Annotated in this window: 48 protein-coding genes and 1 rRNA gene; 37 read left to right on the top strand and 12 right to left on the bottom strand. The window is 45.3% G+C overall.

What is annotated here, in order from left to right; all coding sequences use genetic code 11:
* The 4 genes from FKN16_RS22350 to FKN16_RS22335 all read left to right on the top strand — a co-directional run.
* Positions 1-623: EF-Tu/IF-2/RF-3 family GTPase (locus FKN16_RS22350; RefSeq protein WP_249370564.1), on the top strand; the 623-nt coding region annotated here is incomplete at its 5' end.
* A 331-nt stretch (positions 624-954) separates the two neighbouring features.
* Positions 955-1143 carry a bacterioferritin-associated ferredoxin gene (locus tag FKN16_RS22345; RefSeq protein ID WP_031780493.1) on the top strand — a complete coding sequence of 63 codons (189 nt, stop codon included), beginning with the start codon at positions 955-957 and terminating at the stop codon, positions 1141-1143.
* A 101-nt stretch (positions 1144-1244) separates the two neighbouring features.
* Positions 1245-1721, top strand: a complete 477-nt coding sequence (gene bfr, locus FKN16_RS22340; RefSeq protein WP_005395745.1) for a bacterioferritin — start codon at positions 1245-1247, stop codon at positions 1719-1721.
* A 203-nt stretch (positions 1722-1924) separates the two neighbouring features.
* Entirely contained in the window at positions 1925-3202 is a 1278-nt protein-coding gene (locus tag FKN16_RS22335; protein WP_006742766.1) for a malic enzyme-like NAD(P)-binding protein, read from the top strand.
* A 113-nt stretch (positions 3203-3315) separates the two neighbouring features.
* Here the strand turns inward: FKN16_RS22335 and metJ are convergent, their stop codons facing one another.
* The gene (metJ, locus tag FKN16_RS22330; protein ID WP_005381353.1) at positions 3316-3636 is read right to left on the bottom strand and encodes a met regulon transcriptional regulator MetJ; all 321 of its coding nucleotides are present in this window, start codon (positions 3634-3636) and stop codon (positions 3316-3318) included.
* Positions 3637-3861: 225 nt separating this feature from the next.
* On the opposite strand from metJ, the gene FKN16_RS22325 reads away from it, so the two are divergent.
* The 3 genes from FKN16_RS22325 (at position 3862) to metF (ending at position 8610) form a co-directional block, all read left to right on the top strand.
* Positions 3862-5025 (top strand): O-succinylhomoserine (thiol)-lyase, encoded by a 1164-nt coding sequence (locus FKN16_RS22325; RefSeq protein WP_170903557.1) that lies wholly within the window; start codon positions 3862-3864, stop codon positions 5023-5025.
* Between the two features lie 12 nt (positions 5026-5037).
* Entirely contained in the window at positions 5038-7446 is a 2409-nt protein-coding gene (locus tag FKN16_RS22320; RefSeq protein ID WP_104969869.1) for a bifunctional aspartate kinase/homoserine dehydrogenase II, read from the top strand.
* Positions 7447-7707: 261 nt separating this feature from the next.
* Positions 7708-8610, top strand: a complete 903-nt coding sequence (gene metF / locus FKN16_RS22315; protein ID WP_046874624.1) for a methylenetetrahydrofolate reductase — start codon at positions 7708-7710, stop codon at positions 8608-8610.
* 74 nt (positions 8611-8684) lie between these two features.
* On the opposite strand, the gene FKN16_RS22310 is transcribed toward metF, so the two are convergent.
* From FKN16_RS22310 to argE, 3 genes are all read right to left on the bottom strand, one after another.
* Positions 8685-9224 (bottom strand): PadR family transcriptional regulator, encoded by a 540-nt coding sequence (locus tag FKN16_RS22310; protein WP_005395734.1) that lies wholly within the window; start codon positions 9222-9224, stop codon positions 8685-8687.
* A gap of 425 nt (positions 9225-9649) precedes the next feature.
* Entirely contained in the window at positions 9650-12283 is a 2634-nt protein-coding gene (ppc, locus tag FKN16_RS22305; protein WP_170903556.1) for a phosphoenolpyruvate carboxylase, read from the bottom strand.
* A 272-nt stretch (positions 12284-12555) separates the two neighbouring features.
* Positions 12556-13692, bottom strand: a complete 1137-nt coding sequence (argE, locus tag FKN16_RS22300; protein ID WP_170903555.1) for an acetylornithine deacetylase — start codon at positions 13690-13692, stop codon at positions 12556-12558.
* Positions 13693-13836: 144 nt separating this feature from the next.
* Here argE and argC point away from each other — a divergent pair, with 144 nt between their 5' ends.
* The 4 genes from argC (at position 13837) to argH (ending at position 19081) form a co-directional block, all read left to right on the top strand.
* A complete protein-coding gene (gene argC / locus FKN16_RS22295; protein ID WP_170903554.1) occupies positions 13837-14841 on the top strand; it encodes an N-acetyl-gamma-glutamyl-phosphate reductase in 1005 nt (334 codons plus the stop codon).
* A 21-nt stretch (positions 14842-14862) separates the two neighbouring features.
* The gene (argB, locus tag FKN16_RS22290; RefSeq protein ID WP_170903553.1) at positions 14863-15654 is read left to right on the top strand and encodes an acetylglutamate kinase; all 792 of its coding nucleotides are present in this window, start codon (positions 14863-14865) and stop codon (positions 15652-15654) included.
* An 84-nt stretch (positions 15655-15738) separates the two neighbouring features.
* Positions 15739-16953: an argininosuccinate synthase gene (locus FKN16_RS22285; protein ID WP_005381332.1), complete on the top strand. Its 1215-nt coding sequence runs from the start codon at positions 15739-15741 to the stop codon at positions 16951-16953.
* 253 nt (positions 16954-17206) lie between these two features.
* A complete protein-coding gene (gene argH, locus FKN16_RS22280; protein WP_006742774.1) occupies positions 17207-19081 on the top strand; it encodes an argininosuccinate lyase in 1875 nt (624 codons plus the stop codon).
* A 206-nt stretch (positions 19082-19287) separates the two neighbouring features.
* Here the strand turns inward: argH and FKN16_RS22275 are convergent, their stop codons facing one another.
* The 3 genes from FKN16_RS22275 to FKN16_RS22265 all read right to left on the bottom strand — a co-directional run bounded on the left by FKN16_RS22275 (position 19288) and on the right by FKN16_RS22265 (position 22341).
* Positions 19288-19557 carry a DUF3624 domain-containing protein gene (locus FKN16_RS22275; protein WP_012841349.1) on the bottom strand — a complete coding sequence of 90 codons (270 nt, stop codon included), beginning with the start codon at positions 19555-19557 and terminating at the stop codon, positions 19288-19290.
* A 390-nt stretch (positions 19558-19947) separates the two neighbouring features.
* Positions 19948-21420, bottom strand: a complete 1473-nt coding sequence (locus FKN16_RS22270; RefSeq protein ID WP_170903552.1) for a dihydrolipoyl dehydrogenase — start codon at positions 21418-21420, stop codon at positions 19948-19950.
* A 192-nt stretch (positions 21421-21612) separates the two neighbouring features.
* Complete coding sequence (locus FKN16_RS22265) at positions 21613-22341, bottom strand: redoxin family protein (RefSeq protein ID WP_005395721.1); 729 nt, start codon at positions 22339-22341, stop codon at positions 21613-21615.
* 170 nt (positions 22342-22511) lie between these two features.
* Here FKN16_RS22265 and oxyR point away from each other — a divergent pair, with 170 nt between their 5' ends.
* The gene (gene oxyR, locus FKN16_RS22260) at positions 22512-23423 is read left to right on the top strand and encodes a DNA-binding transcriptional regulator OxyR (protein ID WP_005395720.1); all 912 of its coding nucleotides are present in this window, start codon (positions 22512-22514) and stop codon (positions 23421-23423) included.
* A 51-nt stretch (positions 23424-23474) separates the two neighbouring features.
* Here the strand turns inward: oxyR and FKN16_RS22255 are convergent, their stop codons facing one another.
* Positions 23475-26036: a PBP1A family penicillin-binding protein gene (locus FKN16_RS22255; RefSeq protein ID WP_161444903.1), complete on the bottom strand. Its 2562-nt coding sequence runs from the start codon at positions 26034-26036 to the stop codon at positions 23475-23477.
* Between the two features lie 143 nt (positions 26037-26179).
* On the opposite strand from FKN16_RS22255, the gene pilM reads away from it, so the two are divergent.
* From pilM to rplI, 14 genes are all read left to right on the top strand, one after another.
* A complete protein-coding gene (gene pilM, locus FKN16_RS22250) occupies positions 26180-27196 on the top strand; it encodes a type IV pilus assembly protein PilM (RefSeq protein ID WP_170903551.1) in 1017 nt (338 codons plus the stop codon).
* Positions 27180-27755, top strand: coding sequence for a PilN domain-containing protein (locus FKN16_RS22245; protein WP_005395717.1), 576 nt, complete (start codon positions 27180-27182; stop codon positions 27753-27755). The genes pilM and FKN16_RS22245 overlap by 17 nt, the downstream gene beginning before the upstream one ends.
* A complete protein-coding gene (gene pilO / locus FKN16_RS22240) occupies positions 27748-28341 on the top strand; it encodes a type 4a pilus biogenesis protein PilO (RefSeq protein ID WP_012841351.1) in 594 nt (197 codons plus the stop codon). Before FKN16_RS22245 ends, pilO begins: the two co-directional genes overlap by 8 nt.
* On the top strand, positions 28331-28846 hold the full coding sequence (locus FKN16_RS22235; RefSeq protein ID WP_170903550.1) for a pilus assembly protein PilP: 516 nt from the start codon (positions 28331-28333) through the stop codon (positions 28844-28846). Before pilO ends, FKN16_RS22235 begins: the two co-directional genes overlap by 11 nt.
* A 31-nt stretch (positions 28847-28877) precedes the next feature.
* A complete protein-coding gene (locus FKN16_RS22230; protein WP_170903549.1) occupies positions 28878-30620 on the top strand; it encodes a type IV pilus secretin PilQ family protein in 1743 nt (580 codons plus the stop codon).
* 187 nt (positions 30621-30807) lie between these two features.
* Entirely contained in the window at positions 30808-31326 is a 519-nt protein-coding gene (gene aroK / locus FKN16_RS22225; RefSeq protein WP_005381319.1) for a shikimate kinase AroK, read from the top strand.
* Positions 31327-31358: 32 nt separating this feature from the next.
* Positions 31359-32459, top strand: coding sequence for a 3-dehydroquinate synthase (gene aroB, locus FKN16_RS22220; protein ID WP_170903548.1), 1101 nt, complete (start codon positions 31359-31361; stop codon positions 32457-32459).
* A gap of 52 nt (positions 32460-32511) precedes the next feature.
* Positions 32512-34026 (top strand): AAA family ATPase, encoded by a 1515-nt coding sequence (locus FKN16_RS22215; RefSeq protein ID WP_170903547.1) that lies wholly within the window; start codon positions 32512-32514, stop codon positions 34024-34026.
* A 69-nt stretch (positions 34027-34095) separates the two neighbouring features.
* A complete protein-coding gene (locus tag FKN16_RS22210; protein WP_170903546.1) occupies positions 34096-34935 on the top strand; it encodes a Dam family site-specific DNA-(adenine-N6)-methyltransferase in 840 nt (279 codons plus the stop codon).
* Positions 34936-35027: 92 nt separating this feature from the next.
* On the top strand, positions 35028-35699 hold the full coding sequence (gene rpe / locus FKN16_RS22205; protein ID WP_005395709.1) for a ribulose-phosphate 3-epimerase: 672 nt from the start codon (positions 35028-35030) through the stop codon (positions 35697-35699).
* Positions 35700-35941: 242 nt separating this feature from the next.
* Entirely contained in the window at positions 35942-36331 is a 390-nt protein-coding gene (gene rpsF, locus FKN16_RS22200) for a 30S ribosomal protein S6 (RefSeq protein ID WP_005381299.1), read from the top strand.
* An 8-nt stretch (positions 36332-36339) separates the two neighbouring features.
* Positions 36340-36642, top strand: coding sequence for a primosomal replication protein N (gene priB, locus FKN16_RS22195; protein ID WP_005381298.1), 303 nt, complete (start codon positions 36340-36342; stop codon positions 36640-36642).
* Positions 36643-36658: 16 nt separating this feature from the next.
* Positions 36659-36886 (top strand): 30S ribosomal protein S18, encoded by a 228-nt coding sequence (gene rpsR / locus FKN16_RS22190; RefSeq protein ID WP_000090472.1) that lies wholly within the window; start codon positions 36659-36661, stop codon positions 36884-36886.
* A gap of 33 nt (positions 36887-36919) precedes the next feature.
* The gene (gene rplI / locus FKN16_RS22185; RefSeq protein ID WP_005381278.1) at positions 36920-37372 is read left to right on the top strand and encodes a 50S ribosomal protein L9; all 453 of its coding nucleotides are present in this window, start codon (positions 36920-36922) and stop codon (positions 37370-37372) included.
* Positions 37373-37450: 78 nt separating this feature from the next.
* Here the strand turns inward: rplI and FKN16_RS22180 are convergent, their stop codons facing one another.
* A complete protein-coding gene (locus FKN16_RS22180) occupies positions 37451-38215 on the bottom strand; it encodes a DUF481 domain-containing protein (protein ID WP_006743223.1) in 765 nt (254 codons plus the stop codon).
* Between the two features lie 221 nt (positions 38216-38436).
* Here FKN16_RS22180 and FKN16_RS22175 point away from each other — a divergent pair, with 221 nt between their 5' ends.
* Positions 38437-39837, top strand: coding sequence for a replicative DNA helicase (locus FKN16_RS22175; protein WP_005395704.1), 1401 nt, complete (start codon positions 38437-38439; stop codon positions 39835-39837).
* 13 nt (positions 39838-39850) lie between these two features.
* Positions 39851-40927 carry an alanine racemase gene (gene alr, locus FKN16_RS22170; protein WP_212756550.1) on the top strand — a complete coding sequence of 359 codons (1077 nt, stop codon included), beginning with the start codon at positions 39851-39853 and terminating at the stop codon, positions 40925-40927.
* Positions 40928-40965: 38 nt separating this feature from the next.
* Here alr and FKN16_RS22165 read toward each other — a convergent pair whose 3' ends face one another.
* Positions 40966-41385, bottom strand: a complete 420-nt coding sequence (locus FKN16_RS22165) for a secondary thiamine-phosphate synthase enzyme YjbQ (RefSeq protein WP_046874640.1) — start codon at positions 41383-41385, stop codon at positions 40966-40968.
* Between the two features lie 306 nt (positions 41386-41691).
* Here FKN16_RS22165 and pgi point away from each other — a divergent pair, with 306 nt between their 5' ends.
* Positions 41692-43344 carry a glucose-6-phosphate isomerase gene (gene pgi / locus FKN16_RS22160; protein WP_053807699.1) on the top strand — a complete coding sequence of 551 codons (1653 nt, stop codon included), beginning with the start codon at positions 41692-41694 and terminating at the stop codon, positions 43342-43344.
* A gap of 105 nt (positions 43345-43449) precedes the next feature.
* Here the strand turns inward: pgi and FKN16_RS22155 are convergent, their stop codons facing one another.
* Positions 43450-43911, bottom strand: coding sequence for a chemotaxis protein CheX (locus tag FKN16_RS22155; RefSeq protein WP_005381269.1), 462 nt, complete (start codon positions 43909-43911; stop codon positions 43450-43452).
* Positions 43912-43920: 9 nt separating this feature from the next.
* Positions 43921-44385: a zinc uptake transcriptional repressor Zur gene (gene zur, locus FKN16_RS22150; RefSeq protein WP_005381268.1), complete on the bottom strand. Its 465-nt coding sequence runs from the start codon at positions 44383-44385 to the stop codon at positions 43921-43923.
* Between the two features lie 321 nt (positions 44386-44706).
* Here zur and dusA point away from each other — a divergent pair, with 321 nt between their 5' ends.
* The 8 genes from dusA to FKN16_RS22110 form a co-directional block, all read left to right on the top strand.
* Positions 44707-45687, top strand: coding sequence for a tRNA dihydrouridine(20/20a) synthase DusA (gene dusA, locus FKN16_RS22145; protein ID WP_109170353.1), 981 nt, complete (start codon positions 44707-44709; stop codon positions 45685-45687).
* A 163-nt stretch (positions 45688-45850) separates the two neighbouring features.
* Entirely contained in the window at positions 45851-46066 is a 216-nt protein-coding gene (gene pspG / locus FKN16_RS22140; protein WP_005398086.1) for an envelope stress response protein PspG, read from the top strand.
* 98 nt (positions 46067-46164) lie between these two features.
* Positions 46165-46824, top strand: a complete 660-nt coding sequence (locus tag FKN16_RS22135) for a TIGR04219 family outer membrane beta-barrel protein (protein ID WP_170903544.1) — start codon at positions 46165-46167, stop codon at positions 46822-46824.
* A 156-nt stretch (positions 46825-46980) separates the two neighbouring features.
* Entirely contained in the window at positions 46981-47211 is a 231-nt protein-coding gene (locus FKN16_RS22130) for a hypothetical protein (protein ID WP_005455817.1), read from the top strand.
* Between the two features lie 117 nt (positions 47212-47328).
* Positions 47329-49200 carry an assimilatory sulfite reductase (NADPH) flavoprotein subunit gene (locus FKN16_RS22125; RefSeq protein ID WP_170903543.1) on the top strand — a complete coding sequence of 624 codons (1872 nt, stop codon included), beginning with the start codon at positions 47329-47331 and terminating at the stop codon, positions 49198-49200.
* Complete coding sequence (cysI, locus tag FKN16_RS22120; RefSeq protein WP_006743229.1) at positions 49200-50936, top strand: assimilatory sulfite reductase (NADPH) hemoprotein subunit; 1737 nt, start codon at positions 49200-49202, stop codon at positions 50934-50936. The genes FKN16_RS22125 and cysI overlap by 1 nt, the downstream gene beginning before the upstream one ends.
* On the top strand, positions 50929-51708 hold the full coding sequence (locus tag FKN16_RS22115; RefSeq protein WP_006743230.1) for a phosphoadenylyl-sulfate reductase: 780 nt from the start codon (positions 50929-50931) through the stop codon (positions 51706-51708). The genes cysI and FKN16_RS22115 overlap by 8 nt, the downstream gene beginning before the upstream one ends.
* A 590-nt stretch (positions 51709-52298) precedes the next feature.
* Positions 52299-52385, top strand: a 16S ribosomal RNA gene (locus FKN16_RS22110); the annotation flags it as partial.

Here is a 52385-nt window from a genome sequence, read left to right as displayed (position 1 = left end):
AAATCGTTGAACTAGCTGAAGCTCTAGATACTTACATCCCTGAGCCAGAGCGTGCGGTAGATCAGCCATTCCTAATGCCTATCGAAGACGTATTCTCAATCCAAGGTCGTGGTACAGTAGTAACTGGCCGTATCGAGCGTGGTATCCTAACTGTAGGTGACGAAGTTGCTATCGTAGGTATCAAAGACACTACTACTACTACATGTACTGGTGTTGAGATGTTCCGTAAGCTTCTAGACGAAGGCCGTGCAGGTGAGAACGTTGGTGCACTTCTACGTGGTACTAAGCGTGACGAAGTTGAACGTGGTCAAGTACTAGCGAAGCCTGGTTCAATCACTCCACACACTAAGTTCGAATCAGAAGTATACGTACTGTCTAAAGATGAAGGTGGTCGTCACACTCCATTCTTCAAAGGCTACCGTCCACAGTTCTACTTCCGTACAACTGACGTAACTGGTGACATCCAGCTACCAGAAGGCGTAGAAATGGTAATGCCAGGTGACAACGTACAGATGACTGTTGAGCTAATCGCACCAATCGCAATGGACGAAGGTCTACGTTTCGCGATCCGTGAAGGTGGCCGTACAGTAGGTGCTGGTGTTGTTGCTAAGATCTTCGACTAATTCATAACGAATTAAACGAAATCTTGCACTCTTCTTCTTTATGAAGAAAGCGCATCGAGAAAGGGAAGCTTAGGCTTCCCTTTTTTATATCTAAATTATATTTGGTTATAAGTGTTCGTAGGAAATTCGTTAATTTTTTAATTTAAAAACAGAATATTACCGGCTCTATTTTTCAACACCTTTAGTCGTAACACCTAACCCTCTGATCTTTGCCAACTGTCACCAAATCTATATAACAAAATATTCTGAACAGGCCTATCAATGCGACTGGTAACAAGAACTATTCTTGTTTATATTGGTTGCCGCAGGTTAATTTAATAGGTTTTTGAGTATGTACGTTTGTCTTTGCCATGGGGTCTCCGACAAGAAAATTAGGAAGTTGGCGATAGATGAAGGCGTAACGGATATTAAAGGAATCAAAAAATGCACAGCATTGGGTAGCCAATGTGGTAAGTGCATCAGACAGGCCAAGGATATTTTAGCGGAAACCAGTTACACGGTATTCAAACAAGCTAGCTAATTACGGTGAGCATGCGGTAATTAAGTAATTATTTGCCTAGCGTTTTGACACCTTCTCATTTGCTTCTACATTTAAATGAAGCTAAAGAGGAGGTTTTTGTCATGAAAGGCGATCCAATCATCATCCAACATCTCAATAAAGTGCTCGGAAATGAGCTCATCGCTATTAATCAGTATTTTCTTCATGCTCGAATGTATAAGGACTGGGGGTTAAAGCACCTAGCAGATAAGGAATATCACGAATCTATCGATGAGATGAAACATGCCGATCATCTGATTGAGCGTATTTTGTTTCTTGAGGGCTTACCGAATCTACAAGATTTAGGCAAGTTGATGATAGGTGAAGACACTAAAGAAATGCTCGAGTGTGACTTAAAGCTTGAAATGGCCGCCATTCCAGATTTAAAAGATGCGATTGCCTATGCTGAAGACATTAGAGACTATGTGTCTCGCGATCTGTTTCAAGATATTCTTGAAGATGAAGAAGAGCATGTTGACTGGCTAGAGACGCAACTTGGCTTGATTGAAATGTCTGGCATTGAGAACTACCTCCAAGCGCAATACGTAGACGAAGAGTAATAGCTTCCAGGATTTTGCGTACTTCAATTGTAAGAAGAAAAGAGCACCTGACTCGAAAATCAGGTGCTTATCCCCGCTATCTGGTCTAATCTCTTTTATTATCGGCTTTTTAAGGATATTGCTCGCAATCTTGCCTATGAAGTTTGATTTCTATCCGATAGAATTTATCCCCCCTTACCTAAAAATAAAAAAGAGAAACGTCCATGTCTGAAGACAATCGCCAAGCAGCCACTCCAGAAGAAGAACATCGCCAAAAAGCATTGGATTACCATGCTTATCCAACTCCAGGGAAGATTGCTGTCGAATTGACAAAACCTGCGGAAACGGCGGGTGATCTTGCCCTTGCTTACAGCCCAGGTGTTGCAGAACCAGTGCGTGAAATCGCACAAAACCCTGATAACGTGTACAAGTACACAGCGAAAGGCAACATGGTTGCTGTTATTTCTAACGGTACCGCTATCCTGGGTCTAGGTAACCTAGGTCCACTTGCATCTAAGCCAGTGATGGAAGGTAAAGCGTTACTGTTTAAACGTTTTGCTGGCCTTGACTCGATTGATATTGAAGTTAAGCACCGCACGATCGATGAATTTGTTGATACTGTTGCAAGCATTGCAGACACTTTTGGTGGTATCAACCTTGAAGATATTAAAGCACCAGATTGTTTTGAGATTGAAAAGCGTCTAATTGAGCGTTGTGATGTACCAGTATTCCACGATGATCAGCACGGTACTGCGATTGTAACAGCGGCAGGCATGCTGAACGCGATCGAACTTCAAGGTAAGAAGCTTGAAGACTCAACGATCGTTTGTCTTGGCGCTGGCGCTGCAGCCGTTGCGTGTATGGAGCTGCTGATTAAATGTGGTGCAATGCGCGAAAAAATTTACATGCTGGATCGTAAAGGTGTAATCCACACTCGTCGTGATGATCTTAATGAATACAAGCAGCTATTCGCAAACAACACGGACAAACGCACATTAGAAGACGTGATTGAAGGCGCGGATCTGTTCCTAGGTGTATCTGGTCCAAACCTATTGCCAGCGGAAGCGTTGAAGCTGATGGCAGATAAGCCAATCGTATTTGCATGTTCGAATCCAGATCCTGAAATTAAGCCTGAACTTGCCCACGCTGTTCGTGATGATTTGATCATGGGTACTGGCCGTAGTGATTACCCGAACCAAGTAAATAACGTATTGTGTTTCCCATTCATCTTCCGTGGTGCTCTTGATGTGCGCGCAAGTGAAATCAATGATGAAATGAAACTTGCAGCCGTTGAGGCGATTCGTGAGCTAGCAAAAGAGCCTGTACCTGAAACTGTATTGAAGGCCGCAGGCGTCGATAAGCTTGAGTTTGGTGCAGACTACATCATTCCAAAACCAATGGACTCACGTTTACTACCACGTGTTGCAAAAGCTGTGGCTCAGGCGGCAGTTGATTCAGGTGTTGCTCGTATCGAGATGCCTGAAAACTACATGGCAGAGTAATATATCTATTAGATGTGATGTACAAAAAATGGGACGCAATCGCGTCCCATTTTTTATATCATTCTTTTGGCTCGAGATAAGAATTGCTATCTGAAGCCTCCAGCCTCGCTTTTTTACTCTTCGTCAAACGACTCAAATTCGATGCCCATTTCCGTCATCAGTGCTTTTACTTCTGTTGGAATATCATCTGGACGGTCTTTACGAAGGTCTTCATCTGTTGGAAGTGGCTGACCTGTGTACGCGTGCAAAAATGCTTCGCATAGTAATTCACTATTGGTTGCATGGCGTAAGTTATTGATCTGACGGCGAGTACGCTCATCAGTTAGCACTTTTAAAACTTTTAGCGGGATAGAGACGGTAATTTTTTTTACTTGTTCGCTTTTTTTGCCGTGCTCTGCATATGGGCTAATGTATTCGCCATTCCAGTCAGCCATTGCACACCTTCATTTATGTAATCGGTTAAAAATAATTTAGGTGCTGATTTTAGCTGCATTTACCGCCATAAGCAAAGACATATAGACGTCTAGAAGTGTTGACGTCTCATTTTTTGACGAGTAAAGTGAACAGAACAGCAAAGGAAGCGTGTTGATCACTTTATTTTACTCATTAGATATAGCGCATTCCTATTTAGAAGTCATTACCCGTGAAAGGATACACCCATGAGCTCTCGCAAACCTGCGACCATTGCAGTACGCACTGGTATTGAATCAGACAGCCAATATCACGCTGTCGTTCCACCTATTTATCTTTCCACTAACTATGGTTTTCCTGCTTTTGGTGAAGTACCTAAGTATGATTACACGCGATCTGGAAATCCAAACCGCGGACTGTTGGAAAGTGCGTTATCTGAACTCGAGTCTGGAAAAGGAGCGGTTGTCACGAACTGCGGTACGTCGGCATTAAATTTATGGGTGTCCGCTTTTCTTGGCCCTGATGATCTCATTATTGCTCCTCACGATTGTTATGGCGGCACCTATCGTCTTTTTAATACCCGAGCCAACAAAGGCGATTTTAAGGTTCAGTTTGTCGATCAATCAGACGAGCAAGCTTTGGATGCAGCATTAGCACAAAAACCAAAACTCATTTTGCTAGAAACTCCGTCAAACCCTCTGGTTCGCGTAGTGGATATTGCAGCTACCTGTGAAAAAGCGAAACAAGTCGGCGCGTTAGTTGCGGTGGACAATACCTTTTTGACACCCGTGTACCAAAAACCTTTAGAGCTAGGTGCGGATTTTGTTATCCACTCCACAACGAAGTACATCAACGGTCATTCAGACGTGATTGGTGGCGTGATCATCACCAAAACAGAAGCGCATGCAGAAGAGCTTGCATGGTGGGGCAATTGTATTGGCGCAACGGGCACACCTTTCGATAGTTACATGACACTGCGAGGTATTCGTACGCTTGGTGCTCGTATGCGAGTGCATGAAGAGAGTTCACAGCAGGTACTGGCTTATCTCCAGAAGCAAGCGTTAGTTAAAACCATTTATCATCCAAGCCTGCCGGAGCACCCAGGTCATGACATCGCTAAAAAGCAGCAAACTGGTTTTGGCTCTATGCTGAGCTTTGAGTTTGCCGGTTCGTTTGAGCAGTTAAAAGTGTTCGTTAAAGAGCTCCAACTGTTTTCATTGGCTGAGTCATTAGGTGGAGTAGAAAGCTTGATTTGTCATCCGGCATCCATGACGCATCGCGCTATGGGAGAGGAAGCACTGGCAGAAGCGGGGATGTCACATCAACTATTGCGTTTGTCTGTCGGCTTGGAAGATGCACAAGATCTCATCACGGATTTAGAGCAAGCATTCGCTAAAGCTGCCCAACAATAGGAGACGAGAATAATGACTGTACAACGTCAGCTGCATAAGTTTGGTGGCAGTAGCTTAGCAAACCCAGAATGCTATTTACGCGTTGTGGATATTCTTAAGGAGTATTCGACGGAAAATGATCTCGTGGTCGTTTCGGCGGCAGGAAAAACTACTAACCGCTTGATTGAGTTCCTAGAAGGGCTAGACAAAGATGGCCGAATCGCGCATGAAGCACTTCAAAGCCTAAGGCAGTTCCAAACGGAGCTAATAGAAAACTTGTTGGAAAATGAAGTACAAGAAGAGCTATTAGCGTTACTGCATGATGAGTTCAGTACCTTATCTGAGCTGACAGCACCACTCACTGGCGCGCAAAAAGCCGCGGTACTAGGACACGGAGAAGTTTGGTCTGCTCGCCTATTGGCCGCGTTATTATCTCAACGTTCTATCCCCGCTGTCGCACAAGATGCACGAGCGTTTTTACGTGCGGAAGCCGGGACTCAACCTGAAGTTGATCGCGCTCGTTCATATCCTTTGATAAAAGAAGTTCTCGCGCAACACAATCATAAACGTGTGGTAATTACTGGCTTTATGGCTCAGAACGAGGCGGGCGAAACCATTTTACTTGGTCGTAATGGCTCTGACTATTCTGCAACTGTCATTGGTGCTTTGGCTGAAGTGAGCACGGTCACCATTTGGAGTGACGTTGCCGGTGTCTATAGTGCCGATCCGCGTTTGGTGGCAGACGCATGTCTGTTACCGTTACTTCGATTGGATGAAGCCAGCGAACTCGCCCGTTTAGCCGCCCCAGTCCTACACAGTCGTACACTTCAGCCTGTGGCGCAAAGTACTATGGATCTCAACCTCAAGTGTAGCTATCTGCCGGAATCGGGCTCCACTCGTATTGAGCGTGTCTTAGCGTCTGGCCGTGGCGCTAAAATTATTACCTCGCTGGATGATGTTTTATTGGTGCAGCTGTCTTTCATGCATGGGCACGACTTCGAAAAAACACAGAATGATGTATTACAAGCGTTGCAGCGAGCGCAATTGGAGCCATTGGCATTTGAGGCACAGCCCGATCAACACACGTTGCGCTTGGCGTATACCGCAGAAATTGCCGGTGGCGCACTGAAACACTTACAAGAGCTTGCGGTTGAAGCGGAGATTAAGCTCAAAGAAGGCTACTCTCTCTTGGCGGCGGTAGGCGCTGGCGTTACGAAAAACGCCAACCATTGTTTTGGTTTTTATCAGAAGTTAAAACACTCTCCGGTTGAATTTATTTCTGAAACTGAGTCGGGGCTGAGTTTAGTCGCCGTTTTGCGTCGTACTGATACCGAAGTGTTGGTTCAAACGATTCATAGCCAGTTGTTCCAAGCGCAAAAGCGCGTGGCGGTGGCTTTATGTGGCAAGGGCAACATTGGTTCTAGTTGGTTAAATTTATTTGCAACTCAAAAAGGTGAGCTCGAAAAACGTCATGGCATGAGCTTTGACCTTGTCGCGGTCGTGGATAGTCAAACCTACTGGTTCGATGAGCAAGGTATTGATGCAGCAAGTGTTGCTGAACGATTTGATGATGAAAGCCTAGCAAACGATGGATCTTGGTTGACTCACTTAGGAGCGCTAAAAAATTACGATGAAGCCGTAGTGCTTGATGTGACAGCGAGTAAAGACTTAGCTCAGCGCTATGTAGAAATTGCGCAGCAGGGCATTCATTTGATTTCCGCTAACAAAGTGGCGGGTTCGGCAGATAGCCAGTATTACCATCAGGTTCAAGATGCATTCGCTAAAATTGGTCGTTATTGGCTGTACAATGCGACGGTTGGTGCGGGGTTACCGATAAACCATACCGTGCGAGATCTACGTGAAAGTGGTGATGAGATCGTTGCTCTATCGGGTATTTTCTCAGGGACGTTATCATGGTTATTCCAACAATTTGACGGCTCAGTACCATTTAATGATTTAGTCGACCTCGCTTGGCAGCAAGGTTTAACAGAGCCTGATCCTCGTTCTGATTTAGATGGTTCAGATGTGATGCGTAAGCTGGTTATCTTAGCTCGAGAGTCTGGTCTCGATATTGAGCCGGGCAGCGTTAAGGTTGAATCTCTGGTACCAGAAGAATTAAGAGAACTTAGCATCGATGACTTCTTCGATAACGGAGGGCTGTTGAGTGAAATACTGCAAGAGCGCCTGACAAAAGCACAGAGAAACGACCAAGTGCTTCGCTACGTTGCTCGTTTAGAAAAAAATGGTAAAGCGACGGTGGGAGTAGAAGCGTTATCTCGTGAACATGCGCTCGCCAACCTACTGCCGTGCGACAACATTTTTGCCATTGAAAGTAAGTGGTACAAAGATAACCCACTCGTTATTCGAGGGCCTGGCGCAGGAAGAGAAGTGACAGCCGGCGCGATTCAATCCGACCTCAACCGATTAGCCGGTTTATTCTAAAGTTGCGAGATACCTAAAACCCTGGAACCCGACCAGGGTTTTTTATTTTGCCTTCAGTGCCATACTGAAGTATCGGCTTGTGATAAGTGGTGAAATAACGTTCAATTAATAACTTGAACTATCCTCATTATTAACTTGAGAAAAATTCATAATTACAAGGTTGACATTAAATCGTATTCAATACATTCTGTAGACATATAGACGTCTAAACGTCGATTTAAGGAATTTGTTTTCGTGGCGGAGTGCCACAGGGAGAGTAAGATGGGATACACGCACGCAGGCCATATTGACGCCTTGAACCAGAATATTGCTGAGTTGTCAGACAACATCAATGTATCATTTGAGTTTTTTCCACCAAGCAGCGCTAAGATGGAAGAGACACTCTGGAATTCAGTGCACCGTCTTAAAACGCTCCAACCTAAATTTGTTTCTGTGACTTACGGCGCTAACTCTGGCGAGCGTGACAGAACGCACTCCATCATTAAAGAAATCAAAGCAACAACCGGATTGGTTGCTGCTCCTCACCTCACTTGTATTGATGCGACTCGCGAAGAGTTGATTAATATTGCCGATGATTACTGGAATAATGGCATTGAAAATATCGTTGCTCTGCGTGGTGATATTCCTCCTGGTGGCGGTGCGCCTGACATGTATGCCTCGGATCTGGTTGAGTTGCTGAAATCACGTCACGATTTTGATATCTCAGTTGCCGCATTTCCTGAGGTTCACCCTGAAGCTAAAAGTGCGCAGTCTGACTTATTGAACCTAAAACGTAAGGTTGATGCAGGCGCAAACCGTGCAATTACTCAGTTCTTTTTTGATGTTGAGTCTTACCTCCGTTTCCGCGATCGCTGTGTGGCGGCAGGAATTGATGTGGAAATTGTTCCTGGTATTTTGCCAGTGTCGAATTTTAAGCAAGCCTCTCGCTTTGCTGCGCAGAACAATGTGAAAGTACCAGGCTGGATGAGTAAACAGTTCGAAGGCTTGGATGATGATCCGGTGACTCGTCAGCTTGTAGGAGCTAGCCAAGCTATTGATATGGTGCGCGTACTTAGTCGTGAAGGCGTTAAGGATTTCCACTTCTACACCCTAAACCGTGCAGAGATGACTTACGCTTTATGTCATACGCTAGGCGTTCGCCCTCGCGCTGCAGTAGGTGCATAAATCGACCGGGTTTCAAAAAGACAAAAGGCTTGCCGAGCGGCAAGCCTTTTTCGTTGTATCAAAGTAAAAGGAAATTAACCAATCACTTCAAGTTCTGTTAGGACTTCTTCAGCCCACGTGATCCACGTTTCACGTAACAGTAGGTTACGACGAAGCGTTAAACGCTCTAGGCGAGCTTGTTTGTCTAAAGTTGACGGCGTTGCGTAGTAAGCCGCTTCAATTTCTTTGTAGTGAGAAACCAGTTTGCGAGACTCTTCAACCAGTTCGGCGAGTTGATCACGGAAAGGTGTTGATGGTTGAACGGCACATGCCATCAATTTCGCTGAAAATTCATCACGAACAGTCGGGTGTGCAGTTGGTTGATCAAACCATTCTCCTAAAGCGCTGCGACCAGCATCTGTGATGGAGTAAACCTTACGGTCTGGTTTGCCTTCTTGGGGTTCTAATACGCAAGTAACCAGCTCTTTCTCGGCCATTTTATTGAGTTCACGGTACACTTGTTGGTGGCTTGCTTTCCAGAAGTAACCGATGCTAGCAGAGAATTCTTTAGTGATATCGTAACCGGTTGCGTCGCGAGTGCTAAGAACAGTTAAGATTACGTGTGGTAATGACATGTCTTCAATCCAAATGGTCAATAAACTTGTAAACAAGCTACTTATACTTTCAGCTGTGCTCTTTCTGGCACTTGAGTTTTTTAATGTATAAGTAGCACCAACAATGTTGGTCCTGTCACCTTAAAGCCGTTTATCACCTAGAGAGATGGGGAGTCCCATCATGGCTGGAGCAGGTATGATTGGATTTATGAGCTCTCAGCAGGCAAGTAGTATATAAATAATAAGCATGAAGTGGAATAGTAGGACAAAATTACCCTAAAAAACTAACATAATAATCAATAGTGTTAACTTGTGGTTTTTTATTCTTTTTGTGTGGTAATTTTTGGGTTTTTTATAGTTTATTAAACTGCCTTTTGGTTGCGCAATTATCCAGCGCCAAAAAAAAGCTGAGCACTTGCTCAGCTTTTTTATTACAAATGAAGCGATTAGCCTGTGTTGCGCATGCCAGCTGCAATACCAGCAATTGTCACCATTAGCGCTTCTTCTAGGTTTGCAGATGCTTCTTCGGTTTGGCGTGTACGGTATAGCAACTCGGCTTGTAGCATGTTCAATGGCTCAACGTAGATGTTGCGCAAGCGAATCGATTCGAGTCCCCAAGGGTCATGCTGCATCAAGTTTTCGTTGTTCTCTACATTCAGTACTGCTTTGATATCTTCTTGAAGCTGAGCGCGAAGCTTTTCACCGAGTGGACGGAGTGATTCATCCACCAATCGCTCATCGTAATAGCGAGAAATATCGATATTACACTTCGAGTACACCATTTCTAACATGCCAAGGCGAGTCGAGAAGAACGGCCATTCACGACACATCTCTTCGAGCAGCGCTTGGTGACCTTTATCGATAGAGTATTGAATCGCTTCACCCGCACCTAGCCATGCAGGAAGTACCAAACGGTTTTGGCTCCATGAGAAGATCCACGGGATTGCACGTAAGCTTTCTACTCCGCCCTTCGGATTACGTTTTGCAGGACGAGAGCCAAGTGGCAACTTACCGAGCTCGAGCTCTGGTGTCGCTTGACGGAAGTAAGGCACAAAGTCAGGCTCGCCGCGAACTACGTTGCGATAAGACTCGCAGCTAACTTCTGATAGCACTTCCATTAAGTCGCGCCATTCTTGTTTTGGCTCTGGTGGTGGCAATAGGTTGGCTTCTAGAATCGCGCTCGCGTAAAGGTTAAAACTGTTTACGGCGACATCTGGAAGGCCCAGTTTAAAGCGGATCATCTCGCCCTGTTCTGTTACGCGCAAACCACCTTTCAAGCTTTTTGGTGGTTGAGACAGAAGTGCAGCGTGTGCAGGTGCGCCGCCACGACCAACGGTGCCGCCACGACCGTGGAATAGAGTTAGTTCAACACCTTCTTCTTCCGCCACTTTTACTAACGATTCCATCGCATGGTACTGAGCCCAGCCTGCAGACATGACACCCGCATCTTTCGCTGAGTCAGAGTAACCAATCATGACCATTTGGTGGTTTTGGATAAAGCCACGGTATAGGTCGATACCCATCAGCTGTTTGATGACCGATTCTGCATTGTTCAAGTCGTCTAGCGTCTCGAATAACGGGCAAACATCCATACGATATGGGCAGCCTGCTTCTTGCAGAAGTAGGTGGACTGCTAACACATCTGATGCAGTGCGTGCCATAGAAATAACGTAGGCACCGAATGCTTCACGCGGTTGTGCTGCAATAATCTTACAGGTGTCCAAAACCTCTTTGACAGGTTCTGATGGTTCCCAATCACGAGGCAGAAGAGGACGTTTAGATGCGAGTTCGTTGGTTAGGAAAGCAATCTTATCTTGCTCGCTCCATTGTTCGTAATCACCAATGCCTAAGTAGCGGGTTAATTCAGACAATACGTCTGAATGACGAGTGCTCTCTTGGCGGATATCAAGGCGAACAAGATGAATACCAAATGCTTTTACGCGGCGCAATGTATCTAGTAGAGAGCCATTTGCGATCACACCCATGCCACATTCATTTAGCGACTGGTAACAGGCATACAGAGGTTCCCAAAGTTGCTCGACTTTTTGCAACGGAGCTTTAACGGCCAGTTTTTGACCATGGATTTTAGCATCGAGAATATCTTTGGTTTCGTTCAATAGGGTGCGAAGTTGTTTCAGGATCGCACGATATGGTTCGTGCTGATCTTCGCCAGCAAGCTCACGAACTTGGTCGTTTGAAACCGTCATAGACAGTTCACTGATCAACTCGTTGATGTCATTGAGATAAAGATCTGCGGCTTTCCAACGAGACAGAAGCAATACTTCACGTGTCACGCTATGAGTGACAAACGGGTTACCGTCGCGGTCGCCCCCCATCCAAGAAGAGAAGTGCACAGGGCGCGCATCAATTGGTAAACCTTCACCCAAGTAAGACTTCAGACGATCATTCATTTCACGTAAGAAGTCTGGCACCGCTTCCCATAGTGAGTTTTCAACGACTGCAAAACCCCATTTTGCTTCATCCAGCGGAGTAGGGCGCTGTTGTCGAATTACGTCTGAATGCCAGCTTTGCGCGATCAGTTGCTCTAAACGACGCTCGGTTTTCTTGCGCTCTTTAGAAGAAAGATCACTCAGTTCCAACTTTGATAAGCACTCGTTGATCTTGACCAACTTGTTGATCATCGTGCGACGCGTGATTTCCGTTGGGTGAGCCGTCAATACCAATTCAATATTCAGATCACGAACCGCTTGCGCAGTGTCCAGTTTGCTCACATCGTTTTGTACCAGTTTAGAAAACAGCGAGTTAATCGCGTCTGGTTCACAAATGTGCTCTTCACAATGGCGTGAAATCGTGTGGTATTGCTCAGCAATATTGGTGAGATTTAGAAATTGGTTAAACGCACGGGTAACGGGCGTTAGCTGCTCATCGGGTAGGTGTTTGATTTCTTCTATCAAGCTGTCCCTGTCTGCTTGATTACCTGCTTGAGCCGATTTGGATAATTTACGAATGGTTTCCACTTTCTCGAAGATTTCTTCGCCATGGGCATCGCGAATGGTGTTACCCAATAAGTGGCCTAACATGCGCACATTACTTTTGAGTGCGGCGTATTTCTCGTTCATTGTCGTCCTGCCTCGTAAAAAAACTACATCCATTGTCCTTGTTAAGACTCCAATCTAGCGAAAAGCACCAGTTATAGTCAAATAAAGCAGACTAAGTTTGCAATTATTCCGCTGTCTCCTGATTTAGAGCAAATTTACGGCAGCTGTAGAATAAGAAGTGAAAATTAATTACAAAATAACAAGTTAAAGAAGTGTTAAGGCTAGCGCTAAATTGTGAAGATAAAAAGATGCAGCTCAATCGAGCTGCACTGACTTTTGAGTTTATTCGCGTATTAACAGCAATACTTGACCATTGCCTTTGAAAGCACATCAATTGTGGGCTCGATAAAATCAAATGAGAGAAACTCATCCGGTTGGTGCGCTTGGTCAATTGAACCCGGGCCAAGAACTAAGGTTGGACAGAGCTGTTGTAAGAAGGGCGCCTCAGTACAGTAGTTCACGGTTTCTGAACTGGTTTGGCAGATCTCTTCAACACCACCGATAAATGGGTGGTCATGTTGGCATTCGTAACCCGGAATTGGTTCATGTAACGGAATTATCTCCAAGCGTCCAGGCCACTTTGCTTCGACTTCTTTTAATGCTCCGCGCAGCATATTTTCTAGGCCATCCAGGCTGATCCCTGGTAGTGGGCGAACATCATAGTGCAGCTCACAGCAACCACAAATACGGTTAGCGCTGTCACCGCCGTGAATGTGTCCAAGGTTTAGGGTAGGGCTTGGAATGGCAAAACCCGGATGGTGGTATTCTTTCACCAATTTATCGCGCAGTTGCATCATGGCAAACATCACTTCATGCATGATCTCAATCGCGTTAACGCCTAAGGCAGGATCGGATGAATGGCCTGACTTACCCGTGACCCGAATTGCATTCGCCACATGACCTTTGTGGCCGCGAATAGGAACGAGGCTGGTGGGCTCACCAATAATGCAGTAATCCGGCTTAAAAGGGGCGTTTACGGTGAAATGTCGTGCACCCAACATGGTGGTTTCTTCGTCACAAGTGGCTAATACGTATAGCGGCTTGGTCTGCTTACTCCAGTCGACTTTTTTGACGGCTTCGTAAATAAAGGCAAAAAAGCCTTTCATGTCTGCCGTGCCTAAACCGTAAAAGCGGTTGTCTTTTTCAGTCAGCTTATGTGGATCAAAGCTCCAGCGTCCTTCATCAAATGGCACGGTATCACTGTGGCCCGCAAGTAAAAGGCCGCCTTCACCCTCACCCATACGTGCGATCATATTGTGCTTGCCTGGCTCCACCTCGATCACTTCAACGTTGAAGCCCAGATCTTTAAACCAAGATGCGAGTTTTTCGATGACTTTTGCATTGCCCTGATCCCAGCTCGGATCCGTGGAGCTGATAGAAGAGGTGCTGATGAGTCCTTCATAGACCTCTAGAAAAGTTGGTAATTGCATGGATTCTTCAAATCTCCTGTTGACAGACAGACCACAAAAATGTAAAACACATATTAAATCATATTTAATGAATAAAAAATCAAAATAAAGCAAAAATTAAATATGAATAGTCATTTGAGCCTTTAAGTATATGGATGTCACACAATGCTAAAAACCACGATTATTGGAGCCAGCGGTTACACCGGCGCAGAGTTAGCGTTAATGGTTAATAAACACCCACAACTCACGCTATCAGGTTTATACGTTTCCGCCAACAGTGTTGATGCAGGAAAGAATATTGCGCAGCTGCACGGTAAGTTAGCAGGCATCATTGATATGCCGGTCTTGCCACTAACGGATCCACTGCAAATCGCTCAAGAATCGGATGTGGTGTTTTTAGCAACGGCTCATGAGGTGAGCCACGATCTAGCCCCAACTTTCTTGGAGGCAGGCTGTCAGGTATTCGATTTATCGGGGGCATTCCGCGTCCAAAGTGAAGGTTTTTACAACACCTTTTATGGCTTCGAGCATCAACATAATAACTGGCTAGATAAAGCTGCATACGGCTTAGCAGAGTGGAACCAGGAATCAATTAAAACTGCTCCCTTAGTTGCTGTAGCAGGTTGCTACCCGACTGCTTCGCAGTTAGCCATCAAGCCTCTACTCGAAAATGCATTAGTGGATACCAATCAATGGCCTGTCATTAACGCGACCAGCGGTGTGTCCGGAGCTGGGCGTAAAGCTTCTATGGTGAACAGTTTCTGTGAAGTGAGCTTGCAACCTTATGGTGTATTTACTCATCGTCACCAACCAGAAATTGCTCAGCACTTAGGTTGCGATGTGATTTTTACTCCGCACCTAGGCAACTTTAAACGCGGCATTCTTGCCACGATCACCATGAAGCTAGCATCAGGCGTTACAGAGCAACAAGTCGCTCAAGCATTTGAACAAGCTTATCTAGGAAAGCCTGCCGTGCGTTTAAAAGGCGATGGCATTCCACGTATTCAGGATGTCGAAAATACCCCTTTCTGCGATATCGGCTGGAAGGTACAAGGTGAACACATCATTGTGATTTCAGCCATCGACAACCTACTCAAAGGTGCATCAAGTCAAGCGATGCAATGTCTCAATATTCATTATGGTTACCCAGAACTGACAGCGTTGCTGTAGTCGTTGAAAGAGGGAAATGCGATGACGCAAACCAATCAAGCTCCTTTAGTCATTAAGCTAGGCGGTGCAGCTCTATCTTGCACTCAAACCTTAAGTCAACTGTTTGGTGCCATTGCGGCTTACCAAAAATCGGCACAGCGACAAATCGCCATCGTTCATGGCGGTGGCTACCTAGTTGATGAGTTGATGGCAAAGCTTCAGCTTGAAACCGTAAAGAAAAACGGTTTACGCGTAACGCCTTACGATCAAATTCCGTTGATTGCAGGCGCGCTTGCAGGTACCGCAAACAAGTTGCTTCAAGGTCAAGCGATTGCGGACGGTCTTAACGCTGTGGGTCTTAGCCTTGCGGATGGTGGTTTGTGTCTTGTTGAAGAACTTGACCCAGAACTCGGCGCGGTAGGTAAAGCATCACCGGGTGATTCAACGCTATTACAAGCGGTACTAAACACAGGCGCACTGCCGATCATCAGTTCAATTGGCTTAACCACAGATGGCCAGATGATGAATGTGAATGCTGACCAAGCCGCAGTCGCGGTGGCAGGTGCTCTCGATGCTGAATTAGTCCTGTTGTCAGATGTGAGTGGCGTACTCGATGGCAAAGGGCATTTGATCAAAACGCTATCTGAGCAAGAAGCCGATGCATTGATCAAAGGGCAGGTGATCACAGACGGCATGATCGTCAAAGTTAAAGCTGCTTTGGAGGCGGCCAATGATCTTGGTCGTCCTATCGAAGTCGCCACCTGGCGTTACCCAGAAAAATTAGTACAGCTATTCGCTGGTGAAAGTATTGGAACGCAATTTTTGCCTCAATAAGCATCAGCAAAAGAATTCAATATTAGGAAGTAGTAGTTGGCACTGACCGCCGAGCGCAGCGCCAGTTAAGTTTGGAGAAGAAAGATGAGCAAAGTGAACGTAAATAAAGTGGTAGTCGCATACTCAGGCGGTCTAGATACCTCAGTAATTATCCCGTGGCTAAAAGAGAACTACGATTGTGAAGTAGTGGCTTTCGTTGCCGATGTTGGTCAAGGCGCAGAAGAGCTAGAAGGTATTGAAGCGAAAGCAAAAGCTTCAGGTGCTTCTGAGTGTTACATCGCTGATCTGAAAGAAGAGATGGTGGCGGATTACATTTACCCAACGCTAAAAACCGGCGCGTACTACGAAGGTAAGTACCTGCTGGGTACATCAATGGCGCGTCCAATTATTGCTAAAGCACAGGTTGAAGTCGCACGTAAAGTGGGCGCGGACGCATTGTGTCATGGCTGTACAGGTAAAGGTAACGACCAAGTACGTTTCGAAGGTGCATTCGCAGCACTAGCACCAGATCTACAAGTGATTGCCCCTTGGCGTGAATGGGACCTAGTGAGCCGTGAAGAATGTTTAGATTACCTAGCTGAGCGTAACATTCCTTGTTCAGCGTCTCTTACTAAGATCTACTCACGTGATGCAAACGCATGGCACATTTCTACTGAAGGTGGCGTCCTAGAAGATACGTGGAACGCACCAAACGAAGATTGCTGGGTATGGACTGTAGACCCAGAGCAAGCACCAAACGAAGCGGAATACGTCACGCTGAAAGTAGAAAAAGGTGAGGTGGTCGAAGTTGATGGCGAAGTGATGACACCATACAACGCGTTGGTTTATCTAAACGAAAAAGGTGCGAAGCACGGTGTTGGTCGTATCGATATCGTTGAAAACCGTCTTGTTGGAATGAAGTCTCGTGGTTGTTATGAAACACCGGGAGGCACCATCATGATGGAAGCGCTGCGTGCCGTTGAACAGCTCGTGCTAGACAAATCATCATTCGAATTCCGTGAAGAGCTGGGGCTAAAAGCGTCTCACCTTGTGTACGATGGTCGTTGGTTTACGCCGCTATGTAAGTCGATCCTTGCCGCTTCAGAAGAGCTAGCGCAAGACGTGAATGGTGAAGTGGTTGTTAAGCTCTACAAAGGCCAAGCCACGGTAACGCAAAAACGTTCTGACAACAGCTTGTACTCAGAAGAGTTCGCGACTTTTGGTGAAGATGAGGTTTACGACCAAAGCCATGCGGGTGGTTTCATCCGTCTTTACTCGCTATCAAGCCGTATCCGTGCGTTGAACAGCCAGAAGAAATAATCTCTCCACATCTCGGATTGAGTAAAGACCTGCTATTGGATAGCAGGTCTTTTTTGTTGGCTTAAGTCTATGAGCACAAAGATGCAAATACATTCCTTTTGAATATATATGTAAAAATATTGAATTTATACTTTATTTTTTGTCGAAATTGCCGTAACGTTGACCCATAAGAAAAAGTGAGCAAATGACCATCAAATTGGTTACTACTCATTCGAGAACGTTAGAGTAAGCAATAGTCATCAGGAGAAACGCAATGGCATTATGGGGCGGAAGATTTACCCAAGCGGCAGACACTAGATTTAAAGAGTTTAACGATTCGTTGCGTTTTGACTACCGATTGGCTGAGCAAGACATCGTAGGTTCAATCGCATGGTCTAAAGCTCTGCTTTCTGTAGATGTTCTATCGGCAGAAGAACAGCAAAAGCTGGAACTTGCTTTAAACGAGCTGAAGTTAGAAGTGATGGAAGATCCTCATCAAATTCTTCGTTCAGATGCAGAAGATATCCACTCTTGGGTTGAACAGCAGCTGATTAGTAAAGTGGGAGATTTAGGTAAAAAGCTCCACACTGGGCGTTCTCGTAATGACCAAGTAGCGACAGACCTAAAACTTTGGTGTCGTCAGCAAGGCCAGCAACTGTTGATTGCTTTAGATCGTCTGCAAGCACAAATGGTTCATGTTGCTAAGCAGCACCAAGGCACTGTATTGCCTGGCTATACTCATCTTCAGCGCGCTCAACCTGTCACCTTTGCTCACTGGTGTTTGGCTTATGTTGAAATGTTCGAGCGTGACTACTCTCGTCTGAATGATGCCTTACAGCGTCTCGACACTTGTCCACTTGGCTCGGGTGCTTTAGCTGGCACGGCTTATCCGATTGATCGTGAACAATTAGCTCATAACCTTGGTTTCCACCGCGCTACGCGTAATTCACTCGATTCGGTTTCGGATCGTGATCATGTGATGGAACTGATGTCGGTGGCCTCGATTTCTATGTTGCACCTTTCTCGTCTTGCAGAAGATATGATCTTCTACAACTCAGGGGAGTCTAACTTTATTGAGTTAGCGGATACGGTGACGTCTGGTTCGTCATTGATGCCACAGAAGAAAAATCCGGATGCACTTGAGTTGATCCGTGGTAAGACAGGGCGTGTCTATGGCGCATTATCGAGCATGATGATGACAGTGAAAGCCCTACCATTGGCGTACAACAAAGACATGCAAGAAGATAAAGAAGGGTTGTTTGATGCGTTAGATACATGGAATGATTGCATGGAAATGGCAGCGCTGTGTTTTGATGGCATTAAAGTGAATGGTGAGCGTACGCTTGAAGCTGCGAAGCAAGGGTATGCGAACGCGACTGAGTTAGCTGATTACTTAGTGGCGAAAGGCATCCCATTCCGTGAGGCGCACCATATTGTGGGCGTAGCGGTGGTAGGGGCAATTGATAAAGGCTGTGCGCTGGAAGAATTGTCTCTGCAAGAGCTAAAAACCTTCTCTGAGGTGATTGAAGATGATGTGTATGACATTCTGACAATAGAGTCTTGTTTGGAAAAACGTTGTGCGCTGGGTGGCGTTTCGCCTCACCAAGTCGCTTATGCGGTAGAGCAAGCGGATAAACGTCTGAGCCAGCGTGACAGCTCGGCAGTGAAAGTGCGTCCTGCACGTTTGACGGACATTGAAACACTAGAGGGCATGGTGGCTTATTGGGCGAACCTCGGTGAGAATCTACCCCGCTCTCGTAATGAGCTCGTGAGAGATATTGGCTCCTTCGCGGTGGCAGAGCATCATGGTGAAGTGACAGGTTGCGCTTCTCTATATGTGTATGACTCAGGGTTGGCTGAAATACGCTCTCTTGGTATCGAAGCAGGCTGGCAAGGTCAAGGGCAGGGCAGTGCAATCGTAAATCACTTGGTTGAGAAAGCACGTCAAATGGCGATAAAGAAGGTCTTTGTCCTCACTCGAACGCCAGAGTTCTTTATGAAGCAGAGCTTCTTACCAACATCGAAGTCGCTGTTGCCAGAAAAAGTCTTGAAAGATTGCGATCAGTGTCCACGTCAGCACGCGTGTGATGAAGTGGCGCTAGAGATCAATTTAATGGAGCAAGTGATCCAAAAATCGCATGTGGCATGAGCTGAAATTTCGGAGTGATTTTATTAGCATTCAATGACATAGTTATTTTCTGATTCACTTACATCAGTATTTGCTAAAAAAATCGAAAAAATTTGGAACCTTTGAGAGGAAGCTCGGTCTATTAAAGTACCACTGCTTTTTCTTAGAAGAATCTAAGAGAGCCCCAGAACTGATATTGGTTTTGGGGCTTTTTTCTATCTGCCACTTTACTCTTTTTTATCCGTCTCTTTTCGTCCTCGCCGACGTTGCCACGGCAAGATGACAAAACGCATCCATAAGTGCAAAAACAATAAAATATTGAAAGCGAAACCAGCAAAGATCAAAGCGATCGACTCGATGCTTTGTGGATCATCTTTGAACGCAAACCACCACACAATCCAGCACAGTACCGAAAGCACCGTTAACTGATCCAAGCATCGTTGGCAACGCCCAAGCTTTTTCCAAAACCAATGTTCCTCGCAACGGCGACAAGTCATAGTGTTTTCCAAGGCATCAGTGTTGCTTCAGATTATATACCTAACACAAAGAGAGAAAGCGTTTTTTGTCGCAGCTTAGAGCGCAGGAACACCACCAAAAATGGAAAGTTAGCTTTGTAGATCTTATGTGGCACGTGATTGATGTATGGTGCGCTGTCAGTCTTTAATAGGAAAAATAATCATGTCGACAGAATTGAAATTTGCGCTGAGTATCGCTGGTGGCTTTTTTACGATCGGTGTAGTCGCGATCATCATGGTAAGTCGTTACGCAATGATGGCTGTGTAGTACTTATGTAATCGCCTCAAAGTAGTCAACAGAAAGCCTCGTTAATCACGAGGCTTTCTGTTTTGTTTGGTATGTAAAGACTGGCTCGATTGAGCATGAAAGCGTTAGCAACCAGGCCCACAGTCAAGGCAATGTTTCACCATTTCTGGCCCTAAGTGTAGTTTTGCATTCAAATCACGTAGAGCGGTGCGGACACCCTCTTCGATCACTGGATGATAGAAGGGCATATCTAGCATCTCAGAAACCGTCATTCTATTTTGGTGTGCCCAAGCCAAAAGATGCGCGAGGTGTTCTGCGTTAGGCCCCATCATCTCTGCACCTAAAAAGCGTCCAGTACCTTGCTCGCCATAGACATGTAACATCCCTTTGTTTCGTAGCATGACACGCGAACGTCCTTGATTCTCAAACGAGACTTCACCAGTAACAAAACAACCACAGCTTCCTAAGCGAGTTTCCAGTTGTTTGAAAGTTTCACCGACCATAGCTATTTGCGGATCGGAAAATACAGCTGAAATTGGCGAACGACGCAGACCTGCACGAATATCCGGGAAACGACCAGCATTGTCACCAGCAATGCGGCCTTGGTCAGCGGCTTCGTGCAGCAATGGAACTTGGTTACTTGCATCACCCGCAATAAAAATACTCTCTACGGAGGTTTGCAATGTGTAGTGATCTGCGGTTGGTACACCGCGTTCATCTAATGACACATTAGTGTTCTCGATCGCTAGCTTATCTACGTTAGGACGTCGTCCAGTGGCTGCTAAAACGTAATCAACAATAAAGGTTTCTAATTCACCGTCGTGGTTAATGAATTGGATCTCAACTTTGTCAGCGCCTGCTGCATTCGATGATGGTATGCGCTTCATGCTTTCTACTTTTACATCGGCATCAAGATAGAACTCTTCTTTAAAAGTTTTATCGGCATAAGCCATCACCTCTGGATCTGTCAGTGGACCAACTTGACCACCAAGACCAAAGAGCCTCACTTTCACCCCTAGGCGGTGCAATGCTTGACCGAGTTCAAGTCCGATCACTCCGGGGCCAAATACCGCAATGGACTCAGGCAAATCACCCCAATCAAAGACATCATCATTCATTACGAGACGGTCACCCAACTCATTCCAAGCTGCTGGATAGGCAGGACGAGAGCCCGTCGCGATCACAATCCGTTTTGCGGTGACCTGAGTATGGTCATCTATGATAAGTGTATGATTATCGGCAAACTTCGCGTAGCCCGAGAGTTTGTCTTCAGCGGGAATATCATCGACGCTTTCAAGCACAAAGCCAACAAAACGATCACGTTCGCGTTTTACACGATCCATGACTTCTTGTCCGTTAATGCGTATTTCACCTTGCGGATGGATCCCAAATCCAGGCGCTTTTTCGATTTGGTGGACACTTTCTGCGGCCGCAATCAACAGCTTAGAGGGCATGCAACCGACGCGAGCACAGGTTGTTCCGTAAGGGCCGCCTTCAATCATTACTACGCTATTAGTATGAGCTTTTGCTGCTCGATAAGCGCCAAGACCAGCAGTACCACCACCAATAATCGCTACGTCGACATTAACTTGTTTCATCGTGAACTCTCGCTGTTTGTTTTTAAGCCAAGCTAGCTACATTGAGCTTGGAGAGTGAATTGGGTCGTTGAATCTGTATAAGGAGTCACCTTATCGGTAGACGACTACTTATCTAGACTAGTAGAAGAAGTGAGTTAGGGTTGGCCTCCGAGCCAAAGGCACCGGAGACCGAGGGTGTAGGCTATGGACAGCTTAGCCTAGATACGCTTCTAGCTCTTCGCTACCGCCGATGTGTTTGCCACCGATAAAGACTTGTGGAACAGTCGTGCGACCAGATATAGCTCGTAGACTAACTGTCGTTGCGTCTTTACCCAGAATCACTTCTTCATATTGAAGACCGTGGTCAATCAGGTTTTGTTTCGCTTTCATACAGAAAGGGCAGCCTGGCTTAGTGAATACCGTGATGGACTCTTGCGTTTTGTAGTCTGGCGCAATGTAGTTCAGCATGGTGTCTGCGTCTGACACTTTGAATGGGTCGCCTGGTTCGTTTGGCTCAATGAACATTTTTTCCACTACGCCATCTTTTACTAGCATGCTGTAACGCCATGAACGTTTACCAAAGCCGATGTCGTTTTTATCCACTAACATACCCATGCCATCGGTGAATTCACCATTACCATCCGGGATGAAGGTAATGTTTTCTGCTTCTTGGTCTTGTTTCCATGCATTCATCACGAACGTATCATTGACCGAGACACAAATAATCTCATCCACTCCGTGCTCTTTAAATACAGGGAACAATTCGTTGTAACGAGGTAGATGGCTTGATGAACAGGTTGGAGTAAATGCACCCGGTAAGCTAAATACGATAACGGTCTTACCTTTAAATAGCTCATCAGTCGTTACATTCATCCAAGAGTCACCTTGACGAACTGGAAAAGTAACTTGAGGGACTTGTTGACCTTCTTTAGATACAAACATAATGATTTCCTTTAACTATTTTAAATTATGCGTATAGAGCTTAGCGTTTTTCTTTGCTCTGTTTCGTTCTGTTGAGCCCATTATTGTAAAAATCCTTTGATAGCTCTAATCGTTTGGTGTTATGGTTTTGATAGGTATTAGCTATTGTTAAAAGAAGCGAATTGTGAGTTATGAATATTCGAGATTTTGAGTACTTAGTTGCACTTGCGGAACATAAGCACTTTCGCAAAGCGGCAGAAGCATGTTTTGTTAGCCAGCCAACATTGAGTGGACAAATTCGTAAGCTAGAGGATGAACTCGGTACCACTCTCTTAGAGAGAAGCAGCCGTCGCGTTTTGTTTACCGATTCAGGGTTGCAGTTGGTGGAGCAAGCTAAGCGTATCTTAAGTGAAGTGAAAACTTTTAAAGATATGGCGAGTGGTCAGAGCGGAGCAATGACTGGGCCGATGCATATTGGTTTCATCCCGACGGTAGGTCCGTATCTACTACCCAAAATTCTGCCGCAGATAAAAGAAGCATTTCCTGAACTGGAGCTGTTCCTGCACGAAGCTCAAACACATCAGTTGGTGCGTCAATTAGAAGAAGGTAAATTGGACTGCTTAGTCTTGGCTTCGGTTGATGAAACGGCACCTTTTAAAGAAATCGAAGTGTATAACGAGCCGTTAAGTGTTGCGGTGCCATGTGATCATGAGTGGGCCTCTCTCGACCATGTTGATATGTTGGAGCTGAATGGTAAAACCGTTTTAGCGCTAGGAGACGGTCACTGTCTGCGTGATCAAGCGTTAGGTTTCTGTTTTGCTGCCGGAGCGAAAGACGATGAACGCTTTAAGGCAACCAGTTTGGAGACACTGCGCAATATGGTCGCTGCTGGTGCTGGGATTACGTTATTGCCTCAGCTTTCTATCCCCAATGAGAAGCAAAAAGATGGCGTGTGCTATGTACCAGCCGTTAACCCTACGCCTTCGCGCAATATAGTCCTTGTATATCGCCCGGGTTCACCACTGCGTGCAAGGTTTGAAGCTTTGGCGGCGAAGATTAAAGAAGTATTGGCTTCTTATCCTTCATTGAACGCCGCGGCGTAAAAGCCGATATAAAAAAGGGAGAGCGAATGCTCTCCCTTTTGCTTTAGTGATTTAGAACAGCTCTTCTGCGCCAGAGCCGGAAGAATAAATACTGTCTTCCAAACGGTCGCCAGCGTATTCGGTAGGCTCAGTGCCTTTTTCAAAGTATTCGAACATCGAAGTGCTGTCTACTTTGTGCGTTAGCATGCCAGTGTTGCGATCAATACGAACACGAATGATGTTATCTGGAATATTTTTACCTTGCTCAGGTGTTTCTTCTAGTGCAACGCGCATAAAGTCAATCCAAGCGGGTTCTGCGGTTTTCGCACCCGATTCAGCACCAGAAATTTGGCCTTTGCCTAGGTTGCTATTAACCGTTGTGCGACCAAGGGCGCGTGAGTGATCATCAAAACCAACCCAAGCAATGGCAACAACACCAGGACCATAGCCGTTGTACCAAGCATCTTTGGAGTCATTCGTTGTACCCGTTTTACCACCGATATCACGACGCCCCAGTTTTTGTGCACGCCAGCCAGTACCGTTCCACCCCGTACCTTCACGCCAGTTACCACCACCCCAAATGTTGCTGTACATCATCTCACGCATCAAGAATGCGTTTTGCTCAGAGATAACTTGTGGAGCATATTGAGGTTCATCATTTTCCAGTGCGTTGTCTGTTGCCAAACCATCAATCGCGACGTCTTGTTCGCCAAACTCATCGGCATAGCGATTGTCTGGCTGAGCGCTCATTTGTGGGCAATCCTTATGACAAACGCTCTTTGGATTCGCTTTAAACAGCACTTCACCGAATGCATCTTCCACGCGTTCTACGTAGAACGGTTCGACGTAATAACCTCCGTTCGCAAATACAGAGTAGCCTTGTGCTACTTTCATTGGTGTTAAGCTACCAGCACCGAGCGCGATGGTCTCTGAACGTGGTACTTGGTTAATATCAAAACCAAAACGAGTAAGGTACTGACGAGTTTCATCAAGGCCTACTTCACGCAGCGTACGCACTGCCATCACGTTCTTTGACTGAGCTAATCCGAGGCGAAGGCGAGTTGGACCGCCATAGGTTGGTGGTGAGTTTTTAGGTCGCCAAGCCGAACCAGAACCTGCGTCCCATTTGTTAATTGGCGCATCGTTGATCAGAGTGGCCAGGGTAAGTCCCTTGTCAATTGCGGCTGAGTAGATAAATGGTTTGATACTTGAGCCAACCTGACGCACTGACATAGTGGCACGGTTAAACTTACTATGAACAAAGTTAAAGCCACCCACTAACGACAATATCGCACCATTTTCCGGGTTCATCGCGACAAACGCGGTGTTCGCTGTTGGCACTTGGCTCAGTTTCCAGCTTTGTGTCGTGTTGTCATCTTCATTGGCTTCGCTCACTTCGCGAACCCAAACTTGTTGACCCGTCGCTAGCACATCATGCGCTGATTTTGGTGTTGAGCCTTGGCGGTTTTCGGTGATGTATTTACGTGCCCAATGCATTCCAGTCCAAGGAATGGTCTGCTCTTCATGGTTTTTAACCCAAACTTGTGCAGTCTTATCATCGACTTTTGTCACGACGGCAGGATAAAGGTCACCATAAGTTGGTTGCTTCTTAAGATGCTTTTCTATTTGCTCGCTGTTCCAAGCGGTTTCACCTTCTTTCCAAAGCACTTTTTCCGCACCGCGGTAGCCGTGACGTTCATCGTATGACAGCAGATTATTTACCACGGATGTATTCGCGGCATCTTGCAGTTTAGAGTCCACCGTCATGTAGATATTCAAGCCAGAGGTATAGGCTTCTTCTTCACCGTACTCTTTCACGGCCCATGCACGAGCTAGTTCCGCCACATAAGGAGCTGAAAGTTCAATTTCAGCACTGTGGTAACGTGCCACGATAGGTTCGTTGCGTGCTTCGTCATACTGTTCTTGCGTGATGTATTTTTCATCAAGCATTCGCATTAACACGACGTTACGGCGTTTTGTCGCACGCTCAAGAGAGTAAATTGGGTTCATCGTTGATGGCGCTTTTGGCATCCCTGCGAGTGTCGCAAGTTCGCTTAACGTCAATTCATCAAGGCTCTTACCAAAGTAAACTTGAGCGGCCGCACCAAAACCATATGAGCGGTAACCAAGGAAGATTTTATTGACATAAAGTTCCATGATTTCTTGCTTACTCAGAAGCTGCTCAATGTGGATAGCAATGAAAATTTCTTTAATCTTACGCATGATCTTCTTCTCATTAGATAAGAAGAAGTTACGCGCTAGCTGTTGCGTAATGGTACTTGCGCCCTGCTTAGCGGAACCTGAAATCGCAACTACAACGGCTGCACGAGTGATGCCGATAGGATCGATACCCGGGTGTTCGTAAAAACGGCTATCTTCGGTTGCGATTAGCGCATGAATTAAGTCTTGAGGAATTTCATCATAAGTAACAGGAATACGACGCTTTTCACCGAACTGTGCGATCAGCTTCCCGTCTTGACTAAACACCTGCATAGGTGTTTGTAATTCAACGTCTTTTAGAGTTGCAACATCTGGCAATTCAGGCTTCACGTACTGATAGAAGCCAAATATTGTGGTGACTCCAAGAATTATGCAAATCAATGTTAAAAATAATAAACGCTTTATGAACTTCACCGGAGAATCCCTGATTGGTTGAGGCTGTGTAACGGCAAACCCTTGTACTCTTAGGTCAAAAATTTAGCACATAGAGATATTAACTCTTATTTGGGTGCTAATAACAACCTTTGCACGAAGAAATTTCGGAGCGAGAGTAAGAGATGGATAAGCTAATCGTTACCGGCATCGATATAGGCCATAACAGCCTCAAAGCCGTAGTACTTAAACCCACAGGCAACAATTACGCTCTGTTGGGTTACAAAGAAATATTACTAAAGGAAGGTATTGTCGCTGAAAATAACACTATAAATCATCAAGAAATTGTAAAGACCCTAAAGCTGATTAAAAAAGAACTGCCTTTTGGTGCTAAAAAGGTCGCAATTTCAGTGCCTGATAATTCGGTGATCAGTAAAAAGCTGCAAATAGAACAAAACCTTGAAGATAGCGAAGTTGAGTTTGCTGTGATTCAGGCATTTTCTCATCAATCGCCATTCCCTGTCGAAGAGCTGAGTTTAGACTTCGTCTGTCTTCGTGCCGAAGATGGGTTGCGTGGGACTGATAACTATCAAGTGTTTGCGACAAGAAAAGATGTGGTCGATAGTCGCGTGGATGCATTACAAAAATCCGGACTAAAACCCGTTTTAGTGGACGTGCATTCACAAAGTCTTGGTCATATCTGGAAGCTCACCGCCGATCGCTTTCCTGACAAAAATAAGTACTGCTTACTCGATATTGGCACCTCATCGAGCTCCTTTACCATGTTTACCGAACAAGGTGAGCTGTTTCACAAAGAGTTTGCTTGCGGCACTCGAGGAGCAAACAGCCCTGTTCAAGATGATTTGATGTCCGATGATGCTCAGGAGAAAACAGAGCTGTTTAATCGCCAAATCGTGGAACGGGTGAAACGTCAGATGCAGCTCTACACCTCAATTAATGGCTCGCAAAATATCAAAGGTATCTGGTTATCAGGGGAAGGAGCTTCGACACCAATGCTTGCGGAAGAGCTATCTCAGCAACTGTCATTAGAGTGTGAATTGCTAAACCCGCTAGGGCTATTTGAAATGAAGGTGTCCAAACGTAAACGTCGTGCCGCGGATTGGCAGCATTTCTCTACAGCCGCAGGACTCGCGATTCGTGGCATTCATTGGCTAGGAGGTGCGCGTGCTTTATCGCATTAATTTACTTCCTTGGCGAGAGAACCAAAGAGAAGAGCACCGACGTCGTTTCATTAGCTTGGTCGCGTTAGGCATGTTGGTCGCCATTGGTATTCAATGGGGTATTGGAAAGTTTTTTGAGTACCAACAAGACCAGCAGCAGGAGCGGCTTGATTACCTCACTCACTACATTGCTGAGCTTGACCAGCGTATTGAAGCAATGAAAATCGCCGAGCAAGAGCACAGCAAAATCCTCGAACGTTTAAAAGTGGTTGAAGGGTTACAAAACGGTAGAAACAAAACGACCGAGTTTATGAACTTGATGCCAGCCGTCATTCCTGAAGGTGTATATGTCGACAAGATCAAAATGAATGATCTGGAAATTGAGATCTCAGGGATCTCTGATAGCACTCCAAAACTTGCCACGATGCTGGACAACATGGAGCGTTCGGCCAAGTTGAATGATGTAGAAATGCACTCCATCGTTCACGGAAAAGCGCGTTTTGGAAAAGAGTTCCAAACGTTCAAAGTGTCTTTCATGTTCAAAGTGCCGGAGAAAAAAGCGGAGGCCCAGCATGGTTGATTGGCAGGATCTCGAAATAGATGAAATGGCAGAGTGGCCATTGTTGCCTCAGCTTGTGGTTATCGCGCTGCTGATTTTCCTCATTCAAGGTTTTGGCTATTGGTTTTACCTTAAGCCAAAAGAAGAGCAATTGAATAACTTGGTCCAGCAGGAGCAGACGCTCAAGGTAGCACTGAAGATCAAAGCGAACAAAGTAGCTGCATTGCCTCAGCTTCAATCTCAATTGGATGAACTCACCACGCGTTACGAGTTATTGCTACAACAACTGCCCGCGCAAAAAGAGTTGGCTACGATGCTCGCTTCGGTGAATGAACTCGGTATCGACAATAAGTTGACCTTTACCCGTATCGACTGGGGTGAAAAGCAATCAGAGCATTTCCTCTATCGTCTTCCTTTAAACATTGAGTTAACGGGGGATTTTCATGACATTGGACATTTTTCTCAGGCGATAGCAACGCTACCTCGAATCATCACGTTTAAAGATGTGACTTGGCAGCGTGTCAGCCAAGAAAGTGAAACTCTGCACTTTAGGGTACGAGCCAATACCTATCAGTTTAAGCCAGAGGAGACGAACAATGACAAGTAAGCATTCGTTGTTGGTGCTGATGGGGTCTCTTCTACTTGGATGTCAGGCGAATGATGAGTCATTAACGGATTTTATTCGAGGGGTGGAGAGTCAGGCGCGTCGAGATGTCGAGAAACTTAAGCCTGCAGATAAGTATGTTGCCGTCACGTACGCACCTGAAGTACAGCGTGCGCCCTTTGAGTTACCAAAAGAAGCCACGATCGCCACTCAGCCCGTTGCAAGAAAAGATTGCTGGCAACCGCCTTCAAGAAGGCGCACTGGCAAATTAGAAAAATTCCCATTAAGCCAATTACGTTTGAAAGGAGTTATGGGCATGGGTAATACGGTTTCTGGTCTCGTTCAGGCACCCAATGGCACCGTTTATAAAGTGAAGCCGGGGCAATACCTCGGACGCAACAATGGCAAAGTGACCCAAGTCAGCCATTCCTATTTGTTAATTAATGAAACGTTGCCCGACGGCTTAGGGTGTTGGCAGAAGCGTAAAGTTAAGTTGGCTTTGAGATAGCCCCATTTATTTTTGATATTGAGTAATGAAAATGAGACAAGGATTAACACGTACAACAAGGATACTAACTGGGCTCTTCTCCTTATGGTTGTTTGTATTTTTAGCCCCTTTAGTGGCAGCAGGAGAAGTATCGTCTAATGCCTTAAAGAGTATCGACTTTCGCACTAATAAAGATAAAGACGCCGTTATAGTCGTTGAACTGGCGTCACCTGCCGCGATTGTTGATGTCAAACGCGTACAGGAAGGGTTAAGTATCGATTTGCTTAATACTTCGGTAAAAGACGAGCAACTGTATCTCCTAGACGTAAATGATTTCTCGACTGTGGTTGAAAGCGTAGAGGTGTTTCGCGATACCTCAACTACGCGCTTGGTTGCGCACATCAATGAAGAATATACGCATGATTACCGTTTAACGGGGCGATTCTTGGAAATCAAAGTGGCTAAGATCAAACCCAATGAGAAAGCTCCGGATAAAAGCATTCTAGAAAAAGAAGGCAAGCTCATTTCGATTAACTTCCAAGATATTCCTGTACGTAACGTGTTACAGCTAATTGCCGACTACAACCAGTTCAACTTGGTTGTTTCAGACTCCGTAGAAGGTAACCTCACACTTCGTCTTGATGGTGTTCCGTGGCAGCAAGTGCTGGATATTATTTTGCAAGTTAAGGGGTTAGATAAGCGTGTTGATGGCAACGTGATTCTGGTTGCTCCAACAGATGAGCTTGATCTGCGCGAAAAACAGCAACTCGAAAAGCAGCAGCTAGAACAAACGATGGGAGAGCTTTCGTCTGAAATCATCAAGGTAAACTTCGCTAAAGCATCAGATATTGCAGAAATGATCAACGGAGAAGGGAACATCAGTATGTTGTCTGAGCGAGGCAGTATGACCATTGATGAACGGACTAACTCGTTATTGATTCGTGAGCTACCTGAAAACATTGAAGTGATTCGAGAAATTATTGAATCTTTGGATATCCCGGTGAAGCAGGTTCAAATTGAAGCGCGTATTGTGACCATCAATGAAGGCAACATGGACGAGTTGGGAATTCGCTGGGGCTTTACCTCTATTAATGGCAATAACACGGTTGGTGGTTCTATCGAAAACAACCTTGCCACGATCGGTTTATATAACGGTGGTGGTGAAGGAGAAGACGGTGGTGACGGTGATGGAGTAGGTATCGATGACTTCCTAAACGTAAACTTAGCTGCAACCAGTCCAAACGCGACCAGCATTGCTTTTCAGGTTGCAAAATTAGGCTCAGACACCTTGTTAGACCTCGAGCTTTCTGCGCTGCAACAAGAGTCCAAAGCTGAGATTATCTCAAGCCCACGTTTGATCACTACCAATAAGAAGCCTGCCTATATCGAACAAGGTACCGAGATACCTTATCTAGAGTCCTCATCAAGTGGTGCCACGACGGTAACGTTCAAAAAAGCAGTATTGAGTTTGAAGGTGACGCCACAAATTACACCGGATAACCGCCTTGTGTTGGACTTAAGCGTTACGCAAGATAGACCTGGACAAGTCGTGAAAACAGGTACTGGTGAAGCCGTTGCGATTGATACTCAACGTATCGGGACGCAAGTGTTAGTAAATAACGGTGAAACCGTCGTTCTTGGTGGTATTTTCCAGCACAGCATTACTAACTCGGTGGACAAAGTGCCTTTGTTAGGCGATCTGCCGCTATTAGGTGCGCTTTTCCGTCGAAGTTATGAAAATGTTGGCAAAAGTGAGCTGTTAATTTTCGTCACCCCTAAGGTGGTGATTCAGTAGTTCTACCTCGTGAAAAACTGATTAAATCAAAAATAAAGTTGCAATAGTGGCACCATGCTTGGATAATTTCGGGTCTTATCACGAATTATCTGTGAGGAACTGGTGCCACAAGCCTTGTAGAACAGCGATTTAGCTGTGTTTTCTTGTGGCGATCTTATTGAATCAATGTTGTAAATTACTGCTAAACATGGCTGAGAAACGTAATATTTTCCTTGTTGGCCCAATGGGCGCCGGCAAAAGTACAATTGGTAGACATCTAGCACAGCAACTGCATATGGAGTTTGTTGACTCCGATACAGTGATCGAAGAACGCACTGGTGCAGACATCTCTTGGGTTTTTGATGTAGAAGGTGAAGAAGGCTTCCGCAAGCGTGAAGAAGCGGTACTTGAAGACCTAACACAAGAGCAAGGCATCGTGCTTGCGACTGGCGGTGGCTCTGTTAAGAGCAAAGAAAACCGTAATCGTCTTTCGGCACGTGGTGTTGTTGTTTACTTAGAAACGACGATTGAAAAGCAACTTGCGCGCACAAACCGTGACAAGAAGCGTCCTCTACTTCAAACGGACAACCCTCGCGAAGTATTGGAGCAATTAGCTGAAGAACGTAATCCTCTGTATGAAGAAGTAGCGGATTACACTGTTCGCACTGACGATCAGAGTGCAAAAGTGGTAGCCAACCAGATCGTAAAAATGCTAGAAGAGAGATAAGTTTTTATCTTTTTTTTAATTGGAGCAAACCGATGGAACGGATTACGGTCAACCTAGCTGAGCGTAGCTACCCAATCTCTATTGGCGCCGGGTTATTTGAGGACCCGGCGTACCTCTCTCAAGTTCTCTCAAACAAAAATGCAAAACAAAAAGTTGTTGTGATCAGTAATGTCACAGTGGCGCCTTTGTATGCTGACAAAATTTTAAAGCAACTCGAGCAGCTCGGTTGTAGTGCATCCTTGTTAGAATTGCCTGACGGCGAACAGTACAAAAACTTGGATGTGTTTAACCAAGTGATGAACTTCCTCCTCGAGGGGAATTACGCTCGTGATGTTGTGATCATCGCGTTAGGTGGTGGCGTTATTGGCGACCTTGTGGGTTTTGCTTCTGCCTGTTACCAGCGTGGGGTCGACTTTATTCAAATACCAACGACATTACTATCTCAAGTGGACTCTTCGGTGGGTGGAAAAACCGCGGTTAACCATCCGTTGGGTAAGAACATGATAGGTGCGTTTTACCAACCTAAAGCCGTGATCATCGATACCAACTGTTTATCGACGTTGCCTGAGCGTGAATTCGCAGCAGGTATCGCAGAAGTCATTAAGTACGGCATAATTTACGATGCAGACTTTTTTGTATGGTTGGAAGAAAACCTTGAACGCTTGTACGCGTTGGATGAAGAAGCGCTAACTTATGCCATTGCACGTTGCTGTGAAATAAAAGCGGAAGTGGTGGCTCAGGATGAGAAAGAATCGGGCATCCGCGCTCTGCTCAACTTAGGTCACACCTTTGGTCATGCGATTGAAGCTGAGCTTGGCTACGGCAATTGGCTGCATGGTGAAGCGGTTTCTGCTGGCACGGTTATGGCGGCCAAAACTTCGCATCTGCGCGGTCTTATCTCAGCAGAGCAATTTGAGCGTATTGTTGCGATTTTGCGTCGTGCCAAATTGCCTGTTCATACTCCAGAAAGTATGAGCTTCGATGACTTCCTCAAACATATGATGCGAGATAAAAAAGTCCTCTCTGGTCAATTAAGATTAGTTCTACCTACAGGCATTGGTAGTGCCGAGGTCATTGCTGATACGACACAAGACGTACTCAAACAGGCGATAGACTTCAGTCGCGATATTTAACCTTGTAATGGCGCCTTTGGGCGTCATTCTTGTAGTGTATTAAGGTTATTAGATGAGTGTTGCTCACGTTCTGGAATTAGATTCTCAAATCGAGTTGCTTGATAGGTTAGGATTGCTGACTAATTTTGGTTCCAATTTCATTGCGATTAATGGTCATGATGGTTATGGAAAATCTTGGTTAGCGCAGCGATACCTTGAAGTGGGTGCCAGTAACAAGAATCAATGTTTGTTACTTTGTCATTCTAATCAAGATGATGTGCAGCGCCGCATCCTTATTTTGAGTCAACTGGTTTCGGACGCATTGTTTAATCAGCAAGAGCCTTTACTTGATAGCCTCGAAAGACTATTGGGTGATGAGCCTTGTGATATCGCGATTGTGGTTGATGATGCGCATTTATTAAGTGAGACGCTCGTTTCTGAGCTTTGGATGCTGGTTTTAGAGGCGCATCATAAGCCGAATTGGACCATCAATGTCTTATTATTTACGCAGTCTGGGCGCTTAGAAGGATTGCTGTCACGTCTCAGTTACGGACAAGAGATAAAGCCTGTTGAGCTTGATATTGATATGTTGTCCGAAGTGGAAGCCCGTCGTTTCTTTGAATCACTTGTTGCGCGCTATGTTGATGATGAGGCGGAGAAGCGGGTTCGAGATGCATTTAAAAAAGTTGACCCAGTACCGGGTGACATCATGGCGTTAGGAGAGATGAAAGTGGAAAAAAGGATCATTATCCGCTCGATTGTCGGTTCACCGCTGAATATTGCGTTAGTGGTATTAGCATTACTGCTGCTTGCTGCCGGTGGCTATTGGTGGATGTATAATCAACCAAGCCCTGATGATAAAGCGCAGCAAATTGCTGGTAGTTTAGAGCAAACGGCTATTCCAACTTTTGAAGAGTCAGGAATCAGTGCTGCGCAGTCTTCACTACAATCTGTGACTGATGGCACTAGCAGTGGCCTTGATGGCTCTGGCGCGATTGATGATTCTGATTCATTACCGCCAGCAGTAACGGAAGAAGTGGCGAGCGTTGGCAGTGATGACAATCAACAGAGAGTGGTGATTGAGTCGAATGTGGTCGATGCATTGCTTGAAGGTAAAGCTGATTCAGCAGACACAAAAGCGATTGATGATGTCGTGGGCGTTGAGAAGCAAGACGCCACTGATGAAACCAGCTCACCCTTAATAAAAGTCGTAAAACCAAATCAAGGTATGACGCAAACTTCTGCTCAGCCAGAAGAAGACGGTGCGAAGCAGTCTGTGGTTAAGTTTTCATTTGCTCGCGAAGAATTAAAAGCACTATCACCAAGAGCCTATACACTGCAGCTTGCTGCTATGACGTCAATGGACGATGTACAAGCCTTCCTCGATGAGCATCAGCTGAATAATCAAGTACGAATTTATCCTACCGTTCGCAATGACACCGAGTGGTATATCATCACATACCAAGATTATCCGACAATTCAAATGGCTCGCGATGCCGTTGCAAGCTTGCCTGATTCGGTTAAGTCGGTGAGTCCTTGGGCAAAATCACTCCGTCAGGTTCATCGCGAAATTGAACGAGTGAAATAAACCTGAGCTTCGCTGAAAAATATGTTACATTCCGCAGCCTTAATTTTTGGTCGATAGATAGAGCAGTAGATGAAAAAGCAACGAGCCTTTCTTAAATGGGCAGGAGGAAAATACGGACTGGTTGAAGACATCCAACGTCATTTACCACCGGCTCGAAAGCTAGTTGAACCTTTTGTTGGTGCGGGCTCAGTGTTTCTGAATACTGATTATGACCATTATCTACTGGCAGATATCAATCCAGATCTGATCAATCTGTACAACCTACTAAAAGAGCGCCCGGAAGAGTACATCTCTGAAGCGAAGCGTTGGTTTGTTGCCGAGAATAACCGTAAAGAAGCCTACTTACACATTCGCGCTGAGTTTAATAAAACAGATGACGTGATGTACCGCTCTTTGGCGTTTTTGTACATGAACCGCTTTGGTTTTAATGGCCTATGTCGTTACAACAAAAAAGGCGGCTTTAACGTTCCGTTTGGTTCATATAAAAAGCCTTACTTCCCAGAGGCGGAATTGGAGTTTTTTGCCGAAAAAGCCAAGAAAGCCACGTTCGTTTGTGAAGGTTATCCAGAAACTTTTCGCCGAGCACGTAAGGGGAGTGTGGTGTATTGCGATCCTCCTTATGCACCGCTTTCAAACACGGCAAATTTCACCTCATACGCAGGTAATGGTTTCACGTTGGATGACCAGGCTGCATTAGCCGACATTGCTGAAAGAACGGCGACTGAGCGTGGTATTCCGGTTTTGATTTCTAACCACGACACTACGCTGACGCGTCGGTTGTATCACGGTGCGGAGCTCAATGTAGTAAAAGTGAAGCGCACCATTAGCCGCAATGGCAGTGGTCGTAATAAAGTCGATGAGCTGCTTGCGCTTTTTCATGCCCCTGAGATGGATCAACCAAGCTCTTAGTTCTCACACTATTAAATCTAAATAGTGGATCTCCCCACTGGCTTCGGTAGAATTGCGCGCAGATTGTTTGCTCATTACTACTGAGGTCAGGTATGAAAGATTTTCTTATTGCTCCATCCATTTTATCGGCAGATTTTGCTCGTCTCGGTGAAGATGTCGAGAAAGTACTCGCAGCGGGTGCGGATGTGGTGCATTTCGACGTTATGGATAACCACTATGTACCAAACCTGACTTTTGGTGCACCTGTGTGTAAAGCACTACGCGATTACGGCATCACCGCACCAATCGATGTTCACCTAATGGTGAAACCGGTTGACCGCATTATTCCTGATTTTGCAAAAGCGGGTGCGTCGATGATTACATTCCATGTGGAAGCTTCTGATCATGTAGACCGTACACTGCAGTTAATTAAAGAGCACGGCTGTCAGGCTGGTGTGGTACTAAACCCAGCAACGCCACTTGCGAGCCTTGAGTTCATCATGGACAAAGTCGACATGATTCTACTGATGTCGGTTAACCCTGGCTTTGGTGGTCAATCATTCATTCCTCACACGCTAGATAAACTGCGTGCAGTTCGTAAGATGATCGATGAGTCTGGTCGCGATATCCGTTTAGAAATTGATGGCGGTGTGAAGGTTGACAACATTCGTGAAATCGCAGAAGCGGGCGCAGACATGTTCGTTGCAGGCTCGGCAATTTTCGGTCAGCCAGATTACAAACAAGTGATCGATCAAATGCGCACGGAACTGGCTGAAGTAAAATAAGTCCCTATATACGCGCGATAATGCCCTGATTTTAAAGGCTGTCACTTTATTGGCAGCCTTTGTTATTTCTAGTGTTGGATGAAATAAAATATCCCCTGCGTTGAGCAAATAATCACTTGCCTATTTTGCGCCCTTTCTGTACTATTCGTGCTCCTTAAACTCAGTCAATTATCTTTAGTTCCTTGCTTCCTCTGGACGACTGAGCCATTTGTGGAAGCTGAATAATCCGTAAGGAGCAACCAATGCGTCATTACGAAATCGTATTCATGGTGCACCCAGATCAAAGCGAGCAAGTTGCTGGCATGATCGAGCGTTACACTGGTTCAATCACTGAAGCTGGCGGTAAAATCCACCGTCTAGAAGACTGGGGCCGTCGTCAACTGGCTTACCCAATCAACAAGCTTCACAAAGCTCACTACGTTCTTATGAACGTTGAAGCTGACCAAGCTGTAATTGATGAGCTAGAAACTGCTTTCCGTTTCAACGATGCAGTTCTACGTAACATGATCATGCGTACTAAAGCAGCGATCACTGAGCAATCTATCATGCTTAAGCAAAAAGAAGAGCGTGCTCCACGTCGTGAAGAGCGTTCTGAAGCTAAGCCTGAAGCTAAGTCAGAAGCTGCTGAGTAAGTTTTCTTATGGCCAATCGAATGGAGCTGAGCGGCACCATTGCCAAACCGCCCATTCGTAGTAAAAGCCCTGGTGGCATTGAACACTGTCGGTTTTGGCTGGAGCATCGCTCTACTATTATCGAAGCTGACTTACCTCGACAAGTTTATTGTCGTATGCCGGTAGTCGTCAGCGGGCTTGGGTCACAAGCACTAACTCAGAATTTAGTTCAAGGCAGTAACATTAAGGTAAGTGGTTTTGTCACTTATCAAACCGGCCGAAATGGCGTGGGAAAATTAGTGTTACACGCCGACAACATTACTCAAATTTAAGATTAGGAGATAGCCCATGGCTCGTTTCTTCCGTCGTCGTAAATTCTGCCGTTTCACTGCAGAAGGCGTACAAGAGATTGATTACAAAGACGTAGCAACTCTTAAAAACTACATCACTGAAGCTGGTAAAATCGTACCTAGCCGTATCACTGGTACAAGCGCTAAGTACCAGCGTCAACTAGCACGTGCTATCAAGCGTTCACGCTACCTAGCTCTACTACCGTACACTGACAAGCATCAGTAATCGGTTCATTTTATTAAGAAAGAGGATTAAGCAATGCAAGTTATTCTACTTGATAAAATTGGTAACCTAGGTGGTCTTGGCGATACTGCAAACGTTAAATCTGGCTACGCTCGTAACTTCCTTATCCCACAAGGTAAAGCAGTTATGGCAACTAAAGCTAACGTTGAAATGTTTGAAGCTCGTCGTGCTGAACTAGAAGCTAAAGTTGCTGAGCAACTAGCTGCTGCAGAAGCTCGCGCAGAGAAAGTTAACGCTCTAGAAGCTGTAGTTATCGCTTCTAAAGCTGGTGACGAAGGCAAACTATTCGGTTCTATCGGTACTCGTGACATCGCTGACGCTATCACAGCTGCAGGCGTTGAAGTTGCTAAGAGCGAAGTTCGCCTTCCTGAAGGTGCTCTACGTACAACTGGTGAGTTCGAGATCAGCGTTCAACTTCACTCTGAAGTTTTCGCAACTGTGAACCTACAAGTTGTTGCTGCTGAGTAATTCAGTATCAAGACGAAATACTAAAAAGCACCTCTTCGGAGGTGCTTTTTTATTTCTAAAACTGGGAAAAAAAACGGGTTAAAAAGCGAAGAGTAAATTAACGGAAAATACGCTATCCGCTTTGCTTAAGCCTTCAGGCACTTTATCGTGATACTGACGAGAGTGTGCCAGTTTTAGTGCGATATCTTCAGTAATATCATTGGTCACGCTGAGCTCACTATCGGCCCGAGTGTTACTTTTACCTGTTACCAACGTAATATCAGCCGCGAAACTCAAATTATCTAGTGCGTGCCAAGTCGTATTGATATTCCCTCGAAAAATGCCTTCTCGAACGATATCGGGAAAGACAATGTCGTCATCATCTATCTCATCTAAATTTGGTTCTTGATAACGAAAACCAGGACCGACTTCTACCTCTAAAATGAAGTTTTCAGTGTAGGAAAACTGGTAACCCAAACCGCCTGATAAGGTGTAGTCTTTAAAATAGGCACTGTAACGAGAATCCACCCCTTTAAAGCTGCCATACAAATACGTTTTAGGACCTAACTTGTAGTCACTCTGCAGGGCGTAGGTGGATGAGCGTTTGTCTTCTTCACCGTCTTTGTACAAGTTGTAGTACTTCCATTCACCATTAGAACGGTGTCGACCTGACGTATATTCAGCACTCAAACGAGCATTCAGGGAACGAGAGTCCGTGTTACCTGTGTGAGCTTGATAGCCGAACTCCACCTCGGTTTTTAATGGGTCGGGCACATCAATATTTTGCTCTGGCTGTACTGATTCGTCAGCATACGATGCACTAGCGCATAGTAAGCTAAAGCTAAGTAACCAGTATCGGGACACATCAACCTCGAACGTAATTAAAAAGGAGGGGCATGATACTGATACAGATATTTTGTTGGGTCAATGGTAGGTTAATTTTTATTAGAGCTGGGCGGAAGAACCAGGCTATTACTTGTGCGGTTCGCATGTTGATTTCTTAACAAGTAATTGTCGCTTCGGGGAAGCATCTCAGTTAGGTTAAGGTTATAATCGTGGGTCAATAGTAGTTATCGAGCAAAGTCATGGCGGAAAACAGAAATCGCAAACCTTCAGACAGTCAGGTCGACGCAATCAAAGTGCCACCTCACTCACTAGAAGCCGAGCAATCAGTAATTGGTGGTCTTTTACTGGACAATGAACGTTGGGACACCGTTGCCGAACGTGTTGTAAGCAGTGATTTCTATAGTCGTCCGCATCGCCTAATTTTTGAAGGTGTAAAAACCATTCTTGAAGCGGGCAAGCCTCTCGATCTTATTACTTTATCGGAATACCTGGAGCGTCACGAGCAATTAGAAGATGTGGGCGGTTTTGCTTACCTTGCAGATTTGGCGAAAAACACGCCAAGCGCCGCTAACATTAATGCGTACGCTGATATTGTTGCCGAACGTGCGATCGTCCGTGGTTTGATCGGTGTCGCGAATGAGATTGCGGATGCGGGTTACGATCCTCAAGGTCGAAGTTCGGAAGATCTGATTGATATGGCGGAGAGTAAAGTTTTCGCCATCGCTGAGTCACGAACCAGTGAAAACGAAGGGCCACAAAACGTCGACAACATCCTCGAAAAGACGTTAGAACGTATCGAGTTGTTATATAAAACGCCGCAAGATGGTGTTACCGGAGTCGATACCGGTTTCACAGATCTCAATAAGAAAACCGCAGGTTTGCAAGGTTCTGATTTGGTGATTGTCGCGGCGCGTCCATCGATGGGTAAAACGACCTTTGCGATGAACTTGTGTGAAAATGCGGCCATGCAACAAGAGAAGCCTGTGCTTATTTTCTCGCTAGAGATGCCAGCCGAGCAGTTGATGATGCGTATGTTGGCCTCTTTGTCTCGCGTTGACCAAACCAAGATCCGTACGGGTCAGTTGGATGACGAAGACTGGGCGCGTATTTCTTCTACTATGGGTATCTTGATGCAGAAGAAAAACATGTACATTGATGACAGCTCCGGTCTAACTCCGACCGAAGTGCGTTCACGCGCTCGCCGTATCGCACGTGAACATGGCGGTCTGTCGATGATCATGGTCGACTACCTTCAGCTTATGCGCGTGCCTGCACTCTCTGATAACCGTACGCTGGAAATCGCGGAGATTTCGCGCTCTCTGAAAGCGCTGGCAAAAGAGCTCAATGTGCCCGTCGTGGCGCTGTCTCAGCTTAACCGTTCCCTAGAGCAACGTTCAGATAAACGCCCAGTAAACTCGGACTTGCGTGAGTCGGGCTCTATCGAGCAGGATGCCGACTTGATCATGTTCATCTACCGTGACGAGGTGTATCACCCAGATAGCCCATACAAAGGTACGGCAGAAATCATCATTGGTAAGCAACGTAACGGTCCTATCGGCTCTGTGCGTCTCACCTTCCAAGGTCAACACTCGCGCTTTGACAACTACGCGGGTCCTGCATTCGATATTGATGATGAGTAACCCCATGAGCTATATGAAAGCGGCCAAGGCGTGCATTGATTTGTCTGCGTTGCAGCACAACTTACAGTGCGTGAAAGCGCAAGCGCCCCAAAGTAAAGTGATGGCTGTAGTGAAGGCCAATGGCTATGGTCACGGATTACGTCACGTTGCAAAACATGCCAACCATGCGGATGCCTTTGGTGTTGCGCGCATTGAAGAAGCGTTGCAACTGCGCGCTTGTGGCGTGGTAAAGCCGATTCTATTGCTAGAAGGTTTTTACTCTCCAGGTGACTTACCTGTTCTTGTGACGAACAACATCCAAACCGTGGTGCATTGTGAAGAGCAGCTTATCGCTTTGGAGCAAGCCGACCTTGAAACTCCGGTTGTCGTGTGGCTTAAGATTGACAGTGGGATGCACCGTCTTGGCGTTCGCCCTGAGCAATATGATGAGTTTGTCACGCGGTTGAAAGAGTGTCCAAACGTAGCCAAGCCGTTACGTTACATGAGTCACTTTGGCTGTGCAGATGAGCTGGATAGCCATATCACTCCCCAACAGATTGAGCTGTTTAAGTCGTTGACCTCTGGTTGTCAGGGGGAGCGTTCACTTGCGGCCTCTGCGGGGTTGTTGGCATGGCCTCAAAGCCATTTGGATTGGGTTCGTCCGGGCATCATCATGTATGGTGTATCGCCATTTGATGACAAGACCGCACAAGACCTGGGGTATCAACCCGTGATGACACTTAAATCCCACCTTATTGCGGTACGTGAAGTGAAAAAGGGCGAAAGTGTTGGCTACGGTGGTATTTGGACCAGTGAGCGAGATACAAAAGTTGGTGTCATTGCTGTAGGGTATGGCGACGGTTACCCAAGAAGTGCTCCAAACGGTACGCCGGTGTGGGTTAATGGCCGTAAAGTACCTATTGCAGGTCGAGTTTCCATGGATATGCTGACGGTCGATTTGGGACCAGATGCAACGGATAAAGTCAGCGACGAAGCGATTCTTTGGGGGAAAGAGCTCCCAGTAGAAGAAGTGGCGGGTCACATTGGTACCATTGCGTATGAACTCGTGACTAAGCTAACGCCTCGCGTCGAGATGGAGTACTCAAAATAAACAGCGAAAGGCTAACCTAAGGTTAGCCTTTGTTTTATCTACTCACCGTTAATCGTAGCAATAACGCGGCGGCCGCCGCCAAAGTCTCGGTGCTCACCCAAGTAAATGCCCTGCCATGTTCCTAAAGCTAATCGACCATTTTGGATTGGTATCGTCACACTACTGCCAAGTAGGGATGCTTTAATGTGTGCTGGCATGTCGTCATCCCCCTCATAGGTGTGCTGATAATAAGGAGCACGCTCTGGCACAAACTTATTGAAGTGTGCTTCCATATCCATACGCACGGTTGGATCAGCATTCTCATTTAAGGTCAAACTGGCGGAGGTATGTTGAATAAATAGGTGTAATAAACCTACTGAAAGCTCGTTTATTTGTGGTAATTGTTGTTCAATTTCATCAGTTATTAGGTGAAAACCGCGGCTTCTCGCTTTTAATTGCAGTGTTTTTTGTGCCCACATACGTGTTCCTTTGGAAATTTATAAATTGGCGTCTATCCTATTCCAATTAGAGCCTGTCATTAGTAAGTGATATGATTCTTGTCATCGTAAATGAATTGTTCATTTTCAGGGCAGGGAACGTGACCTAACTCAATGTGAGTGTAAATACTCTCAGTCATAATTGGCACCTGAAAAAAAATTACAAAGACTTGTTTTGTGGCAATTCGCCCAAACATCTAATTAATATTCTATTTGCTAAATCGGGGATTCCACAGTTTTCGCTAGACTGTAAGGAATGGAACCTACTGTAACATCGGGATAAAGACCATGTTGAAAAATATCAATCCAACGCAAACACAAGCTTGGAAAGCGCTAACTGCGCATTTCGAATCTGCACAAGATATGGATCTTAAAGAGTTATTTGCTCAAGACGCAGCGCGTTTCGACAAATACTCTGCACGTTTCGGCTCAGACATCCTAGTCGATTACTCAAAGAACCTCATCAATGAGGAAACTCTGAAGCACCTGTTCGCTCTTGCGAACGAGACTGAGCTGAAATCTGCAATTGAAGCGATGTTCAGTGGCGAAGCGATCAACCAAACAGAAGGTCGCGCTGTTCTTCACACTGCACTACGTAACCGCGCGAATACACCAGTAATGGTAGACGGCGAAGACGTAATGCCAGCAGTGAACGCGGTTCTAGAAAAAATGAAATCATTCACTGAACGCGTTATCGGCGGTGAGTGGAAAGGTTACACAGGTAAAGCAATTACAGATATCGTGAACATCGGTATCGGTGGTTCTGACCTTGGCCCTTACATGGTGACGGAAGCTCTAGCACCGTACAAAAATCATCTAAACCTTCACTTCGTATCTAACGTTGATGGTACTCACATTGTTGAAACGTTGAAGAAAGTTAACCCAGAAACGACGTTATTCTTGATCGCGTCTAAGACGTTCACAACGCAAGAAACCATGACTAACGCGCACACAGCACGTGATTGGTTCCTAGAGTCTGCGGGTGATCAAGCTCACGTGGCTAAGCACTTTGCTGCGCTTTCAACGAACGCGACAGCCGTGTCTGAATTCGGTATCGATACCGCGAACATGTTCGAATTCTGGGACTGGGTTGGTGGCCGTTACTCACTATGGTCTGCAATCGGTTTATCAATCGCATTAGCGGTAGGTTACGACAACTTCGTTGAGCTGCTTGAAGGTGCTCACGAGATGGACAAGCACTTCGTATCAACAGACCTAGAAAGCAACATCCCTGTGATCCTTGCGCTTATCGGTATTTGGTACAACAACTTCCACGGTGCGGAATCAGAAGCTATCTTACCTTACGATCAGTACATGCACCGTTTCGCGGCGTACTTCCAACAAGGTAACATGGAATCAAACGGTAAATACGTTGACCGTGAAGGCAATGCTGTGACTTACCAAACGGGCCCTATTATTTGGGGTGAACCAGGTACCAACGGTCAGCACGCGTTCTACCAACTGATTCACCAAGGCACTAAGCTGATCCCATGTGACTTCATTGCACCTGCAATCAGCCACAACCCAGCTAGCGATCATCACCAAAAACTGATGTCTAACTTCTTCGCGCAAACTGAAGCTCTAGCGTTTGGTAAGAGTGAAGAAACAGTGAAAGAAGAGTTGGTGAAAGCAGGTAAGAACGCTGAAGAAGTGGCAGCGATCGCGCCATTCAAAGTGTTTGAAGGTAACCGTCCAACAAACTCTATCCTAGTGAAGCAAATCACGCCTCGTACGCTAGGTAACTTGATCGCAATGTACGAACACAAAATTTTCGTACAAGGTGTTATCTGGAATATCTTCAGCTTTGACCAATGGGGCGTGGAGCTAGGTAAACAACTGGCTAACCAAATCCTACCTGAGCTTGCAGACGAGTCTCAAATCAGCTCGCATGACAGCTCAACAAATGGTCTAATCAACGCATTTAAAGCGTTCAAAGCTTAATGTTTGGTTTGAATCGATAAAGAAAAGGTCAGCAAGTGCTGACCTTTTTTATTGCCTGAGGCAGAAACAAAATAGGTTGGCCAGTGCCAACCTATTTTTTCTCTTTTATTCGAAGCAGATTTCGATAAAGGCATTTCCCCACTGGGAAGAGAAAGGCATGATGATGATTGAGCCCTCACATTTGTGGCGAATGGTATGGCCTCGGCCAGAAACCACTACCGGTGTTGCCATATCAAAATCAAAACCACTTTCCGCCAGAATGCGTTTCGCACCACCAGTAACCATGTTGGTGATCTCACCCACCATATCGGTGACCTCTTCATTGAGTCCATTTGGACGCTCACCAAGCATGTTCTGCATGATTTCTAGAGCTAGCGCTTCATCAAAGGTAATCGACATTGAACCACGAGTTTGTGGACCTACCATGCCAATCAGACCAGAAACGTCACCTCGTGCGATCTCATCCTTCTTGATTCGCGGTTTTTGTGGCTTCAGCTCAAGAGAAGCCATGGTTTTTAGCACGTTCATTAAAGAAGCTAAAAACGGGTTTACAAATTCAGCGCGCATAACGTTCTTCTATACTTTTTCTTTCGTCTCGGAGGAACAGGCCTGGCATTCACCATGAGTTTCAATAACTTGGTTGGTCAGTTTGAATCCATGCTTCTCGGCGTTTTCGGCTAACAAGGATATCAGCGTCTCATCTTCGAGTTCAACGACATCACCACATTTATCGCAAATTAGTAATTGGAAAAAGTGCTGCTGAGTATTGAAAGAACAACAAGTAATAAAGCTATTTGTCGATTCCACTCGGTGGATGAAGCCTTGCTCTAGGAGAAAATCTAATGCTCGATAAACAGTGGGAGGCTTAGCCTGAGGCTCACTCTCTTTTAGTTGCTCCAATAGCTCATACGCACTTGAGGCGCGGCGATTAGAACAAATGAGTTCAAATACGCGTCGGCGTTGCGGAGTCAATCGTACTCCACGCTCTGCGCAGATACTTTCAATTTGTTCAATGATTGTTGGGTTCAAACCTTTCACCATAACTATCGGACGTGCTCTATGATAAATCATTTCTATACGAAGTTCGTTTAGAAATGCTTCATTTTACCCACTATCAGAACGAAAATCATGAATTAAAGCAAGTCGGTGGTGGTGTGAAGTCGGAATAGTCATCACAGAATGAATCAACGAGTGACGAATTCGTATTACTGCTGCATATTCTTAAGCATTTGGCTAGCCAGCCAACCAAATCATTCTCGCTGAAACTAGCACCTAGAGGTGCTTGGGTATACAATACCCGACTTATTTTTTGAGCGTACTGCTGCGCTCGACCTTGGCAACATAAAAACGGGTGTTTATATCATGACTCATTCTTGCAGGCTCTCCGTAGCACCAATGCTCGACTGGACCGATCGTCATTGTCGCTACTTCCATCGCTTAATGACCAAAGAAACCCTGCTGTACACTGAAATGGTGACGACAGGTGCGATCATTCATGGAAAAGGAGATTTCCTGGCTTACAACGAAGAAGAGCATCCGTTGGCCCTTCAGTTGGGTGGTTCAAACCCAGAAGACTTGGCAAAGTGTGCCAAACTGGCTCAAGAGCGTGGCTATGATGAGGTTAACCTCAATGTGGGTTGCCCGTCTGACCGTGTACAAAACGGTCGCTTTGGTGCTTGCCTAATGGCGGAACCACAGTTGGTTGCGGATTGTGTCGCTGCAATGAAGGACGTGGTTGATATTCCTGTGACAGTCAAGACTCGTATTGGTATTGATGATCAAGATTCTTACGAGTTCCTAACGGATTTCATTTCTATTGTTTCAGAAAAGGGTGGCTGTGAGCAGTTCACTATCCATGCTCGTAAAGCTTGGTTAAGTGGTTTAAGCCCAAAAGAAAACCGCGAGATCCCACCATTGGATTACCCACGCGCTTACCAATTGAAGCAAGACTTCTCACACCTAACGATTGCGATTAACGGTGGCGTGAAATCATTAGAAGAAGCAAAAGCACATCTTCAGCATCTTGACGGTGTGATGATTGGTCGTGAAGCATACCAAAGCCCATATTTACTGGCATCGGTAGACCAAGAGTTGTTTGGCTCTAATGCTCCAGTGAAGAAACGCAGCGAAATTGTTGAAGAGATGTATCCATACATTGAAGCGCAATTAGCGAAAGGTGCGTACCTTGGTCATATTACCCGCCACATGTTAGGTTTGTTCCAAAGCATGCCCGGTGCTCGTCAATGGCGTCGTCATATCAGTGAAAATGCGCACAAACCAGGTTCTGGTCTAGAAGTGCTGCAAGACGCGTTAGCGAAGATTCCAAAAGAATTGAATGTGTAAAATTCACCAGTGGTTGGCTAAAATTACCAACTAAAGAACAAGTAAGCCAGAGTGCAGAAATGCCTCTGGCTTTATTTTTGAATAAAAATCATTGTGTTATCGTTATCTTGGTAAGTTGGTATGGAAACTGCTCTGTTTATTAAAAACAAATGGAGAAGTGATTATGTTGGAGCTAATCTTTATTTTAGTCTTTGCGGCGACCCTATTGGTTACCGGTATCACAATGATGACCGTATTCGCAGCAACCGGTATTGCGTTAGTTGTGATGTTTTTACTGGGAATGGTCGGAGCGGTACTCAAACTATTGCCATGGTTAATCGTGATTGCATTGGGTGTTTGGTTCTTCAAGAATTACGTTGCCCAGCCCCGCTATAAATAACGAGTGACATGATTTAGTTGATAGAGAGACGTGAGAGTATGGTATATTTCCTCTCACGTCTTCAACGTGAACATCAGCTATCTCGGAGTACACACTACATGACAAATAAAGCGACCATCGCTTTAACAGCATTATCGTTGGCAGTATCTTTTCCTGTTTTTGCAGAATATTCTGTATCGACGAAAGTCGGCGCAGAGATCTGGGCTGCTGACACTAAAGTAAATGAAGTAAGACGAGATAGCAGCACAACAGGCGCATTTTACGCGGCGATTGAACATGATGTTAAATACGTTCCTAATGCGCGCCTTCGTTACTCAAGTGTTGATGCGGATTACATGGGGTTCGATAAGCTCGATTTCACCATGTACTACCAAGTTCTGGAGCATGATTTATTGCATTTTGATGCGGGTGTTACATTCAGTAATTTAAGTGACATTAAATACATTGATGCTGGCTCAAACAAGCGTATAGAAGAGTTTGATGAGCTGATTTGGGCTTGGTACGGTTACGCAGAGATTCAAGTTCCGGACACAAATTTTGATGTGATTGGTGAGATAAACTTTGGTGACAACAAAGGTATCAAAAGCACTGATTTCATGGCAGGTGTTCAATACCATGTACCGCTCGAAAAAGCTCAACTGGCTTTTCGTGGTGGTTACCGCGTGATTGATTTGGAGTCCGAGAAATTCATGTCGGATCTAGGGAAAGAGTTTATTTTTGCTAACGGCTTTTTTGTGAGTGCAGAATACGCATTCTAAATGCAGCCAGATTAGATACTCGATTTTTTAAAACGTCGCTTTATAAGCGGCGTTTTTTTATATCACTTCATTATATCCAATCGAATTTTCTGCCTATTTTGCTGACTTAGACCATGCTTACCTAGGAGCAATGTGAAAGTTAAAGCAGGGATAGCGATGACAATAAACGAACTAAGACATCTATTCCGTGAAAACCAGCTTGTCGAAGCGATTATTGAACCTGCAATCCAAGAGGGTGGCTGGGTTGTGGAGTTCAGACATGCGCGCGGTGGTTTTGTTTTTCTGACGGACAGTCATGGTGAAGAATGTCTTTATGAAGATTTGGATGCAGCGTCAAAATCGGCAATGGCAGTAGGCTTTCAACAAGTCCGCATTGAAGATCGATGAGCAAAAAGTAAGCCGTTCTTACTTCCAAAAAGTTATAAAACATTCACTTCTATTCTTTCTTGTTATTAAGGAGAGTGGGTACTCTATCGTCACGCAATGAATAGGGATGTCGTGATAATGTCTTTTCAAAAGAATGAGTATTCTCACAAGAATGTGTCTGAAGATAATAATGGGCAAGGAGGAAATCCTCCAATCGCAAGCCCTCTGAATGACCAACAAATTAGCTCACTCCAACAAACTGTCTCTGAGTTGTCTTCACAGCAACTTGCTTGGGTCAGTGGGTATTTTTGGGGATTAGCTCAAAATCAACCAAATACAGCGGTAACGCCAATTGCACAAGCGACGGCAGCCGTATCAGCGAAGCCTGCAGGTAAGTTGAGTATTATTTTTGCTTCCCAAACTGGCAACGCTAAAGGCGTTGCTGAAGCTCTAGAACAGGAAGCAAAAGCAGAAGGAATTGCTGTCGAACTTTTTGATGCAAGTGATTACAAAGGTAAAAACTTAGCCAAAGAAACGCATGTCATTATTGTGGCATCGACGAACGGCGAAGGCGAAGCACCAGATAACGCTATAGAGCTACACGAGTTTTTGCAATCTAAGAAAGCTCCTAAGCTGTCAAACCTTCAATATGGCGTTATTGCTCTGGGTGACTCGAGCTACGAATTCTTCTGCCAAACCGGTAAAGACTTCGACGCTTACCTATCAAAGTTAGGTGCGACCCCATTTATCGATCGTCTTGATTGCGATGTGGATTATGAAGCACCAGCAGCTGAATGGCGTAAGAATGCGTTAGGTAAGGTAAAAGATACGCTTTCTTCTGGCACTGAAGCGGATGTGGTTCAACTTCCAGTGGGTCAGGCGGCGACCGAGCACTCTCCTTACAATAAACAAAACCCATACACAGCGACGTTACTGACCAGTCAAAAAATCACGGGTCGTGATTCTGGAAAGGATGTTCGTCATATAGAAATTGACTTGGAAGGTTCGGGGTTAACGTATCAGCCTGGTGATGCGCTAGGTGTGTGGTTTGAAAATAGTTCAGAACTTGCTAATGCCATTCTTGGTAAGGTCGGTTTGTCTGGGGTTGAAACCGTTGATGTTGATGGCGAAAGCTTGTCAATCCACAGTGCTCTCGTGAGTAAATATGAAATCACAACATCTAACCCACAGCTCATCACAAAGTTTGCCGAGTTATCCGATAGCAAGAAGCTACAAAAGTTAGTTGAAGATAAAGATAAGCTTCGCGAGTATTCTGCAAATACTCAAATCGTTGATGTACTGGCAGAAAAGAAAACCAAGTTAACCGCAGATGAATTGATTGGTTTGCTTCGTCGTCTTACTCCACGCCTTTACTCTATTGCATCAAGCCAAGAAGAGGTCGATGAAGAAGTACACCTAACGGTTGCTTTGGTTGAGTACGAACAAAACGACGAAAAACGATATGGTGGTGCGTCGAGCTTCTTAGCACAGCGTCTCGAAGAGGGAGATGAAGTTAAAGTATTTGTTGAGCATAACAACAACTTTAAACTGCCGGAAGATGATAGCACCCCAATTATCATGGTTGGTCCAGGCACAGGGATCGCACCATTCCGTAGCTTTATTCAGGAACGTGAAAACCGCGATGCTGAAGGCAAAAACTGGTTGTTCTTTGGTGATCGTACTTTCACTCAAGACTTCTTATACCAAGTTGAATGGCAAAAGTACCTCAAGTCAGGAGTACTAAGCCGATTGGATGTTGCTTTTAGTCGTGACCAAGTAGAAAAAGTTTACGTACAACATCGCATCTTAGAAAACGCAGCTCAAGTGTGGCAGTGGATCCAAGAAGGCGCTTATATCTATGTCTGCGGTGATGCCACTCGTATGGCAAAAGATGTGCACGACGCACTGGTTATCGTTGCTGAACAAGAAGGCAAGATGCCGCGTGACGATGCGGAACAATTTATTAATGACCTACGTAAAGCGAAACGTTATCAGAGGGATGTGTACTAATGACTTTTTCTACGGACAATAATAAGCAGGTTGTATTAGGCGAAGAGCTAGGGCCGCTATCTGATAACGAGCGCCTGAAGCGAGAAAGTAACTTATTACGTGGCACCATTGAGCAAGATTTACAGGACCGTATTACTGGTGGCTTTACTGCCGACAACTTCCAGTTAATTCGTTTCCACGGTATGTATCAGCAAGACGATCGTGATATCCGCAATGAACGCACAAAGCAAAAGCTAGAGCCATTGCATAACGTGATGCTTCGTGCTCGTATGCCTGGAGGCATCATCACGCCAACGCAATGGTTAGCGATCGACAAGTTCGCAACGGAGCACTCTTTATATGGAAGTATTCGTCTGACGACTCGCCAAACGTTCCAGTTTCATGGGGTATTAAAACCGAATATTAAGTTGATGCATCAAACGCTCAACAGTATTGGCATTGATTCGATTGCAACCGCGGGTGATGTAAACCGTAACGTGTTGTGTACCACTAACCCGGTCGAATCAGAACTTCATCAAGAAGCTTATGAATGGGCGAAGAAGATCAGTGAACACCTGCTTCCAAAAACACGTGCTTACGCTGAGATTTGGCTGGACGGTGAGAAAGTAGAAAGCACTGAAGAAGATGAGCCTATTCTGGGTAAAAACTATTTACCGCGTAAGTTTAAAACGACGGTGGTGATCCCACCGCAAAATGACGTAGACGTTCATGCCAATGATCTTAACTTCGTAGCAATTGCGGATAACGGCAAGTTGGTAGGCTTTAACGTTTTAGTTGGCGGCGGCCTAGCGATGACACATGGTGATACGTCAACTTATCCGCGCCGCGCTGACGACTTAGGTTTCATCCCATTAGAGAAAACGCTTGATGTTGCAGCGGCGGTGGTTACCACTCAGCGTGATTGGGGTAATCGCTCAAACCGTAAGAATGCCAAAACCAAATACACACTTGACCGTGTAGGTACTGATGTCTTTAAAGCCGAAGTCGAAAAGCGAGCAGGCATTCAGTTTGAAGCAAGCCGCCCGTACGAGTTTACTGAGCGTGGTGACCGTATTGGTTGGGTAGAAGGAATTGATGGTAAATATCATTTAGCGCTTTTCATCGAAAACGGTCGCTTATTAGACTTTCCAGGTAAACCACTTAAGACGGGTGTTGCTGAAATTGCCAAAATCCATAAAGGCGATTTCCGTATGACTGCCAACCAGAACTTAATTGTTGCGGGGGTACCTAAAAGCGAAAAAGCGAAGATCGAAAAGATCGCTCGTGAACATGGCTTGATGGATGACAATATCAGTGAGCAGCGCAAAAATTCAATGGCGTGTGTTGCCTTTCCAACGTGTCCGTTAGCAATGGCAGAGGCAGAGCGTTTTCTTCCTCAGTTTGTTACTGATGTGGAGGGGATTTTGGAAAAGCACAACCTACCAGAAAATGACAACATCATTTTGCGTGTAACTGGATGTCCAAACGGTTGTGGTCGCGCCATGTTGGCTGAAATTGGTTTAGTTGGTAAAGCGCCAGGTCGTTACAACCTACATTTAGGTGGTAACCGTGCTGGTACTCGAGTACCAAAAATGTACAAAGAGAACATCACGGATAAGCAAATCTTAGAAGAGATTGATCTGCTGGTGGCTCGATGGTCGAAAGAGCGTGAAGAAGGCGAAGCCTTCGGCGATTTCACAATTCGTGCTGGTATTATCCAAGAAGTGCTCGTATCAAAGAGGGACTTTCATGCTTGATTCTGTAGCATCCAGGCTTGAGCTTACAGAGTTATTGACATTAACAAAGACGGAGCAAATCCTCCGTCTTGCTCAAATTAATGTCGAGCTCGAAAAGCTTTCGGCACAAGATAGAGTAAAGTGGGCTTTAGAAAATCTAGAGGGCGAGTTTGCGGTTTCTTCTAGTTTTGGTATTCAAGCCGCGGTTATGCTTCATTTAGTGACTCAAGTCAAAGCGGATATCCCCGTCATTCTAACCGATACAGGATACCTGTTTGCTGAAACCTATCAATTCATTGATGAGCTGACAGATGCTCTCAACCTAAACTTAAAAGTTTATCGAGCGAAAGAAAGTGCGAATTGGCAAGAGGCTCGATATGGAAAGTTATGGGAGCAGGGTGTAGAGGGAATTGAAAAATACAACAAGCTCAATAAAGTGGAGCCAATGCGTCGAGCGCTAAAAGAGCTTAATGTTGGAACGTGGTTCTCTGGACTACGTCGAGAGCAAAGTAAATCACGAGCAGGTTTACCGATACTATCAATTCAGAACGGTGTGTTTAAGTTTTTGCCAGTAATTGACTGGACTAATAAAGACGTTCATTACTACTTAGAACAACACGGCCTTAAATACCACCCATTGTGGGATGAAGGTTACCTTTCAGTTGGTGATACTCATACCACTCGTAAATGGGAGCCGGGAATGTCAGAGGAAGAAACTCGATTCTTTGGTTTAAAACGAGAGTGTGGTTTACATGAAGATGATGGTTCAGAACAAGATGGGTCCGGCATATAACCATAGTGACCTTTAAATCGAGTTTAGAGTAAATAAAGAAAGCTGCAATAAAGCAGCTTTCTTTATTTATAGCACCTGAAAAACACGCTTTATAGAATAACTCTGTGGATAAGTTGTGCGAGTTCTTGGGGTAAAGTTGAATAAATAAAGCTTTGATCGAAAACTCATCGCTTAACCATTATTTTTGCAATTTTTGAAAAATAACGCTTGCCAATGTGAGCGCGATCTCTATAATGCCTCCTCGTCGACAGGGCAAGGGCTCACAAGGGTTTAAGCAAAGTCGGCAAGGCTGAAAAGAAAAACGAAATAATTTGAAAAAGTGTTTGACACAATAAATTATCTCGCTAGAATGGCCGCCTCTTCCGAAGTGATGTCAATCACAAAGAAGAGTTGCTCTTTAACAATATAGACCTATCAATCTGTGTGGGCACTCGTTGATGATAATCCAATTAGAAATTTCTCTTAATAAAGAGGGGTTTCAAATTAGGTTTCAATGATACGAAGTGACCATTGAATCTTCGGATTCAGCACAGTCAATTTAAACATTACGTTATGTAATGTTCAGTATTCATTGAGCCGAACAAAATCTTAAATTGAAGAGTTTGATCATGGCTCAGATTGAACGCTGGCGGCAGGCCTAACACATGCAAGTCGAGCGGAAACGAGTTATCTGAACC

The organism is Vibrio sp. 11-4(1), from assembly GCF_013048625.1.
GTDB classification, from domain to species: Bacteria; Pseudomonadota; Gammaproteobacteria; order Enterobacterales; family Vibrionaceae; genus Vibrio; species Vibrio diabolicus.
Note: the sequence above shows the minus strand (reverse complement) of the source record. Positions and strands in the feature narration are given on the sequence as shown.

Bases quoted from the DNA above. Each gene is read 5' to 3' on its own strand.
- FKN16_RS22275 (WP_012841349.1), bottom strand. From the start codon at position 19,557: ATGACTTGTCGCCGTTGCGAGGAACATTGGTTTTGGAAAAAGCTTGGG.
- FKN16_RS22230 (WP_170903549.1), top strand. From the start codon at position 28,878: ATGAGACAAGGATTAACACGTACAACAAGGATACTAACTGGGCTCTTC.
- FKN16_RS22210 (WP_170903546.1), top strand. From the start codon at position 34,096: ATGAAAAAGCAACGAGCCTTTCTTAAATGGGCAGGAGGAAAATACGGA.
- metJ (WP_005381353.1), bottom strand. From the start codon at position 3,636: ATGGCTGACTGGAATGGCGAATACATTAGCCCATATGCAGAGCACGGC.
- pgi (WP_053807699.1), top strand. From the start codon at position 41,692: ATGTTGAAAAATATCAATCCAACGCAAACACAAGCTTGGAAAGCGCTA.
- oxyR (WP_005395720.1), top strand. From the start codon at position 22,512: ATGAATATTCGAGATTTTGAGTACTTAGTTGCACTTGCGGAACATAAG.
- pilO (WP_012841351.1), top strand. From the start codon at position 27,748: ATGGTTGATTGGCAGGATCTCGAAATAGATGAAATGGCAGAGTGGCCA.
- FKN16_RS22320 (WP_104969869.1), top strand. From the start codon at position 5,038: ATGACTGTACAACGTCAGCTGCATAAGTTTGGTGGCAGTAGCTTAGCA.
- rpsF (WP_005381299.1), top strand. From the start codon at position 35,942: ATGCGTCATTACGAAATCGTATTCATGGTGCACCCAGATCAAAGCGAG.
- FKN16_RS22325 (WP_170903557.1), top strand. From the start codon at position 3,862: ATGAGCTCTCGCAAACCTGCGACCATTGCAGTACGCACTGGTATTGAA.
- FKN16_RS22265 (WP_005395721.1), bottom strand. From the start codon at position 22,341: ATGTTTGTATCTAAAGAAGGTCAACAAGTCCCTCAAGTTACTTTTCCA.
- FKN16_RS22345 (WP_031780493.1), top strand. From the start codon at position 955: ATGTACGTTTGTCTTTGCCATGGGGTCTCCGACAAGAAAATTAGGAAG.
- FKN16_RS22175 (WP_005395704.1), top strand. From the start codon at position 38,437: ATGGCGGAAAACAGAAATCGCAAACCTTCAGACAGTCAGGTCGACGCA.
- FKN16_RS22310 (WP_005395734.1), bottom strand. From the start codon at position 9,224: ATGTCATTACCACACGTAATCTTAACTGTTCTTAGCACTCGCGACGCA.
- FKN16_RS22115 (WP_006743230.1), top strand. From the start codon at position 50,929: ATGCTTGATTCTGTAGCATCCAGGCTTGAGCTTACAGAGTTATTGACA.
- aroB (WP_170903548.1), top strand. From the start codon at position 31,359: ATGGAACGGATTACGGTCAACCTAGCTGAGCGTAGCTACCCAATCTCT.
- bfr (WP_005395745.1), top strand. From the start codon at position 1,245: ATGAAAGGCGATCCAATCATCATCCAACATCTCAATAAAGTGCTCGGA.
- FKN16_RS22165 (WP_046874640.1), bottom strand. From the start codon at position 41,385: ATGTGGGCACAAAAAACACTGCAATTAAAAGCGAGAAGCCGCGGTTTT.
- argE (WP_170903555.1), bottom strand. From the start codon at position 13,692: ATGCAATTACCAACTTTTCTAGAGGTCTATGAAGGACTCATCAGCACC.
- FKN16_RS22335 (WP_006742766.1), top strand. From the start codon at position 1,925: ATGTCTGAAGACAATCGCCAAGCAGCCACTCCAGAAGAAGAACATCGC.
- FKN16_RS22270 (WP_170903552.1), bottom strand. From the start codon at position 21,420: ATGAAACAAGTTAATGTCGACGTAGCGATTATTGGTGGTGGTACTGCT.
- argB (WP_170903553.1), top strand. From the start codon at position 14,863: ATGACGCAAACCAATCAAGCTCCTTTAGTCATTAAGCTAGGCGGTGCA.
- aroK (WP_005381319.1), top strand. From the start codon at position 30,808: ATGGCTGAGAAACGTAATATTTTCCTTGTTGGCCCAATGGGCGCCGGC.
- dusA (WP_109170353.1), top strand. From the start codon at position 44,707: ATGACTCATTCTTGCAGGCTCTCCGTAGCACCAATGCTCGACTGGACC.
- FKN16_RS22135 (WP_170903544.1), top strand. From the start codon at position 46,165: ATGACAAATAAAGCGACCATCGCTTTAACAGCATTATCGTTGGCAGTA.
- rplI (WP_005381278.1), top strand. From the start codon at position 36,920: ATGCAAGTTATTCTACTTGATAAAATTGGTAACCTAGGTGGTCTTGGC.
- FKN16_RS22125 (WP_170903543.1), top strand. From the start codon at position 47,329: ATGTCTTTTCAAAAGAATGAGTATTCTCACAAGAATGTGTCTGAAGAT.
- metF (WP_046874624.1), top strand. From the start codon at position 7,708: ATGGGATACACGCACGCAGGCCATATTGACGCCTTGAACCAGAATATT.
- rpe (WP_005395709.1), top strand. From the start codon at position 35,028: ATGAAAGATTTTCTTATTGCTCCATCCATTTTATCGGCAGATTTTGCT.
- cysI (WP_006743229.1), top strand. From the start codon at position 49,200: ATGACTTTTTCTACGGACAATAATAAGCAGGTTGTATTAGGCGAAGAG.
- pspG (WP_005398086.1), top strand. From the start codon at position 45,851: ATGTTGGAGCTAATCTTTATTTTAGTCTTTGCGGCGACCCTATTGGTT.
- priB (WP_005381298.1), top strand. From the start codon at position 36,340: ATGGCCAATCGAATGGAGCTGAGCGGCACCATTGCCAAACCGCCCATT.
- FKN16_RS22130 (WP_005455817.1), top strand. From the start codon at position 46,981: ATGACAATAAACGAACTAAGACATCTATTCCGTGAAAACCAGCTTGTC.
- rpsR (WP_000090472.1), top strand. From the start codon at position 36,659: ATGGCTCGTTTCTTCCGTCGTCGTAAATTCTGCCGTTTCACTGCAGAA.
- alr (WP_212756550.1), top strand. From the start codon at position 39,851: ATGAAAGCGGCCAAGGCGTGCATTGATTTGTCTGCGTTGCAGCACAAC.
- FKN16_RS22215 (WP_170903547.1), top strand. From the start codon at position 32,512: ATGAGTGTTGCTCACGTTCTGGAATTAGATTCTCAAATCGAGTTGCTT.
- pilM (WP_170903551.1), top strand. From the start codon at position 26,180: ATGGATAAGCTAATCGTTACCGGCATCGATATAGGCCATAACAGCCTC.
- argC (WP_170903554.1), top strand. From the start codon at position 13,837: ATGCTAAAAACCACGATTATTGGAGCCAGCGGTTACACCGGCGCAGAG.
- FKN16_RS22235 (WP_170903550.1), top strand. From the start codon at position 28,331: ATGACAAGTAAGCATTCGTTGTTGGTGCTGATGGGGTCTCTTCTACTT.
- zur (WP_005381268.1), bottom strand. From the start codon at position 44,385: ATGGTGAAAGGTTTGAACCCAACAATCATTGAACAAATTGAAAGTATC.
- ppc (WP_170903556.1), bottom strand. From the start codon at position 12,283: ATGAACGAGAAATACGCCGCACTCAAAAGTAATGTGCGCATGTTAGGC.
- FKN16_RS22155 (WP_005381269.1), bottom strand. From the start codon at position 43,911: ATGCGCGCTGAATTTGTAAACCCGTTTTTAGCTTCTTTAATGAACGTG.
- FKN16_RS22285 (WP_005381332.1), top strand. From the start codon at position 15,739: ATGAGCAAAGTGAACGTAAATAAAGTGGTAGTCGCATACTCAGGCGGT.
- argH (WP_006742774.1), top strand. From the start codon at position 17,207: ATGGCATTATGGGGCGGAAGATTTACCCAAGCGGCAGACACTAGATTT.